Genomic DNA, 50,738 nt, shown 5'->3' on the forward strand with positions numbered 1-50,738 from the left:
CAAACAACCGGTACCGCGGCCGCAGCGGCAACGCGTTGGGCGACCACGTGGGAATCGGCGATGCTGCAAAACGGTTTGCAGAACTTTGTCTCCGACACGACGCGCACGCGTATTCACACCAGCGCGGGCGGCACGGGAGTCAGAATCCGTTTGTCGAACATCTTCGGCACGCAGCCGATGGTGATCGACACGGCCAATGTCGCGCTGCCCGACGCCAGCAAGCCGAACGATCCGACCGCGATCAACGCGAGCACGTTGCATGCGGTCACGTTCAACAACGGTCAGACTTTCGCTGAAGTGGCGCCGGGCGAAGAGCTATTGAGCGATCCGGTGGCGATGAGCGTGCCGAAGCTGTCGGACCTGATGGTGACGATGCACTTCAACGGTCTCGCGCAATACGCGGACGGCCATTCGGACAGCGTCACTCCATTGCCCGGGCTTTACGTGGTGCGCAGCCAGAACGTGGCGACGACGCCGTCGTTCTCGGGGATCTCGTTTGAGACCTTTAACGGCGTATTCAGCCTCAGCGAAGTCGAAGTGCAGGTGCCGGCGCAGACGCGTGTGGTCATCGCGATGAGCGAGTCGATTACCGATGGGCGCGGCGCGGTCGGTATCCAGCATCCGTGGCCGGCGGTGCTTGCGGGTCTCGCGAATGCGGGCACGAGTACCGTTGCGGTGGGGAATGCAGGGATCGGCGGTAACTCGCTGTTCAACACGACGGTTGGCGGACCTGGATGCTGTGGCGTCGATCTGCTCGATCGCTTCGACCGTGACGTGCTGTCGCGCAATCCCACCGACATCGTGATCCTCGCAGGCGACAACGACCTCGGCGGCAGTCACTCGGTCAACGACATCATTGCCCGCTATCAGATTCTGATACAAAAGGCGCATGCGCAAGGCATCAAGGTCTACGGCGGGTTGAATACGCCGATTGGCGATATCGTCGGTACGGATGGCAGTACGGTTTCGACGGGGTTTTATTCGCCAGCTAACGAGGCTGAGCGTCAGCAACTGAACGCGTGGATCGCGACGCCGGGGAATTACGATGGGGTGATCGATTTCTCGTCGGTGGTCGGCAATCCGTCGATTACGCCGTTGGGTATCGCGACCGCCTGCTACGATCCCGAAAGCCCGATCCACATGGACAACCAGGGTTATACGGCGATGGGTACGGTTGCCTATGATGTGATTTTCGGCAAGACCGCGAAACCGGCTGCGCCGTGTAATTCGTTGGCGTTTCCGCCGCTGATCTGAGGTTGAGTGCAGCGCGATGTCGACGTGGCGACATGCCGGCGTCGCGCTGCCGGCGCACTCTCGACGTGAGTCGGCTTATTCAGCCCGCCGCTGCGCCTTCCACGTTTCCACATACCGCAACGCCTGCTCGCATTGATCCAGCGTAAAAGCATGCAGACTATGCGGCAGCGGATCGAAGCCAAGCTCGGTTGCCACCCATCGCACAGCTTTGGCGCGCGCCTCGAACACGCTCACGCTATCGCGTCGCGCCTTGGCATTTGCCATCGGTTCAAGCGCATCGTGCAAATGACTTTTCGCGTCGCGTAGCGCGCTGTCCGCCAGCCGGCCTAAAGGCGTGTGATGTTTGCTGCGCGGCTGCACGCCGATCCACGCCTGGCACGGCGTACAGATCCAGACTGGACCATAGTCGTCGCGATAAGGGTACGGCTCATCCCCAAAACGCGCGAGCTGCGCGCGCTCGCCGCAGTAGTCGCAATGCGGTTGGGGAAGAGCCTTGACCGGACGACCGACTCGCACAAAGTACCTCGATCTCGAGAGTTATCAGAGAGTAGCAGTGTGCAACAGCAGCGGCCGTTCGTCACCAGGGGGCGGCGACCAGGCCGTGCCAAAACTACGCCGCGCCGCGAGTGGCAGCAACCGCCGCTTCGATCTCCGCCCACTGCTCGTCCGTCAGCGAGAGCGCAGTCGACTTCATGTTCTCCTCGAGGTGCGCAAGCGACGACGTCCCCGGAATCGGCAGAATGGCCGGGCTGCGGTGCAGCAACCATGCGAGGCAAATCTGCGAAGCAGTCGCATCGTAACGTTGCGCCGCTTGCGCGAGCACGTCGCCGGGCATCGGTAGCCATTTGCCGCCCAGTGGAAAGTACGGGAGAAACGCCATGCCGTGTTTCTCGCAGTATTCGACCACCGGTTCCTGTTCGCGATAGGCGATGTTGTACAGGTTCTGCACACTGACGATCTCGGTTACGTTGCGTGCGCGCTCGATATGTTCCAGTGTGACGTTGCTCAAGCCGATATCCCTGATTTTCCCTTGCGCCTGTAGCTTTGCTGCGGCGCCGAGTGTTTCTTCGATCGGCACGGCCGGGTCGACCGCATGCAGTTGCCAAAGGTCCAGCCGTTCGATCTTCAGGCTGCGCAGGCTAAGCTCGACTTGCTGATAGATATATTCGGGCCGTCCGATTGCCGGCCACGGCGGCGGCGTGTTGGAGCCGCCGTTCGCATAGCCAGCCTTCGTCGCAATAACGAGATCCGAGCGATAGGGCGCGAGTGCTTCGGCAATCGTTATTTCGTTAGCTTGAGGGCCGTACGTATCGGCCGTATCGATGAAGTTGACGCCGAGTTCCACTGCACGGCGCAACACTTTGCGCGCGTTGTCCCCGTCGGCGGGAAAGCCGAACATTCCAGGCCCACTAAGACGCATCGCGCCATAGCCGAATCGCGTTACCTCTGATTGGCCCACTCGAATGGTTTCGGAAAAACTGGATTTCATGTTGAGATCGCTTGTCGAACAAGGGAAGGAAGCGGAGCGGCGCTGGCAGTTCACGCTATCACAGACACGTGCGGCGTGTGTGTCGCGAGTGTGATCAGAATCCTGAAGTGCGACAGGCGTGCGTGTGCGCATGCACAGCAACGACCGGAAAACGTCGATTGATCTACTTAGCTCAATTCACTATTGAATGTGATTCCAGATCGGCTCTGCTTCAGGTCTTCCAGTGGCCTGACCCCAAAGAATCGCGCATATTCGCGGCTAAACTGCGATGGGCTCTGATAGCCGACTTCGAAACCTACGCTCGCGACATCCCGTGTCCCGGCCATCAACTTCGCTCTGGCTTCATGCAGCCGCACCTGCTTCTGAAACTGCAGCGGGCTTAGCGCGGTGATCGCGCGAAAGTGCCGATGGAACGTAGCAACGCTCATTGCCGCGGTTGCCGCCAGATCTTCGATGCGTAGCGTATCTGCGTAGCACGTGCGAATCTGCAACAGCGCGCGGTTGATTCTCGACAACTGGCTGTCGGCGAGGCCGATAGCCGTTAGTGCGCCGCCCTGTTCGCCGGTCAAGATGCGCCACGCAATTTCGCGCTCGAGCATGGGCCGCAATATGGCGACGTCCTGAGGTTGATCCAGCAATCGCAGCAGGCGGGCGATCGGATCGAGCAAAGCGTCCGGCGCGTGGCTTACCGCAACGCTCGTTGCTTGCCGTGCCACACGCGTGTCGATGCCGCCTTCCAGCATCAGCGAAGTAATCAACGCCGGCTGCAAATCCCAGACGAACGCGAGGTAGGGCTGTTTCGAGCTTGCCTTCACGACTTGTCCAACAACTGGCACGTCAAGCGGCACGACGATGAAATCTCCCGCACCGTATTCGTAGACGTTATCTCCGAGCACTGTACGTTTGACGCCCTGCGCGACTAGCGCAAAAGCAGCCCGTTGCATCGAGCTGGTTGGAACCGTGGGCGCTGTCTGCGCGATCAACCGCATGCCGTCGAATGGCGAGTACACCTCGCCAGGCCGCGTATGACGGGCGATCAGCGAGCGGATTTCGGCCAATGGATGCATCGACGTGATTTTTGAGTTGGACCTTGCTGCAGCGGTTGTGAGCGGATCGTGCGAGACACTGAGAGGATCAGTCTAGCAGTGGGCGTCGCGTGGATGGTTTCATACACATCATCCGTTATCTGCGTGGAGCGTTCAAATGCCGAAGACATGGTTTATCACCGGCGCAAGCCGTGGGCTTGGTTTAGCAATCGCGAAAGCTGCTATCGATGCGGGAGACCGTGTCGTTGCCGCGAGCCGTAATCGCGAGGCCGCAGCGCAGGCGTTGGGACCGCACGGCGACAGTCTTCTGTGCGTCGACCTCGATGTGACTAACGCGGAGGCAGCACAGTCCGCCGCAGAAGCTGCATTTGCACGCTTTGGTGCGATCGATGTGCTGGTCAATGCCGCCGGTTATGGCCATCACGGTTTCTTTGAAGAGTTGACGCTGCAGGACGCACGCGACCAGATGGAGACCAATCTTTTCGGCGCATTGAACGTAACTTGGGCCGTGCTGCCATCGATGCGCACTGCACGCAACGGGCACATCTTCAACGTGTCGTCGATTGGCGGATTCATGGGCGGGCAAATGGCTTCGCTGTATTGCGCGAGCAAATTTGCGCTCGAAGGCTTTTCCGAATCGCTGGCGAAGGAAGTTGCGCCATTCGGCGTGAACGTCACTATCGTTGAGCCAGGCCCTTTCCGCACGGACTTTCTGTCCTCCGCGTCGAGCCGCTTCGAGCACGCACCGATTCCCGATTACGCTCACCGTCGAGCCCAGTTTCACGAAGGCATCGCGCAACGCAACGGAAAGCAGCCCGGCGATCCGGTGAAATTTGCGCAAGCATTGCTGCATCTCGCTGACCAGGCGGTGCCACCGCTGCGCTTCCTTGCAGGATCGATCGCTGTTGGCGCAGCAGAAGAAAAGCTGGCCAGCATGCAAGCCGATCTGAACAACTGGCGCTCGCTTTCACTAAGCACCGACGGCGACTGGGATCAGACCGACCTCGCTGCACTGCGCGCGCAAATAAAGTAAGCCGTAGAGCGCGCGCAGCGCTTTAAGGTTATTTCACCGCAGCGGCAAATGAATCTCCGTCAGCAATTCCGTAGGCAACGTTTGCTTCGGGTCGTTCAGATACGCTTCGAACGCAGGCGCATCGTCCGCTTCCCGACCGGACTTCATCAGCCATTCGCCGTACAGCCACGCGTATGCCGCAGGCAAGTCTGCATACGGCCCCTTGTGCTGCAGCACCGCGTATTGACCGCCGCGCACGGGCGTGACGCTGAACGGCTTGTCCACTGCCACCTTGCGCGGCACCCACGCAGCGGCCTTCGAGCGCAGCTGCTCCTTTGGCACCACATCCGGATCGTCGTAGTAAATCCCGATCATGCGAATCTCGGGGCCCGTCAGATCGTGCGTAACCAGCCAGCGGTCCAGCGTATCGAACGCCTTGCCGATCTGCATGTAATCGCCGGTGTGGTCGATCGATACGACTTCCATTGCCGGCACCTCGCGTATCTCCACGTCTCGATGTTCCATCGCGTCGCCTCCTGAAAGGGCCGGCCGAAACCGGCTGTGATTACCCTCCTTCCGATAGCGCGCGGGCGGCATGCCATACACCGCACCAAACGTCCGCGTGAACGACTGCAAGCTGCTGTAGCCGGACAGCGTCGCGATTCCGGAGATCGGTAAGGTCCCATTCGCCAGCAGCCCGGCGGCGCGATGCAGACGCAGACGCCGCACCGTGGTCGCGATCGTTTCACCGTACATCGCCTGATAGATGCGATGCCAGTGATACGGCGATAGACACGCGATTTCCGCTAGACGGTCGATATCCAGCGGTTCGTCGAGGTGCTCGTAGATGTAGTCGAGCACGCGGTGGAGCCGAGATTCATAACGGGAACGCTCGCTGACGTCATTCACGTGGATCTCCGCCGTGGCAGTGCCGAGTGGGATAACTTCACGTTAGCACACGTCGATTTACCAAATCCTGCGGAGTTTGGCGCTTCCTGTTCCTTAGCTTTCCAGCAGCTCGCGTGCGGCCTGATCGATAAATTTCACGTCGACCGGGTTTGCCACCGGACCGCCGGCGAAATGTCCCCAGACGGATTCGATCGGACGGAACTCGGCGTTACGCATCTTCGATACTTCGTACTCGCTGTCTTCCGGCGGGAAATACAGGTCGGTGCGCCCCGGCATCACGATGGTTTTTGCGGTGATGCTGCCGAGCGCCTGATCGAAATCGCCGTTGTAGAGTGAGTTGGCCGCGATATCGCCGTGCTGCCAGCTCCAGATCATCGCGAGCACGTTATTGGCGTCCTTCGTCAGGAAGTCGCCTTCCCAGAAGTTCATGATGAAGTCTTCGAGCGAGCCGAAGCCCAGCGCTTCGATATCCAGTTTCTGCCGCAGGAACGCCTGAGAAAAACCCCAACCCGCGAACACGCGCGCGGCGGCACGCATACCGCGTACTGGCGGCTTGTCGTAAAAGCCGTCCTGCCAGGCCGGATCGATCAACAGCGGCGCCTTCAATCCTTCGAGAAATACATAGTTGTGCCTCGAGCAGCGCGCCGATCCGCACAGCGGCAGCAACCGCTCGACCATCTGTGGATACATCGAAGCCCAGTGGTACGCCTGCATCGCGCCCATCGACCAACCCGTCACCAGCTTCAGCCGCTCGATGCCGAAATGCTCGGTTACCAGCCGGTGCTGCATCCTCACGTTGTCGTACAGCGTCACATGCGGAAAGCGTGCGCGGTCGTATGGCTGCGGATGATTGCTCGGCGAACTCGATACGCCATTGCCGAACATGTTCGGCACGATGATGAAATAGCGGCGCGGATCGAGCGCCATCTGCTCGCCGATCATCCATTCGTTGTGCACATGCGTGCCGCTATAGAACGTCGGATAGACGATCGCGTTGTCGCGCGCAGCGTTCAGCGTGCCGTAGGTCTTATAGCTGAGCTGCATGTCCTGCAACGTCGCGCCGGACTGCAGTGCGACCTTGCCAAGATTGAATGTTTCGAAGTCCATGCGGGTCCCCTCCGTGAAACTAATGAGCAACGACGTTGAGAAATTTCCGGGTGCGTTCGTGAACCGGGTTATCGATCACCTGCTGCGGCGGGCCTTGTTCGATGACTTCGCCACCGTCCATAAACACCACGCGGTCTGCCACTTCGCGCGCAAAGCGCACCTCGTGCGTGACGACGATCATCGTCATGCCGGAGCGGGCCAGCGCACGCATCAGCGCGAGCACTTCGCCGACCAGTTCAGGGTCGAGCGCGGAAGTGGGTTCGTCGAACAGCATCAGCTTCGGTTTGACGGCCAGCGCGCGGGCAATCGCGACGCGCTGTTGCTGCCCGCCGGATAGCCGGTGCGGCAGATGGTCGGCATGCGCGGCGAGGCCGACGCTTTTCAGCAGTTCGCGGCCGAGCGCTTCGGCTTCGGCGCTCGGCACCGAATAGACCTGGCGCTGCGCTTCCATGATGTTTTCGAGCGCGGTTAGATGGCTGAACAGGTTGAAGTGCTGGAACACCATGCCGACACGTGCCTGCGCCCGGGCACGCGCGAGGTTATGCAGCGGACGCAGATTGCCGCCCGGCATTTCGCGGTAGCCGATGTATTGCGAGTCGACCTTGATGGAGCCCCAGTCGAGCGGCTCCAGATGATTGATCAGTTTGAGCAGCGTGCTCTTGCCCGAACCACTCGGCCCGAGGATGACGACGACCTCGCCATAGTTGATCGACAGATCGACGCCGCGCAGAATTTCGCGCCCGCCGTATGACTTCCACACCTTGCGACAATCGACGAAGGGCGTGGTGTCGGCGGCGGTGGATGCTTTGCGTCGTTCGAGCAAGGTTTCGATCCACGCGTGGCTTTCTGTTTCGATTTGCTGTGCGGTGGCTTCGGGTTTTTCCTGCGTAGAAGAGGGACCTGCCGCGCCATCGGCATTCGCTTGCGACGACGGTGCCGACGATGCCGCGGGCTTCACGCGCAAACCAAGCCACGAAATGCCGATGTGTTTTTCGCGCTCGTGATCGAACACACGTTCTAGCCAAAGCTGCGCGGCGGAAATCGCGCTGGTCAGAATCAGATAGATCACCGCGGCCGCGCCAAACACAGTGAAGAACTTGAAGTTCTGCCCGACGATCTGCTGCGAGCGAAAGGTCAGCTCATTGACGAAGATCACCGATGCGATCGACGTCAGTTTCAGCATGCCGATCGTATCGTTGGCGATGCCGGGGATGATTGCGCGCATCGATTGCGGCAGGATAATCCGGCGCAGCGTCAGCAGCGGGCCCATGCCGAGCGCTGCCGCTGCGGTGGACTGCGAGCGGTTGACCGACAGAATCCCCGCGCGCAGCAATTCCGCGCTGAACGCCGCCTCGTTCAACGCGAAGCCGATCACCGCCGTAGTGATCTCGTCGAAGCGCAAGCCGATCAGCGGCAGCGCATCGAAGATGAACACCAGTTGCAGCAACTGAGGCGTACCGCGCACGAACCAGATATAGCCCCACGCCGCCGAGCGCGCAGCTTTCCAGCGCGACAGCCGCATCAACGCGAGTCCAAGCCCCAGCGCGAGGCCGATGGTCATCGCCAGCAGCGTGATTTTCACGGCGACCCATGCGCCGCCCAGCAGAAACGGGGAGCCGATGTAGCCGCCCAGTTCCTTGAATCCATCGACCACCTGCGCCGTGGTGAGGCCTGCGGCCAGCACCGGCGATGCGGCCGCCATCGTAATCGCGCCGAGCGCGCAGCAGCGTTTGAAATGGGACATCGGGCTCTCGTGAAGCACGTCGCGCGTACCCAAACGGTTTGGGCTTGCGACGCGCGCCGCGGTCATCGGCTAGTGCAGGGCCAATGACCGCGGCGTCGTCAGGGAAGGGCAGAGCCCGCTTACTGCGTCAGCAGCACGGTCGGCCGCTGCAGACCCGCATCGACGCCATACTTTTCGAAGATCTTCTTTTGCGTCTGGTTGGCCTGCATCACCTTCAGGCCATCCGATACCGCAGCGATCACGTCCTGGTTGCCCTTCTTCACGCCGACGCCGATCTTCATGCCGCTCACCACCTTGAAGCCGCGCTCGTACATCGACGGGTTCTGCTTGGCCAGACCGTCGACCAACGCGAGGTCGTACATCATCACGTCCGCGCGATGGCTGGCGACGAGCCGCGCGCCCGATGCGATATCGGGGCAGGTCATGATGGTCACCTCGGCTTTGCCTTCCGCCTTGCATTTGGCGGCCTGTGCGCGTGCCATCGTTTCTTCGGTGGTGCCCACGCCCGCGGTCACGACGGTGCCGCATAGCTTCGAGATGTCGTCGAGATGTTTCGGGTTGCCTGCCTGAACGAGGCCGCCGGTGCCCGCTTCCATGTACGTGACGAAGCTCGTCTGCCTGGCGCGCTCGGGCGTGTAGTACAACAGGTCCCACATCACGTCGATTTGCCCTGCGCTGAGCGCCGGCAGCAAGCCCGACCAGCCGCCGGTGAAGAACTCCGTCTTCACGCCGGCGCAATCGAACACCGCGCGGGCCAGGTCCGCATCCGCGCCGATCAGCTTGTTGAAGTCTTTACCGTCGCGAAACACGTACGGCGGCGATTCCGGATCGACGCCGATCTTGATGGTCTTGCCCGCAAGCGACGGATACTTCTGCGCGACCTTCGATGGCTCGCAGGTCTGCTGTGCTGATGCAGCGTGCGCGAACAGCAAACCGGTAAACGCGCATAGCAGCAGCTTGATTGTCTTCGACATAAACATGGAAGGCTCCACAGGTTCAAGCATTGATGAAAAGAAGGCGGGGGATACTCAGGCCCGCATCGAGCAGACGAAACCGATGCGGCGCGCCACGCCGCGTCTAGCGGCCCAGCGCATCCATATGACTGGCGATCGAGCCCGGCGTGGTGATCCAGATGCGCCCTTCATCGCGGGCGCGGGCGATATGTGTAAGCGCACGGCGCAAATGCGCGAGCCGGTAGGGCTGGCCCATCAGGTACGCATGCAGCGCGATGCCCATCACCAGCGGCTGGCGAGTGGCGTACTTGCGCATCTCCTCGAAGTTGTCGACGATCAGGTCCGCAAATTCGCTGGCGTCCATCTGGCGTGCAAGGATCATCGGGATGTCGTTCACCTCCTCGGGGTAGGGAATCGCCCACAGCGGCTGGCCGCCGCGTGTCGCGATGCGGGTCGGCTGGTCGTCGTGACACCAGTTCAGCGTGTAGCGGTAGCCCGCTTCCGCAATCAGATCGCTGGTGACGAGGCTCTCCGATAGCCACGGCGACAGCCATCCGGCCGGCTGTTGCGCGCTTTCTTCGGCGATGCGTTCGCGGCATGACACGATCAGGCGACGTTCGTCTTCTTCAGAGAGCGTGCCTTGTCGTTCCGAATTGGTATGACCGTGCGCGACCAGTTCGTCGCCGCGCGCGGCAAAGGCCGCCACCAGCTCCGGGCAGTGGTCGTACAGCGCTGTGTTGATGATCGCGGCGGTGGGCAGCGCAAGCTCGTCGAACATATCGAGGCAGCGCCATGCTCCGACCCTCAGCGCGTATTCGCGCCACGCGTGGTTGAGCACGTCCGGCTCGGGCATGACCGGGCCGATCGTCGGGCCCAGTCCTTCGCCGAACGCGAAGTGCTCGACGTTGAAGCCGATATAGACCGCGAGCCCTTCGCCTTCCGGCCAGCGGAACGGCTGGCGCTGCGTGATCGGCGAATAGGTGAAGCGTCCGTGCGTGCGCAGCGCACGATAAGCGGGGGCTGACATGGTCTCACGTGTCCTCGTCGAATGACCTGGGCGGTCTTTGAGCAATCCGTCGATGACATGCTAAGAATCCAAAATAATGGGAAATTTTGCTTCAGCGAACAAAACCTTGTCTGCACGCGCACGTGAGCTGATCAGCGGCGTGGGCTGCGCTCGCCAGGACGAACCGATATGAAGAGGTGCGTCGGCAAATTAAGCGCTCGCCACATGCTTGATGCGCTGGGTGGGCGCAGCCGGTAACATCACGGGTGGTCGCGGTTGGTGTTGTGGATCGCGGCTGTCATGTTGTCGAAATCATTTGCCGCAGCCCTTTTGCCGCAGCGAAGCGCGGCGCGAAATGCGGTCGCTTTGGGAAGGTGACGTGCCCGGCCAATCCTAAGGCGTGCTGCTCACGTGCGTACCGTCGTCGGTTACGCGTGCCCCTTGTTCCGTCTTACGAATCGCATTCACTCCATGAGCCAGGATACCGTTCGCTCCGCCTTCACGCCGCAGGGAAAACTGCGCGCATCGATCAACCTCGGCAACCCGATTCTCGCCAACCGTAACCCGCAAACCGGTGCGGCGGGCGGCGTCTCGGTCGATCTCGCCCATGCGCTCGCGCAGCGTCTTGGCGTGGAAATCGAACTGGTGGTGTTCGATACCGCCGGCAAATCCGTCGAAGCCGTCGCCAACGAAGAAGCCGATATCGGCTTTTTTGCGGTCGATCCGCTGCGCGGCGCGAATATCGCGTTCAGCGCGCCGTACGTGCTGATCGAGGGGTTTTATCTGGTGCGCGACGAATCGCCGATCAAAAGCAACGCACAGGTGGATTCCGCTAACCATCGCGTCGCAGTGGGGCGCGGTAGCGCATACGATCTGTTCCTCACACGAGAACTGAAGCAGGCCGCTATCGTGCGCGCGCCAAGCTCGCCGACGGTCGTGCAGACCTTCCTCGACGAAAAGCTGGAAGTGGCCGCGGGTGTGAAGCAACAGCTGGAAGCCGATGCCGCGCAGACGTCGGGCCTGCGTTTGCTCGACGAGCGCTTTATGGTGATCGCGCAGGCGATGGGCGTGCCGAAAAGCCGCGGTGAAGCGGCCGCTGAGTACCTGCGCAGCTTTGTCGAGGATATGAAGCGCAGCGGCTTTGTCGAGGCGGCATTGGCGCGCCATGGTATTAACGGTGCATCGGTGGCGCCGGCGGCCTGAGCTTGCGTGCGAGCCTCGGTCGGCGCCTGGGGCATAGCCTGGGTCCGGGCCGAGAATTGCCGAATTTCGATAACACCCGGATTTATGGCTTCCTAGCATGCGTTGATGCGTGCCCGTCCGCGGTTTGCGGTTCGAACCGCGGCGGACGCTCAACTCAGGGAGCCCAACATGAAATCCGAAGCGAAATCGCAGCATGTCGGCACCGTCACACATCATGAACTGAAGCAGACGCTGGGCACGTGGCAACTATGGGGTATTGCAGTCGGCCTCGTTATCTCCGGTGAATATTTCGGCTGGAGCTACGGCTGGGCCAGCGCCGGTACGCTCGGCTTCGTGATCACCGCGATTTTTATCGCGGCGATGTACACCACCTTCATTTTCAGTTTCACCGAACTCACCACGTCCATTCCGCATGCGGGTGGGCCGTTTGCGTATGCACGGCATGCGTTTGGACCGGTGGGCGGCTATATCGCCGGCGCGGCGACGTTGGTCGAATTCGTGTTTGCGCCGCCGGCGATCGCGCTGGCAATCGGCGCTTACCTGCATGTGCAGTTTCCCGGGCTCGAGCCGAAGCACGCGGCGATGGGCGCCTATCTCGTGTTTATGGCGCTGAATATCGTCGGTGTGCAGGTCGCGGCCACCTTCGAGCTATGCGTGACATTGCTCGCGATCTTCGAACTGCTGGTGTTCATGGGCGTGGTGGCGCCGGGTTTCGAGTGGGCCAACTTCACGAAGGGCGGCTGGTCGGGCGCGGATCATTTTTCGCTGGGCTCGTTCAACGGCATGTTTGCGGCGATTCCGTTTGCGATCTGGTTCTTCCTCGCGATCGAAGGCGTCGCGATGGCTGCGGAAGAGGCCAAGAACCCCAAGCGGTCGATTCCGATTGCCTATGTGACCGGCATTCTGACGCTGGTCGCGCTGGCGATCGGTGTGATGGTGTTCGCCGGCGCCGCGGGCGACTGGACCAAACTCGCCAACATCAACGACCCGCTGCCGCAAGCGATGAAATACATCGTAGGCGCAAACAGCGGCTGGCTGCACATGCTCGTGTGGCTCGGCTTGTTCGGGCTGATTGCGTCGTTTCACGGCATCATCCTCGGCTATTCGCGGCAAATCTTCGCGCTGGCGCGCGCCGGTTATCTGCCGGAATGGCTGGCCAAGGTGCATCCGCGATTCAAGACGCCGCATCGCGCGATTATCGCGGGCGGTGTGGTCGGCATCGCCGCGATCTACAGCGATGAATTGATCCAGTTCGGCGGCCAGACGCTGACCGCCAATATCGTGACGATGTCCGTGTTCGGCGCGATCGTGATGTATATCGTCAGCATGCTGGCGCTGTTCAAGCTGCGGCGTATCGAGCCGAATATGGAACGACCGTTCCGTGCGCCGTTGTTTCCGTATTTCCCGGCGTTTGCGCTGGTTGCCGCGGTGATCTGCCTCGCGACGATGGTGTACTTCAACTTTCTCGTTGCCGTGGTGTTCGCGGTGTTCCTGCTGCTCGGGTATGGCTATTTCCTGTTGACCCGGCATCAGCGCGAGACTGCACCGGCCGATGCGTTGCTGAAGGAATGATGCGGTCCGTGACGCTGCGAGTATTTGGCGCTATCGTGACGAAACCGCCGGCACAGACACACAACCCGAGCCGCGCTATCGGCCGCGGCCATGGAGTTTAACGATGAGCTATACGGAGACGATCGGTCCGCGCACCTATCGCTTCGCGGACCTGAAGACGCTGTTGGCGAAGGCAAGCCCGCTGCGCTCCGGCGACCAGCTGGCAGGCGTCGCGGCGGCCAGCGAGGAAGAGCGGGTGGCCGCGAAAATGGCGCTGGCGCAGCTGCCGTTGCGCACGTTTCTCAGCGAAGCAGTGATCCCGTATGAGGACGACGAGGTCACGCGTCTCGTCATCGATACGCACTCTGCCGATGCGTTTGCCGAGATTGCGCATCTGAGCGTCGGCGATTTCCGCAACTGGCTGTTGTCGACCAGCACCGATAGCGCGGCACTGGAACGCATCACCGCAGGCCTGACGCCGGAGATGGTCGCCGCGGTATCGAAGCTGATGCGCAACCAGGATCTGATCGCAGTGGCGCGCAAGCGGCCGGTCGTCACCCGCTTTCGCAATACGGTCGGCCTGCCGGGGCGCATGTCGGTGCGCCTGCAGCCGAACCATCCGACCGATGACGTCAAAGGTATCGCGGCTTCGATGCTCGACGGTTTGATGTACGGCTGCGGCGACGCAATGGTCGGCATCAACCCTGCGTCGGATAGTCTCGCCGCGATCACGAAGCTGCTGCAGATGGTCGACGATTTTCGTCAGCGTTATCAGGTGCCGACGCAGTCCTGCGTGTTGACGCACGTGACAAACACGATTGCGGCGATCGAAAAGGGCGCGCCGGTGGACCTCGTGTTTCAATCGATTGCAGGGACGGAGAAGGCCAACGCCGGGTTTGGCATTTCGCTTTCGCTATTGCAGGAGGCGTATGAGGCGGCGTTATCGCTTAAGCGCGGCACGGTGGGCGACAACGTGATGTATTTCGAAACCGGCCAGGGCAGTGCGTTATCCGCGAACGCGCATCACGGTGTCGACCAGCAGACCTGCGAGGTGCGCGCCTATGCGGTCGCGCGGCAATTCAAGCCGTTTTTGACCAACACGGTGGTTGGCTTCATCGGCCCGGAGTATCTGTACGACGGCAAGCAGATCACGCGTGCCGGCCTTGAAGACCACTTCTGCGGCAAGCTGCTTGGCGTGCCGATGGGCTGCGACATCTGCTATACGAACCACGCGGAAGCCGATCAGGACGATATGGACAACCTGCTGACGCTGCTCGGCGTGGCAGGTATCAACTTCATCATGGGTGTTCCCGGTGCGGATGACGTGATGCTGAACTACCAGAGCACGTCGTTCCACGATGCGCTGTATCTGCGCGACGCGCTCGGCTTGCGCCGCGCGCCGGAGTTCGAGGCCTGGCTGGAAGCGATGCACGTCACCGATATACGCGGCCGGTTGCTGAGCGCGGCCAATACGCACCAGCCGCTGCTCGAAGGCGCACGCGAATGGGTGGGCGCGACACCATGAGCGACTCTGTCGAAAAGAACCCGTGGGACGCGTTGAAGACGTTCACGAACGCACGTATTGCGTTGGGACGGGCTGGCAATAGTTTGCCGACTGCTCCGTTGCTTGCGTTCAACTTGTCGCATGCGCAGGCGCGCGACGCAGTGCATCATCCGCTGGAAGCTGAAGCGCTGCATGAACAGTTGCGTGCGCATGGGTTTGCGTCGCTCGACGTACACAGCGCAGCGCCGGATCGCGAGCATTACTTGCGGCGCCCAGATCTGGGTCGGCAGCTATCCGATGAGAGCAAGTTGGCGTTACAGCAGGCGGCGAGCGAGCCCTCGCCGGATGTGCTGTTCGTCGTGGCGGATGGTCTGTCTGCATTCGCGGCGTTGCGGCAATCGATTCCGATGCTGCAGGCCATTCACGCGCGGCTGCCGGATTGGCGTATCGGCCCGGTCGTCGTAGCGCGCCAGTCGCGCGTTGCGCTGGGTGATCAAATCGGCGAAATTTTGCGCGCGCAGTTTGTCGTGATGCTGATCGGCGAGCGTCCGGGGCTCAGCTCGCCCGATAGTCTCGGCATCTACATCACGCATGCGCCGAAGGTGGGCTGCAGCGATGCGCAGCGCAACTGCATTTCCAACGTTCGCCCCGAAGGATTGAATTTCGAAGCGGCCGCGCACAAGCTGCACTATCTGCTCACGCATGGGCGGCGCCTCGGTTTGACGGGCGTCGGCCTGAAAGACGAAAGCGATGCATTGCTGGAAAACACTCCCGCATCCGATACGCTGTCTGCAGCGCTTTCCGTGAACACGGTGAACGCCGCAGACACCGCACACATCGCAAAGAAATAACCTAAGCGTCCGCCCGTTCCACCGGATGCGTAGCCAGCCACTCATTTTCCGGATCGTCGAACAACCGCGAGCGCGTCAAAAACCGCAACCCGGTCGGCCGCTCCAGCGAAAACATCCCGCCGTTACCCGGCACCACATCGATGATCAACTGCGTGTGCTGCCAGTACTCGAACTGCGATCCGCTCATATAGAACGGCACCCCCGCAATCACACCAAGCTTCACATCCGACGAACCCACCATGAATTCATTGGTCGGAAAGCACATCGGCGCGCTGCCGTCGCAGCACCCACCCGACTGGTGAAACAGTATCGACCCATGCTCGGCAGCCAGCTTTTGAATCAGCGTTACCGCCGCATCGGTTGCCACTACGCGTTCGACCGCCATCGCATAACCTCGCAAAAAAGGCGGACTGCATCGGCAGCCCGCCCAACAGGAGCACTACGCGTTAAAAGAAGCCAAGCGGTTTGTCGCTATAGCTGACGAGCAGGTTCTTTGTCTGCTGATAGTGATCGAGCATCATCTTGTGCGTCTCGCGGCCGATCCCCGATTGCTTGTAGCCGCCGAACGCCGCATGCGCCGGATACGCGTGATAGCAGTTCGTCCATACACGTCCGGCCTGAATCTCGCGGCCGAAGCGATACGCGCGCGTGCCGTCGCGCGACCATACGCCGGCGCCCAGACCATACAGCGTGTCATTGGCGATCTGCAGTGCTTCGTCTTCGTTCTTGAAGGTCGTCACCGACACCACCGGCCCGAAGATTTCCTCCTGGAAGATGCGCATCTTGTTGTGGCCGCGAAATACCGTGGGCTTTACGTAATAGCCGTTGTTCAGCTCGCCCGACAGGCTGTTGCGTTCGCCGCCGATCAGGCATTGCGCGCCTTCCTGTTTGCCGAGGTCGATATACGACATGATCTTTTCGAACTGTTCCTGCGAGGCCTGCGCGCCGATCATCGTTTTCATGTCGAGCGGATGGCCCTGCACGATCGCGCCGACGCGTTTCACCGCGCGCTCCATGAACTTGTCGTAGATCTTTTCGTCGATCAGCACGCGTGACGGGCAGGTGCACACTTCACCCTGATTCAGCGCGAACATCGTGAAGCCTTCGAGTGCCTTGTCGAAGAAGCTGTCGTCGTGGTCCATCACGTCGGCGAAGAAGATGTTCGGGCTCTTGCCGCCCAGTTCCAGCGTGACCGGAATGATGTTCTGGCTGGCGTACTGCATGATCAGGCGGCCGGTGGTCGTCTCGCCGGTGAACGCGATCTTCGCGATGCGCTTGTTCGACGCGAGCGGCTTGCCCGCTTCGAGACCGAAGCCGTTGACCACGTTGATCACGCCCTTGGGCAGCAGGTCCTGAATCAGCTCCATCAGTACGAGGATGGATGCCGGCGTCTGCTCGGCCGGCTTCAGCACGACGCAATTGCCGGCGGCAAGCGCGGGCGCGAGCTTCCATACGGCCATCAGGATCGGGAAGTTCCACGGAATGATCTGACCGACCACGCCGAGCGGTTCGTGGAAGTGATAAGCCACCGTGTCTTCGTCGATCTGCGAGATCGAGCCTTCCTGCGCGCGCACGCAGCCGGCGAAATAGCGGAAATGGTCGATCGCGAGCGGAATATCGGCAGCCATCGATTCGCGTAGCGGCTTGCCGTTGTCGATGGTTTCGGCTGCCGCGAGGCGCGGCAGATTCGCTTCCATGCGGTCGGCGATCTTGTACAGGATGTTGGCGCGCTCGGCTACCGGTGTCTTGCCCCACGCGGTTTTGGCGCGATGCGCGGCGTCGAGCGCGAGTTCGATGTCCGCTTCGCGCGAGCGCGGAATCGATGTGAATGCTTCACCGGTGATCGGCGATATGTTGTCGAAGTACTCGCCGCCAGCAGGCGCTACCCATTCGCCGCCGATGAAATTCCCATACTGCTTTTTATACGGGTAATCGGTGGTCAGGAACTGCATGTCTGCATGGTTCATCTGTCTGCTCCTCACATGTGTCGGTTCGACTTGGGTCGGCGTCGTGCTGCATGTGCCGCGGCCCGGTTACGCCAGAAGCATGCCAAGCTGGGGCGCGGTGTTGATTGACGGTGCAGCGGGCACCGTCGCGATGCATGGGCGTTGCGCATCGGCGATGTGTCTTTTCACCGATGCGTGGAATGTGAACAGTGTCCCGGGCGCTGTTCATGAATTGAACAGCGCGAAGTTCGGTTCGCTATGCGTATGCGATAACGAATGTGTCCGGCGCTGAACGCTGCTGTTCAGCGCATTTTTTTGCAGATACAGTCGAGCCGTCTTCCATGCGCAACTTCGGATGGAACCTGCCCGTGACGACAACGCATCCCTCTCCGGCCGGCGCGATATGAATGCCGATCAGGCACAGAGCGGCCACTCCTGCTGCGTGCAGACGCGCATCGCACACGATGCCGACGAACAGGCGCGCAATCTGCACGGCTGGCGGCAAACCTACGACCAGTTGACCGCAGGCTGCTTCCTCGGCGAACTGACAGGCCTGCAGGTCGACGACATGCATGTGTTTCGCGAGTCGACCAGCCAGACGCTGCGGCAAACCTGCGAGGTGCAATCGGATGCTTACTGGTTCGGCATTCCGGTGCGGGGCGGCGCGACAGGCCGTATCGACGGCCACGTGATTCACGCCGACTCGTTCGCAGTGCGCCCCGGCGATATGGAATTCGAACTGTTGACGCCAGCCGGCTATGAAGTGTTCGGCGTGGTGGTGAGCGGCGATGTTTTGTGTCGTCACGCAAGCGGCATAGGGAGTAACGCCCTCGTTGAACAGCTGTCGAAATCCGCAGTGGTACCGATCGACGCCACCAGCAAGGCGCAGCTCTGCACGCTGCTCGCACATATCTTTGCGGAGGGCGGCAGTGCCTCGCTGAATGCACAGGCGCGGCATAACCTGCGGGCGTCGGTGCTCGGCAGTTTGCTGAGCGCATGCGTGCCCGCAGCGGGCGAATCGGCATCGACGGTGCCGTTGCGGCCGCGCCGGCGCTCAATCGTTGCGCAGGCGCGTGACTACGTGCTGGCGAACCGCGATCGTGCGGTCAATGTGCCAGAGTTATGCGAACACCTGCATGTGAGCCGCCGCACGCTTCAATACTGCTTTGAAGACGTGCTCGGCATCGCGCCGGCCAGTTATCTGCGCGTGATTCGCCTGAACGGCGTGCGGCGCGACCTATGCGATATGTCGGGCGGCGGTGTGCAGTCGGTGCAGGACATCGCCGCCGCGTGGGGCTTCTGGCATCTGAGCCAGTTCGCGACCGACTATCGCAAACTATTTGGCGTCCGCCCTTCGGATACACTGAAGGCCGCCCGAGCCGCGCTCGGCGATATTGCGCGTGCTCACTGACGCGGGCGTGCGGTTAACCTGAGCTGTTTCGCACCGGCATCCGCCGCGTTCCCACCGGCGCGCCGCGCGCTTCCGTTAAAATCCCCCCAACGTCAAACCGATCGCCAGCCGCAGCAGCAAGATGCTCGTGCGCGCTGCGGCGTGAGATCGGGCAGGCCGGACCTACACCGAGGCGATACCCGCATCGCCGCCTGGCCTGCATACAGCGGCTCGCTACCCGCCCCCAATCATTCAAGGAATCAACGTGTTTACCTGCCGAAACCAGTCCTGCGGCGCGCAGTGGGCGCAATCCGACGTCGTGATCAAGAACGAAGGACAAGGGCTGCTGTTCCGCTGCCCGATGTGCGGCGCGCGCAATTACATGGAACGCTTCGACGCCGACGACGGCACCATCGTCTACGAGCAGATCGAAGGCCGTCCCTACAACTAAGCCGTACTCGCCGGAAATTCGCAGATGAACAGCCCCACCGCTGCCGCACCCTTCAGCACGCTGCCGCTTTCAGAGGCCGTGCTGGCCAACCTCACCCAGCTCGGCTACGTCGAGATGACGCCGATCCAGGCCGCCAGCCTGCCGATCGCGCTGGCCGGCCACGACCTGATCGCGCAGGCGAAAACCGGCAGCGGCAAGACCGCGGCGTTTTCGCTGGCGCTGCTGGCGAAACTCGACACGCGTCAGTTCGACGTGCAGGCCATGGTGCTGTGCCCGACCCGCGAACTCGCCGACCAGGTTGCGCAGGAAGTGCGCCGCCTCGCCCGCGCGGAGGAAAACGTGAAGGTGCTGACGCTGTGCGGCGGCACGCCGATGCGTCCGCAGGCGGCCAGCCTCGAGCACGGCGCGCATATCGTCGTCGGCACGCCGGGACGCATCATGGATCACCTCGAACGCGGCACGCTGCAACTTGGGGCGCTCAAGACGCTGGTGCTCGACGAAGCGGATCGCATGCTCGACATGGGCTTCTTCGACGACATCGTGACGGTGGCAAGCCAATGTCCGAAAGAACGGCAGACGCTGCTGTTCTCGGCAACCTACCCGGACGGCATCGCGAAGCTGAGCCAGCAGTTCCTGCGCAACCCGCAGCAGGTGAAGCTCGAGGAGCGCCACGACAATACCAAGATCCGTCAGCGTTTTTACGAAGTGACCGAAGACGAACGCCTGCATGCGGTGGGCTTGTTGCTCGACCACTATCGCCCGGTCAGTACGCTGGCGTTCTGCAACACCAAGCAGCAATGCCGCGATCTGCTCGACGTATTGCGCGCGCAGGGCTTTCACGCGCTGGCGCTGCACGGCGAGCTAGAGCAGCGTGAACGCGATCAGGTGCTGATCCAGTTTGCGAACCGCAGCTGTTCGGTGCTGGTGGCCACGGACGTCGCGGCGCGCGGGCTCGATATCGCGCAGCTTGAAGCGGTGATCAACGTAGACGTGACGCCGGACCCGGAAGTGCATGTGCACCGGATCGGCCGCACCGGACGCGCGGATCAGGACGGCTGGGCGCTGAGCCTCGCCAGCATGAACGAAATGGGTCGCGTCGGCAGCCTGGAGAAGGTCCAGGGGCGTGAGGTCGAATGGCATCCGCTGGCCGAGCTCAAATCGAGCAGCAGCGAACACCTGCTGCCGCCGATGGAAACGCTGCAGATCCTCGGTGGCCGCAAGGAGAAGATCCGTCCCGGCGACGTACTCGGCGCGCTGACCAAAGACGCGGGTTACAGCGCAACGCAGATCGGCAAGATCAACGTGACCGAGTTTTCGACATATGTGGCGGTGGAGCGGGGCATTGCGCGCGACGCGCTGCGCAAGCTCTCCGCCGGCAAGGTGAAGGGCAAGAAGGTCAAAGTCCGGTTGATGGACGAATAACGCGCGGGTCATATGCTCAATGCACTGCATCACTTTGGCTCATGGGTTCGGGATAAACCCTGGGTAGGCGTGCACTGCTTGTAGCCTTGTAGACACAAGGAACTACGAAACCTGCGGCATGCGTCGCGTTATTACAAAAGCGCATGCGCCGCATGACAAACTTTCGATTGTAGTGGGCCGCCGGTTGATGCCTAATCGCTAGACCGGCGACGACGGCGCGCGTGCACGCATGCACGGCGCGCACGCTCGCATGCCCGATGCAACTGGAGGAACCTCATGCAGAGCGCGATGCAAACCCGCTCGAAGCTGCCCGACGTCGGCACGACGATCTTCACCGTGATCGGCCAGCTGGCTGCCGAACACAAGGCTTTGAACCTGTCGCAAGGTGCGCCGAACTTCATGCCGGACGCGCAGCTGATCGACGATGTCGCACGCGCAATGCGTGAAGGGCACAACCAGTACGCGCCGATGGCCGGCATCGGCGCGCTGCGCGAAGCGCTCGCGCACAAGATCGAGACGCTGTACGGCGCGCGTTATGACGCGGCATCGGAAGTGACGGTGGTCGCCAGCGCGAGCGAGGGCCTGTATTCGGCGATCAGCGCGCTGGTCCACGCAGGCGACGAGGTGATCTACTTCGAACCGTCGTTCGACAGCTACGCGCCGATCGTGCGTCTGCAAGGCGCGACGCCGGTGCCGATCAAACTGTCGCCGCAAGGCTTTCGCGTGAACTGGGACGAAGTCGCCGCAGCGATTACGCCGAAGACGCGGATGATCATCGTCAACACACCGCATAACCCCACCGCGACCGTATTCGCCGACCACGACATCGAGCGGCTGAAGGCCGTCACGCGCAACACCGACATCGTGATCCTGTCCGACGAGGTGTATGAGCACGTGGTGTTCGACGGCGCGAAGCATCACAGCATGGCTTGCCATCAGGAACTGGCGGAGCGCAGCGTGATCGTGTCGTCGTTCGGCAAGTCGTATCACGTCACCGGATGGCGAGTCGGCTATTGCCTCGCGCCCGCCGCGCTGATGGATGAAATCCGCAAGGTGCATCAGTTCATGATGTTTTCCGCGGATACGCCGATGCAATACGCGTTCGCTGCCGCGCTGGCGCAGCCGCAAAGCTATCTCGGTCTGTCAGCGTTCTATCAGGCCAAGCGCGATCTGCTTGCCGACGCGCTGCGCGAATCGCGCTTCGAGTTGTTGCCGAGCGAAGGCAGCTTTTTCATGCTCGCGCGTTTTCGCGGCTTCTCTGAAGAATCGGACAGCGATTTCGTGCTGCGTCTGATTCGCGATGCGCAGGTGGCGACGATTCCGTTGTCGGCGTTCTATACCGATGCCACCGACCTGGGCGTGATTCGCCTGAGCTTTTCCAAGGACGACGCGACGCTGCTGGAAGGCGCCCGCCGTTTGTGCGCGATCTGACGAGCGCAGGACAAGGACACCACACGATGAATACGCCGATGCCCCAGCCGCTGATCGCCGCCGCCGTGCAAATGAGCAGTACGGCCGACGTCGAGCAGAATCTTGGCGAAGCGCGCCGTTGGGTTGAGGAGGCCGCGCGCACTGGCGCAACGTTGATCAGCCTGCCTGAGTACTTCTGCTGGATCGGCGACGAAGAAACGGAACGTGTCGCGCTGGCCGAAGCCTTCGGCGATGGCCCGATTCAGCAAGCGCTGGCGCAGCTCGCGCGCGATACGGGCACATGGCTGATCGGCGGCACGGTGCCGATCAGGCCGTCGCAGGGGCCGCAGGTGGGCACGCACGCGTACAACACGTCACTGCTGTTTGATCCGAGCGGCCAGTGCACCGCGCGCTACGACAAGGTCCATCTGTTCAGCTTCAATCAGGGCGCCGAACAGCACGCTGAAGGCGACACGATGGTTGGCGGCGATAGCGTCGGCACCGCGCACGGTCCGTTCGGCACGCTGCGTCTGTCGGTCTGCTACGACTTGCGCTTTCCGGAGCTGTATCGTGCGGGGCCTGCGGCGGACGTCATCGCAGTGCCTGCCGCCTTTACGCACACCACCGGCCTCGCCCATTGGGAATTGCTGCTGCGCGCCCGCGCCGTCGAGAACCAGGCGTTTGTGCTCGCGTCCGGACAGTGCGGTACGCATTCGAACGGATGGCGCACTTTTGGTCACAGTATGATCATCGGGCCTTGGGGTGAAGTACTCGCGCGGCACGACGAAGGCCCGGGCCTCGCCGTCGCGACGCTCGACCCGGCGCTGCTTCAGGAAACGCGTGGCCGCCTGCCCGTGCTGACGCATCGGCGTATCGCGACGCCCGCAACGGTAGCGCCGCAGCAAGTTGCATCGACAACAAAGGCAACGCCGGACTAGACGCACCGGCGGCCGCTCTCAAGTCATACACCTATAAACAGGGTTCGGAGATCAACATCATGAAACTGCTGAAGACATTGCTGCTGCTCGTCTGTGCGTGCGCATCGGCGTCCGTGCTTGCCGCGGATGCAACCACGCTGCGTTATGGTCTCGAGGCGCAATATCCGCCGTTCGAATCGAAGGGCGCCAACGGCGAATTGCAGGGCTTCGACATCGACGTCGGCAACGCGGTCTGCAAGACCGCGAAGCTCAAGTGCAGCTGGGTCGAAACGTCGTTCGATGGGCTGATTCCCGCGCTGCAGGGCCGCAAATTCGATGCGATCAACTCGGCGATGAACGCAACCGAGAAACGCCGCGAGGCCATCGATTTCACCAATGTGATCTATCGCGTGCCGACCCAGTTGATCGCGCTTAAAGACAGCGGCCTGCTGCCGACCGCTGAATCGCTGAAGGGCAAGCGCGTCGGCGTATTGCAGGGCTCGATTCAGGAGACGTTTGCAAAAGCGCATTGGGAAAACGCTGGTGTAAACGTCGTGTCGTATCAGGACCAGAATCAGGTGTACGCGGATCTGGTCGCGGGCCGCCTCGACGGGACATTGGTGCTGGCGCCGGCCGGCCTGACCGGCTTTCTGTCACGCCATGAAGGCAAGAAGTTCAGTTTCGTCGGCGAGCCGGTGCGCGACGACAAGATCCTCGGCAGCGGTATCGCGTTCGGCATCCGCAAAGGCGATACTGCGATGCGCGACCAGTTGAACGCGGCGATCGTCAAGATTCAGGGCGATGGCACGGTCAAGGCGCTGGCGAAGCGGTATTTCGGCGATATCGACGTTTCGGCGAAATAAGGCAGTTCACGGCCGCGCCGGGTCTTGCGCCGGGACCGCGTTGTCTGGTTTGATCTGGTCTAGCCGGTTGCCCCAGCGGCAGACGGTATGGCCTCGGGCGCGAGCGGCAGGCGCGCCCGAAACACTCTTTTCCACCCGCCGCGGGCTGGAATAAAGCGGTCGAAGCTGCTGTTTGCGCCATTAAGAGGCTACTTTTACCGACGCAAACCGACCCGATGGCTCGCACCGACCTTCCCACCGACCCGCCGCTTACCGAAGCGGACATTCAGGCATTTGCCGACGGGTCGCTTTCGCCTGAGCGCGCCGCCCGGGTGCAGCGCTATCTCGGCGACATGCCGGGGGAGGCGAACCGGATTGCGTTCTATCGTCGGTTGAATGGGCAGATTCAACGCGCGTTCGAAGATGCGCCCGCGGTGGCGGCCGACGACGCGCGCTTTGCCGCAGCCGAGCCGAAGCATGGCCCGCGCGCGTGGTTGCGGCGCGCAACTGGCGTGCTGCGCAACAGCGTCGCACAGCGCATCGTGCTGCTGGCTCTTGTGGTCGGCGGCTGGGCCTTCGCAACCGTGGTGCCCGACGAAACGCTGAACTCCGCCGCAGTGATGAGCTACGCGGAAGACGCCGATTCTGCGGCGCTGCAACAGGCTGCCGCCGCTGCCGCACCGTCATCGCAGATCGATCCGTTTTCGACGGAATTCGCGCAGCTGGGCTGGAAGCTGACGGCCGTCAAGCCGCGCCGGCTCACGCTGCTGTCGCGCGCGACCGAATTCGACTACCGCAACGCGCAAGGCCAGCCGGTCGTGCTGCTGATGACCCGCGCGCCATTTGCGCCCGAGCGGCCGCACTGGATGGGCCACCGGGTCGGCGAACTGCGCCTGCTGACGTGGACCACCGGCGGCAAGCGCTACGTGCTGGCCGGCCGCGCCGATACGCACGGAATGATGAAGGCTGCCGACGCCGCAACCTTTCACTAAGCTGTGCTTCAGCACATATGCATGGCGCCGCACGTATGCGTCATGCAAAAATATCGCCCGGCTGCTGGAATAGAATCCAAAAAAAGTTGTTCGCTGCTGTAGATACCGTCGTGCGCCGTGTCGGGTGCGCGGCTCGCGTTACCTGACGAGTACAGGAAATGGACATCCGTGACGAACTGATGGAACACGTCCCGCGACTGCGCCGCTATGCGCGAGCGCTGGTCAACAATCGGGACTTGTCCGACGATCTGGTGCAGGACACGCTCGAACGTGCGCTGTCTCGCACCGAGAAATTCAAGGCTGGCAGCGATCTGCGTGCGTGGCTTTTCACGATCATGCACAACGTGTTTATCAATCAGGTGCGCAAGGCGTCGAGCAAGGCGGTGCATGTGTCGGTGGACGACGAAAGCATCGTCGAAACCGAATTCGCGGTGCAGGCCGCGCACACGCAATCGCTCGAAGTGCGCGACCTTGACTATGCGTTGCAGCGCTTGCCTGCCGAACAGCGCGAAGTGGTGCTGCTGGTTGGTCTGGAGGAGATGAGTTACACGGAGGTAGCACTCGCGCTGGAGATTCCGGTGGGGACCGTGATGTCGCGGCTGTCGCGCGGCCGCGAACGGCTCAGGGCATTGATGGCGGGTGCGCAGCCCGGCGCGAAATTACAGGTGGTGCGATGAACGATCAACCGGTTTCGGTCAACGAAGAAGATCTCCACGCGTATGTGGACGGCGCGCTATCCGAAGAACGCCGCGCACAGGTGGAGCAGGCGCTCGAACAGAATCCCGCGCTCGCCGCGAAGGTGAGCGACTACTTTTCGCTCAACAGCATGTTCCACGAGCGTTACGACCGCGTGCTGAACGAGCCGGTGCCGGCGCGTTTGCGGCCGCGCAAGGAACGCAACTGGCGCGACGCGATGAACTGGCCGCAGTTCGCCGGCATGGCGGCGGCGCTGGTGCTGGGCGTCGGCATCGGTGTGGGAACGAATATGGGCCGCGGCGTGCCGGATTCCGGCGTGGGGATGGCGAGCACGACGCAGTCGGATACGCGGCCGGTGAGCGCCGACAGCACGGAAATGTTCGCGCGGCGCGTGGCGATTGCGCACGTCGTGTATATGCCGCAGGTGGGCCGTCCGGCCGAGATGGGGCAAGGGCATGAAGAGGATTTCGTGCGCTTCCTGTCGAACAAGCTCGGCACCGACGTGCATCCGCCGATGCTGACGAAAAGCGGCTTCCAGCTCGACGGCGGGCGCATGTTGCCGGGCAAGGACGGGCCGATGGCGCAGTTCATGTACCGCAATGCCGACGGCGAGCGTCTGACGCTGGTGATTTCGCATCGCAAGGCCAGTTCGAATACGACGGCGTTCAAGCTGTATCAGGACGGCCCGGTGAATGTGTTTTATTGGGTGGATGGCAATTTCGGCTATGCGGTATCGGCCGGGATCGACCGGAACGTGATGCTGCAGATTGCGCACGACGTGTATGCGCAGTTGACGAGTGCGACAGCAGGTTGAGGGGCGGTAAATGGCGTGGCTCGCGCCGGCGTGCGGTTGGTTGGCCGAATGGTTTGCTGAATGTGATGCGCCAAGATGGGTAGCCGGTTGGCTTTGGCCAACCGGCTTTTTATTTTGAATAATTGTCTTTAAAGAAAACTGTCGGCTTTTTATAAAGTTGACTCGCGGTTCAATAATGGAGCGCCGGAAAAATAAATTATTCCGCGCTACACTCCGCTTCCCTAACTTCATTTATCGAACTGCATTGATCAATGCGGTTCTTGTCGAGCGATCATGGAAACCAGCGCACATCAGCAAAGTTCTCTTCAAGGCCGTCGCGTCGTCGTGGCGGGCGGAACGTCCGGCATCGGCTTTGCCGTTGCCGAGGCAGCCGCGCGTGCCGGCGCGGAAGTGACGATCGCGTCGAGCAACGCACAGCGCGTGCATGCGGCGCTCGAACAACTGCCTGCCGGTACGCGCGGCGAGGCGATCGATTTCACCAATGAAGCGAGCGTCAAGGCATTCTTCGACAAGGTCGGTGCGTTCGATCATCTGGCTTATACGGCGGGCGAGTCGCTGTTTCTGCAGACGGTCGCCGAGATGAGCATCGAGGAAGCGCGCAAGACCTTCGACGTACGCTACTGGGGCGCGGTTACGGCGGTCAAGTATGCGGCGCCGCATCTGCGTGCCGGCGGATCGATCACGTTGACGAGCGGTGTGGCGTCGACGCGGCCGCTGCCGACGTGGGTGGTGCCGTCCAGCATTCTTGGTGCGATGGAAGCGCTGACGCGGGCACTGGCTGTGGAGCTCGCGCCGCTGCGCGTGAACGCGGTTGCGCCTGGCGTGCTGCGCACCAACCTGTGGAGCAATATGACCGAGGAAGATCGCAATGGCCTGTACGAGTTCATCGCGGGCAAGATGCCGGTGCAGCGCGTGGGTGAGGCTAGCGATGTGGCGCAGACTTTCCTGTATCTGATGCAGCAGGGGTTCAGCACGGGGCAGGTGATTGTGGTTGATGGGGGGCATGTGCTGGTTTAATTGGCCAGTCACATGCGTGGGTTCGCTCGGGGCTGCGCGAAGCGCGGCCCGGGCGAGTCCTTACATCGAGTATCAGCGTGTCAGCTTGCCCGTGCGACCGCCGGCGTGCGCACCACACCGGCGATGATGACCGCACCCACCACAAGCAACGCAGCGATCAGATACAAGCCATTGTTCAGATTGCCCGTCGCAGTCTTGATCCAGCCCAGCATGAACGGGCTGAAGAAGCCCCCCGTCAGACCGATGCAGTTGATCAGCGCAATGCCGCCCGGCGCGGCTTGCGGTGCGAGCGTCGCCATCGGTACGGCAAGCAGGATCGGCATCGCGGCGAACACTGCGACGGTCGCGATACTGAGCGCGAGTAGCGTCAGCGCCAGATTGTGAGCGGCGAACGACAGCAGCATCAGCGCAGCCGCACCCGCAACACAGCAGGCCACAGCATGCCAGCGACGCTCCATCGAGCGGTCCGAACTGCGCGACAGCACGACCATGCCGATCGCACCCGCGCCGTACGGCACGATGGCCCATAGTCCGATGGTCGATGCCTTCGCGATGCCGGCTTCGCGCAGCATCATCGGCATCCAGAACGAAACCGCGTAAATGCCGCAGACGATCGTGAACCACGCAAGCGAGATTGCGTAGACCTTCGGGTCGCGCAGCGCGTCGCGAAAGCCGTGGTGCTTGCGATCGCGTCCGATCGATACCTGGCTTGCGAGAAAATCCTGGTTCTGCCGCGTCAGCCAGCGTGCGGTGTGCGGGCCGTCAGGAAGGATTGCGAGCGCGAGCACGCCGATCAGGATTGTCGGCAAGCCTTCGAGCAGAAACAGCCACTGCCAGCCGCGCAGGCCCAGAACGCCGTTCATTCCATCGAGAATCAGGCCCGACAATGGGGAGCCGAACAGGCCGGCAATCGTGCTGCCGCTCAGGAACAGCGCGGTCATCTGCGCGAGCCGTTCGCGCGGATACCAGAACGTCAGGTACAACATCACGCCCGGCGCGAAGCCCGCCTCGAAGATACCCAGCAAGATACGCATCGCGTAGAAGCTGCCCGCACTGTGCACGAACATCATGCAGCACGACACGATGCCCCAGCAGATCATGATGCGGGCGATCGTCAGGCGTGCACCGATCTTCTGCATCAGCAGATTGCTCGGCACCTCGCAGACGAAGTAGCTCGCGAAGAATACGCCCGCACCCAGCCCGTAGATTGCGTCGGTGAAGCCAAGATCGGTTTTCATCTGCAGCGCGGCGAAGCCGATGTTGATCCGGTCCAGATACGCGAATACGTAACCGAGAAACAGCAGCGGCAGCAGGCGCCAGCCGACGCGGCGATAGAGGTTCGCGCGGTCGTCGGCGAGCGCGTCGGTGATGGCGGGCTGGTTGGTGCTGGGCATGCGTGTCTCCAAGGTCGGTGAGGCTTGTTTTTGTTTTTTGGTGCGGCGTTTGACGATGCTAGTGGGTGTCTAGTGGTGACGTTTCCCGCTTCGCCCCGCAACGTACTCGTCCCGCAGCGAGACCGGCACTCCGCCGCGCGTGACGATCACCTCATCCGGGAAGTCCTGCACGATCTCGACCTTCGCTGCCTGCAAGCGGTCGAGCAGTTCGTCGAGCCGCGCAAGCGCCGCATCGGCGATATCGTGCAGAACCGCGACCGTCCAGTCCTGTTGCGCGACATCGTCGAGGCAGCGTTCAACCCAATGCGCCTGATCGTCCCAATCGTGCGGCACGCTGTTCCACAGCACACAGGTTTGCTGGTGCGCGAGAAGGTAAGCGACGGCCTGTTCGCTAAACAGATGTTCACCGATCAGGCCGAGATTGCCGTACGGGCGGAACAGCTTTTCCGCGTGGCTATGCGTGCCGATCAGTTGCTGCGGCTTGCCGATCTCGCGTTCGACGTAGCCCGGTTCGTTGCTTTCGCCGAGTGCGACGGAGTGCGTCAGCGTATGCGTGCCGATCCAGTGGCCGGAGGCAGCGATATCGTCGAGTAGCGACAGCGCGCGGGGCTCGGACAGATTGCCGCCGATCACGAAGAACGTCGCTTTCACGCCGCGCCGCCGCAGGATTTCAAGGATCGGTTCGGTGATGCCAGGCGTGGGACCGTTGTCGAATGTCAGAGTGATCTTCTTCATGGCGAGTTGGAATGGAACCGCTGATGATCACGGATTGGCGGCCACGAGACGCAGCACGATGGTTCATCGCAATGCGCTCCGGCCGCCCGCACAGAATCTGAAGGCGCGGCGCTCAGCTTGCCTTCACGCGATGGTGCTGCGCGCCGAGACCGGTGATCGACATATCGATCACGTCGCCGTCTTTCAGATAGCGCGGCGGCTTCATGCCGAGGCCGACACCGGCGGGCGTGCCGGTGATGATCAGATCGCCGGGGCGCAGCGTCATGAACTGGCTGACGTAGCTGACGATGTGATTGACCGGGAAAATCATGTTCTCGGTGTTGCCCAGCTGACGCTGCTCGCCGTTGACCTTGAGGCTCAGTTCGAGTGTGCCCGGGCGGCTGATCTCGTCGGCGGTGACGAACCATGGTCCGACCGGCGCGAATGTGTCGAAGCTTTTGCCCTTGCCCCACTGACCGCCCTTCTGCAGTTGCCAGTCGCGCTCGGAGACGTCGTTCACCATGCAATAGCCGGCGATGCTGGCCCACGCCTGTTGATGATCGACATGCAATGTGACACTACCGATCACGATGCCGAGTTCGACTTCCCAGTCCGTACTTTGCGAGCCGTGCGGCAACACGATGTCGTCGTTGGGGCCGCATACCGATGACGTCGACTTGCTGAATACGACTGGCTCGGTGGGGATCGGCAAGTTGGACTCGATCGCGTGGTCGCGGTAGTTGAGGCCGATTGCGACGATTTCGCGGATTGCGCCGAGCGGCGCGCCGAGGCGAGGCGAACCTTCAACTGCGGGGAGTCTGGTTGCGTCGAGCGCGGTGAGGAAGCGCAGGCCTTCAGGCGATAGCACCGTAGCGTCGATATCTTTGACGATCGGACTGAGCGCGCGCAGCGTGCCGGTTGCATCAAGCAGGCCGGGCAGTTCGGCGCCTTGCGGACCATATCGCAGAAGCTTCATTATCGCGTTCCTTTCATATAGAATTGCTTGGAAAATATATATTTTTGCAAAGTGTATACGCCTATGCGAGTTGTGTTCGCCAGGGTTTTTCCCAAGTTCACCGGTCAATGCCATGTCGCCTGCTGCCGCTAACTCTCTGTATCCAATGAAGACGCAGGCCAGTGCGCTGGTCGAGCAACTGCGCCGCGACATCGTCGCCGGCGTGTTTGAGCCAGGATCGAAATTGAAGATCTCGGAGCTGGCCGTGCGCTATGAGGCGGGCGTCATTCCGATGCGCGAAGCGCTTGCGCGGTTATCGAGCTCAGGGCTCGTGGTGGCGGAAGATCAGCGCGGGTTTCGTGTTGCGCCGATTTCGGTGGAGGAGTTGCAGGATCTTGCATCGCTGCGCAGGACGCTGGAGACGCGCGCGTTAAAGGAGTCGCTCGAGCATGGCGATGTGGAGTGGGAAGCCCGGCTGATTGCCGCGCACCATCGGTTGAGCCGGCTCGCGCCGCGCGGCGAAAGCGGGCAGCTTGGGTTTGCGGAAGATTGGGACGCGGCGCACGTGGAGTTTCATGTTGCGCTGCTTGGGGCTTGCCGTTCGCGTTGGTTGATGCAGTTCGTGCGCACGCTGGGAGAGCAGATGAACCGGTATCGGCATCTGTCTACGAAGGTGGATGTGCAGGGTACGCGCGATGTAACGGCCGAACACGCCGCGTTACTCGATGCGGCGCTGACGCGCGATGTCGAACTCGCTAGCCGGTTGCTGTGCGAGCATTTTTCGCGCACCGAAGAGGATGCGAGGCGCGCGCTGGAGGGTTGATGCGTTATTGGTTGCCGCAGGCAGTATCGCCTTCCTGGCAATGCAGTTGGCTATCCAGCAACTTGGTTTGTGCCTGGGTGAGATCGTCGACGCAGCTTGTCTGAACCATCTCGTGAATCGTGCCGTCACGCGATCCCGATGTATTGAAATCGCATTGCGCGTCGCGCCACGTAATCCACGCGCGTTGCGCTTTTTGCAGCCTGGTCTTGCCGTCCTTGCTGACCTTGGCTAGCAGCGCGCGGTAGGTCTGATTCAGCTTCGCATCGGATGCCTTCAGGCTGTTGGCCGCGCATTGGTTCATCGCTGCCTCGGTGGTCGCGTTCGAGCAGTCGGGTTGAGCGGCCAGCGCCGACGTGCTGGCGATCAGCATGGCCGCGGCATACAGGATTGGAGCGCGCATCGAGTGTCCTCTTTCGGGGTAAGCGGGTTTGTAATGGGACTGTGAAAGTTACCCGCTTTTGCACCGTGGGAGGGATGTCTCAGGTGAATTTGAGGCTGTGCGTTTCGTGGCTTGCCCGTTTGCGATTCAAATGACCTTCCGCACCTCGGGATTGATCAATCGCCCAAACCAGCTGGCCGCTCGCGCCCGCTGAATGGCATCGGCATCGGGGATAGCAAAGCGCCGGCCGCTTGCTCGTTCGAGTCTCAGCAATTCGTACCATCCCACAAAACCGCGCGCTGCAAACCCGAAGATAAATGGCGGCGCAATCAGTGCGCATGCCAGACCAATTGCCAATTGGGCGTTCATTTTGCCGAAGTAGGCATTGGCAAGCGTGACGAGCAAGGCGCCGCCGCCGATCGCCAGCGCTGCCATCCCGGCTCGCATAGGCGTCTTGCTCTTGATGGTCCAATGCACTTCGTTGTTCGCAACCGTGACGCGCAAACTGCTTTTCGTTGTCTGGAATTCTTTCCATGCGATGCGGCGTTCGAGATGGAACGTAATGGCAAGCACCGCCACCGCATACAGCACGTAGACCGCAAGCCACAGCACGTCACTACCCGGCGTCGCCAAACGTCGGCCCAGTCCGGCGGCAATCAACGAAAACATCGAGATGACATCCACGATCAGGATCAGTAGATATCCACCGAGACAGAATAAATGCGAACGGCTAAACCATGCGGTACGAACCGCCCAGAAAAGGACGAACGCGAGCGCAATCAGCACTGGAATACCGGACATCGGAAACGCGATGGTGGCGATGCCGCCGATCATCGCGCTGATCGCCAGCAAGATGAACGGCAACCTGAAATACCCGACGCGCTGTGCAGGCGTGATCATCGACGGTATCCAATCCAGTGATCGACATGGTCGCCGATCCATGTATCTACGCCAAATATCGTAACGACCACGGCGGCACCGGCTCCAAGAATGAGTGCAGCAGGTATCACGATAGGAGCGGAAAGCCCCAGGGCAACGCCGGTGGCCGTCACGCCGAGTCCTGTCAGCCATGCGGCTGCATTACCGGGCTGATGATGCGCCTCGAGACTCACCCATTGGCTGAAGCTGTGCGAGTCGATTCCGTCGAGCGCCATCTGCGGGCCGAAGGCCAGGGCTGCGCCCACTTTCGCGCTGCTCAATATGCCGCCGATGCGAGTCGCGCCGTAGCCGCTCACGCTAATCGCATTGCGCGATTGCAATGCATCTTGTGCCAGTGCCCGATACGCTGGAATGCGGATCACGTCTTCGGCAGTTTGCCCGCGCAGGATGAATGCCTTGGCGGTTTCGCCTTTCGGAATTTCAAAGACAAACTTACCCTCTACTTTCGTAATCTTGATCGCATTGCCGAGTTTCTTTTGGGCGGACTTGATGCCTTGATTTCCTCCCTTGTTTGCCCATTGCAGCAATTGCTTTTGTACATTCGGAGGTAGGTCGAGCAGATCTGAAACGGGCTTCGCTTGCGCAAGCGAATGAAGCGATGCGGCACCGGCGGCTACCGTGCCCGGCAAACTCGACGGAGAGACCGTCGCGCCGAGAAACTCCTTGAAGCCCGGAATCTTCAGCGCCTGCTCGTATACCTGGTCGATCTCCGATTTCTGCGCCGTGCCTGGCGACTGGCGCAACGTCTTGAGCGCGTCGCCAAGCCATAGCATCTGCTGTGCGCGCTGCTGCGGGTCAAGGCTCGAATCGGTGGTGAGTTGCTGGACCAGATAGCGCGATGCCGTCAGGTTGTCCGTCGCGTAAATGCCGCCAAGCGGCACATTGACGATATTCACGTTGCGCCTGAATGACGAAAAGCCCGGACCAGGCAATTGTCCGGGGCCAAGCAGACCTGGCGTTGGGCCAAGTCCGTATGGGTCTTCGGCGGTGCAAGGGTGAAAAGCCCGATCGCTCATGTCGCTGCCTCTCTTTCTGATGGCCGCGCCAATATAATCTGCCGGCAGAATTCAGGCTAGTGAAACAGGACGAGAAGAAATTATTGCGCATGAAACCGGCAATACGGTTTGAGAGCGAACGCTAATGCGGCGATCCAATTGGCAAAACAGTGAGGGTGGCGGTCGGGGACGCTCGGGCGTGGGATTTGGGTCGCGCTCGCACCGAGGCCGCGCGGCTCCTCTCACCGCTCAACTCGGACAGCCTTGTGCTCGACGGCAAGGTGGAGGGAACTGGGGGGGGCGAACGATCCTGCTAACGCCATATCTGGTGACCGTGTTGATGAACCTGAAGCAGCTGAACGAGACACCGCCGGATCGTCGGGAGCTCGCTCGTTTGAAGGAGCGTGGGGGGGCGCCATACGAATGGTTTTTTTCCAGCAAGACGTCGGCGGAGGGCAAGATTGCCGAGCCGCGTATCGCGCATAACAAGGCGCTGGCCGCCGCCTGCCTGCCTCACGTTACACTGCATGGCCTTCGACGCTGTCCGGGTGGGTCGAGGTTCCGGTTGGGGGCGTCGCGCAGATTCAGGGGCATAAGCCATCCGCCATCGCTGAGAAACACTATCGCCGCCGCCCGCTTGACCTGTTGCGCCTCTTGCATGACCGGATCGAGGCCTGGGTGCGGGAACAGGCAGGGATTCCATTTACGTCACCGTCGGCCGCTGCCGGCGCGGAAGGTTTCTGAGGATGGACACGGATACCGCAAACAAGAAGGTCATCATCATTGCCGGTCCCAATGGGGCTGGAAAGACAACGTTCGCCAGGTCGTTCCTGCCTGCCGAGGCACAGCTTCCCCGTTTCGTGAACGCAGACCTGATCGCAGCCGGGCTTGCCCCGTTTGCGCCGGAAACCGCGGCGATCAAGGCGGCACGGCTGATGCTGGAAGAAATAGCGCAGTACGCGGGACTCGGCGAGAGTTTCGCGTTTGAAACCACCCTGTCAGGCTTGGCATATCTCCGGCACGTCCGGCTATGGCGAGCGCAGGGCTACCGTGTTAGCCTGTTTTTCCTGAGCCTCCCTGACGCGGAAACCGCTATTGCGCGCGTTGCCGAGCGGGTACGCCAAGGCGGCCACGATATTCCCGAGCTGGTCATCCGTCGGCGGTTTGCTGCCGGCCTGAAGAATTTCGAGCAGCATTACCGTCACGCGGTGGACGACTGGGCACTGTTCGATAATTCCGGCAATGCGCCCATCATGCTGGAGTGGGGAGAGAACTGATGAAGCAGCATGACCTATCCAAGGCCAGGAACCCGGATTTGCGCGCATCGCTTGCCGCCATGCAACGTGCGGCCGAACTCGCGCGTCGTACTGCCGTGCAGACCGACACGGCTATCGTCGTGGTGCAGAACGGCAAGCTGGTGCGTATCTCGGCCGAGCAATTGCGCAGCGGGCAATCGACGTAAATTGCATTTTTTTCGTGAGAGGTACTGCTGCCTGCCAACGGCACCCTCGCTTATTCTTGCCCTTCCTCATCGCGCATAGCCTTGCGCACGCTGTCCCGGCACACCTCGCGCGATCCTTTCCGATCCAGTCACCATGTTTCGAGCGCTTTCATGATGGAGCGGATTGGTTGCCGCTGTTCATCGGTGACATTGTCGGCAAGCCGGCTTCCACGCAGGTCGACTTCATCCCATTACAGATTGTCGAATATGCCGCGCAGTCGATCGCGATAGATGAAAGAGCTTGAGGCGGAGAACGCGCGACTGCGCATGATGTACGTCGAAGAGAAGATCAAGGCCGAGATTCGCGCGGAGGCGCTGGCAAAAAAAGATTGCGGCCATCTACGTGCCGCGAGATGGCCAGAGACGCGGTAGCACGCCGGGGCATATCGATCCGCCTTGCGTGCGAGGCATTTGGGATCAGCCAGGCGTGCTACCGCTATGAGCGGCTGCGCAATGAAGAGAATGAGCAGATCGCCGACTGGCTGCTGAAGCTGACCGACAATCACCGCAACTGGTAGATGGCCAATCTTGATTTCGCACGTCCAAATGGATTGGCATGGATTTGTGCCGACCGAATTCGGTTACATGGCGGTTACACGAAACCCAGAAAGCAAAAAGCCCAGTCACGAGGACTGGGCTAAGTGCTTGATATCTTTGGTGGGGCGTGAGTGACTCGAACACTCGACCTACGGATTAAGAGTCCGCTGCTCTACCAACTGAGCTAACGCCCCAATAGAAGCGAGATTATGCAGCATTTTCGGGTGTTTGCAAAGCCTTTGTCGCTGTCTCGTCAAAAAATTCTGTTGCAGGCCGCCGCCATGCCCGCCGTAAGCAGGCCGAGCCCCCAGAAAGGCGTTCTCTAAAGCGTCCCGGTATGATGTCCGACGTTGCGCTGCAACCCGTCGCGCGGCCCGGACAAGGACAGAAGATGGACGAAAGCGCCGTTCACGATTTGCTCGACCGCGTGCTCGCGCCGTGGGTGCGGGCGCTGGGCCTGACCTCGGTGAAGGTCGAAGACGAAACCGCCACGCTGCGCCTGCCGTTCTCGGGCGACGTGCGTCACAGCGGCGGTGTGATCTGCGGTCAGGTCTTCATGGCTGCGGCCGATACCGCGATGATCGTCGCGATTTCATCGGCGCTCGGTGGGTTCAAGCCGATGACCACCGTCTCGCTGAACATCAACTTCATGCGCGCGGTCCGTAAAGGCGACGTGCTCGTCACTGCGCGCGTGCTGAGGCTCGGCCGCAATCTGGTATTCGGCGAAGTCGAACTGCACGATGAAGAGGGCAAAATGGCCGTGCACGCGACGACCACTTACGCGCTCACCGAGTAAACCCCGCGACTGACAACCGGCATAACCGACACCTACCGATGTTCGATCAAGTCGTATTCGCCGGAGGCGGCAACCGCTGCTGGTGGCAGGCAGGCTTCTGGGATATCGTCCAGCCGCATCTCGACCTTCGTCCGCGCGTCATCACGGGGATTTCCGCGGGCGCCGCGACCGCATGCATGCTGTACACACGCGATGCCGACTGGGTCATGCGCTATTACGAAAACGCGCTGCGTCACAACACGAAGAACGCGTACTGGGGCAATCTGCTGCGCGCCGAGTCGGTGTTTCCTCACTACCGCATCTATCGGCAGGCGCTGCTCGACATCTATGGCGACAAGTTCGACTCGCTCGCGCACGCGCCGGAGATCCGCATCGGCATCTCGCATCTGCCGCGCTGGCTCGGCGCGCGCAGCGGAGTGGCCGCGGGTCTGATCGCGTACAACATCGAGAAGTACGTCCGCAAAACGCTGCACCCGACACTCGGCCAGACGCTCGGCTTTCATCCCGAATTCGTGCGCGCACAGGATTGCGCGACCGTCGACGAGCTCGCCGACCTGATCCTGCAATCGTCCTGCACGCCGCCGTTCACACCGGTTTTGCGGCGCAATGGCCGGCCCGTGCTTGACGGCGGGATGGTGGACAACGTGCCGGTCGGCGCGCTCGATGCAACGCCCGGCGATGTGCTGGTGATGGTCACGCGCCTCTATCCGCGTCCGCAGATGTTCGTCGTGCCGCATGGCAACCAGCGGCGCGTGTATGTGCAACCGTCGCGCAAGGTGCCGATCTCGAGTTGGGATTACACGAGCCCTTCACAGATGCAGCACGCGTATAACCTCGGCCGCGTGGATGGCGAGCAATTCCTGCAACGGCTGCCCGAGATATTCGCAGCAGCCGCGCACAATTAACTCTTGCGCCGCACCAGTTGCAACGCTTCCGGATTCGCGACACTCGATGTGTCGCCTTGATCGAACGCCAGAATGTTCTTGAAGGCCGCGCTGAAGTACAGCTCATAGCTTTCGCGTTCGACGTACCCGATGTGCGGCAAGCAGATCACGTTCTCCATGCGCAGCAAGCTATAGCCTTGCAGGATCGGCTCGCTCTCGTACACGTCGATCGCCACCATCCCCGGCCGGTTGTGCGCGAGCGCGCCGATCAGCGCGTTATCTTCCAGCAGTTCCGAGCGGCTCGTATTGACGAGCAATGAAGTGGGCTTCATCCGCATCAGATCGTCCTGCTTGACGATGCCGCGCGTGTCTTCGTTCAGGCGTAGATGAAGTGTGAGTACGTCGCTCTGCTCGAAGAAGGCTTCGCGGCTTTCCGCGACGCCGCAACCGTCCGCTTTGGCTGCTTCAAGCGAATGCTCGCGGCCCCACACCAGCACCTTCATGCCGAACGCCTTGCCGTATCCTGCAATCAGCTTGCCGATCTTGCCGTAGCCCCAGATGCCGAGCGTTTGTCCGCGCAGCACCTGGCCCAGGCCGAAATTCGGCGGCAGTGCCGACGTTTTCAGGCCCGACTGCTGCCACGCGCCCTGCTTCAGATTCGCCACATATTGTGGAATGCGCCGCTGCGCCGCCATGATCAGCGCCCACGTCAATTCCGCAGGTGCGATCGGCGAGCCGACGCCTTCCAGTACCGCAATGCCGCGTTCGGTACATGCATCGAGATCGATATGGTTCGACACCTTGCCGGTCTGGCTGATCATGCGCAGATTCGGCAGCTTGTCCAGCAGTTGCGAATTGATGCGCGTGCGTTCGCGAATCAGCACGAGCGCGTCGGTCTCGGCGAGGCGGCTAGCCAGTTGGCCTAAGCCGCGCACCGTGTTGTTGAACACCTTGACATCGTGGTCGGCGAGCAGCTGAAAGCAATCGAGTTTGCGGACGGCGTCCTGGTAATCGTCGAGGATGGCAATCTTCATGGCGTATGTGTTTTGCGACGCACCATCGAGGTGCGGAACGTAAACCGGTGCTTGCTTGTCCCATCGTGTGCTGTAGGGAACACGCCGGGCTTGATAGATGCTTTACCGTACAGACTGCCGCCATTGCCGGACCGCGCACAACACGGCTCGCTACAAGGCGCATACGACGGAAAACACAACTGACCTCGTTTTTAACAGTTTGTTGCATGTCCGCGCAAGCCGCTTTACATACCGTTTCACGGGTAGAGACGCTGCGCGCAACAAGCTGATCGGCCTTCGCGACCAGCATCATCGCTCGCCGCGGGTCTGGCGCGATTGCGTCACCCCGCCGTTGCAACGTCGCCTGGGCTTGTACCGTTTTCAATTACATTTCTAAAACGGAGACAGCTCGATGAATCATCCTGCCCTGGAAGCAGCCCAGATCAACGTCAGTGCGCCTGGCTGGGTCAAACACCGGAAACTGATCGACTGGGTGCAACGCATCGCTGCGGTGACCAAGCCGGAGCGCATCGAATGGTGCGACGGCTCGCAGCAGGAGTACGACAGGCTGTGCGCGCAAATGGTCGAGGCCGGCATGTTGCGCAAGCTCAATCCGGCGAAACGCCCGAACTCTTATCTTGCGTGGTCCGATCCGTCGGATGTCGCGCGTGTCGAAGATCGTACCTTCATCTGTTCGAAGCGTCGCGAAGATGCGGGGCCGACCAATAACTGGATCGAGCCGTCGGAAATGCGCGGCACGCTCGATGGTCTGTTCGATGGTGCAATGCGCGGCCGCACGATGTACGTGGTGCCGTTTTCGATGGGGCCGCTTGGCTCGCCGATCGCGCACATCGGTGTCGAGTTGAGCGATAGCCCGTACGTGGTGACCAATATGCGCATCATGACGCGCATGGGTCGCAAGGTGTACGACGTGCTTGGCGAAGACGGCGCGTTCGTGCCCTGTGTGCATTCGGTCGGCGCACCGCTCGAAGCGGGCGCGAAGGATGTCCCTTGGCCGTGCAACGACACCAAGTACATCGTTCACTTCCCCGAAGTGCGTGAGATCTGGAGCTATGGCTCGGGTTACGGCGGCAATGCGTTGCTCGGCAAGAAATGTTTCGCGTTGCGTATCGCATCGACGATGGGGCGCGACGAGGGCTGGCTCGCCGAACACATGCTGATTCTCGGCGTGACGTCGCCGCATGGGCGCAAGCATCACGTCGCCGCGGCGTTTCCGTCGGCGTGCGGCAAGACTAATTTCGCGATGCTGATTCCGCCCGAGGGTCTCAACGGCTGGAAGATTTCGACGATCGGCGACGACATCGCGTGGATCAAGCCGGGCAGCGATGGACGTCTGCATGCGATCAATCCGGAAGCCGGTTATTTCGGCGTCGCGCCGGGCACGAGCGAGAAGACGAATTCCAACGCGATGGCCACGCTGAAGGAGAACGTGATCTTCACGAACGTCGCGCTGACCGACGACGGCGATGTGTGGTGGGAGGGCATGACCGACAAGCCGCCGGCGCATCTGATCGACTGGCAGGGCAAGGACTGGACGCCGGCCATCGCGAAGGAATCCGGCCGCAAGGCGGCGCATCCTAACGCGCGATTTACGGCGCCCGCTTCGCAGTGTCCGTCGATCGACGCGGATTGGGAGAACCCAGCGGGCGTGCCGATCGATGCGTTTATCTTCGGCGGCCGCCGCTCGACGACGGTGCCGCTTGTCACCGAGGCGCGCGACTGGATCGAAGGGGTCTACATGGCCGCGACGATGGGCTCTGAAACCACTGCCGCAGCGGCCGGCCAGCAGGGCGTAGTACGCCGCGATCCGTTCGCGATGCTGCCGTTCTGCGGCTACAACATGAGCGACTACTTCGGCCACTGGCTGAAAACCGGCGCGAGTCTCGTACGGCTGCACACGCCGATGCCGAAGATCTTCTGCGTGAACTGGTTCCGCAAGGGTGCGGACGGTAAGTTCGTGTGGCCGGGCTTTGGCGAAAACATGCGCGTGCTGCAGTGGATGGTGGGCCGCATCGAGGGCTCGGCGGAGGGTGTCGAGCACGCGTTCGGCACGTCGCCGCGTTATGAGGACCTCGACTGGCGCGGTCTCGAATTTACCCGCGAGCAGTTCGATCAGGTCATTTCCGTCGACGATGCCGCGTGGCGCGACGAGCTGGCGTTGCACGCCGAGCTGTTCGACACGCTGCAACATGGGTTGCCGCCGGCGCTGAAAGAGACTCGAACCACTTTGGAAAGCAAACTCGCCGTCTGACGCACGCTCCTTTCCGGTGCACGCAAGCCGCCTGCGGGCGGCTTTTTCGTGTCTGTCGCGCGTCGATGCGAAGTGCATCTGTTGTCGTTAAGCTTTCGCTTACTGAAGCAACGGCTTTCGCTGTTCGAGTGTCCCAGTATGTGTAGCTGCAATGCAGCAAATTGTTTCTGTTTCAGGAACAATCACTATGCCTGCATTGTGCTTACGAATAAATTGGTGCGAATTTTCATTAAAAATGCTCGAGTTGGGGCAACTTCTGCACGTTTTCCCTAGTCGTAGGAGAATTCCAAATGTGCTTCCGGTACATGTCCCAGGAAGGAAGCGGCAACACAGCAGGAGTCGTCAATGGATCATTTGCAGTCGATGAGAGTATTCGTCAGAGTGGCGGATCTCGGTAGTTTCGCCCGCGCGGCTAGCGCGATGGATATTTCGAATGCAGTCGCCACCCGTCACGTCGCGGATCTCGAAGGCCGTCTAGGCACCCGGCTGCTCAATCGCACCACCCGCAGTCTGTCGCTGACCGAATCCGGTCAGGTCTATCTGGAACGCGCCCGTCAGATCCTCGATGAACTCGAAGACGTCGAGCAAATGGTGGTGGCGCGCAATCATGAGCCGGTTGGAACCTTGCGGATCGTCGCGCCGGTCGTGTTCGGGCTGCACAACCTCGCGCCGGTGCTGCAAACTTATGCGGAGCGGTATCCGAAGGTAATTCCGGACGTCACGCTGGTGGATCGCCAGGTCGACCTGGTTGAAGAAGGTTTCGATGTCGGCGTCGTGATCGCGCGGCATATGCGCAGTGCCAGCATCGTCACGCGTCGTTTGACCACCGGTTGCATGACTGTTTGCGCGACGCCGGCTTATCTGGAAAAGCACGGCACGCCGATCCGTCCGGAACAGCTGCTCGAGCATCCGTGCCTGTCGCTGCCGTCCGAATACTGGGGCGATGAGCGCGTCTTTACGGGCCCGGACGGCGAAGTGCGCGTGCGGCCGACCAACGTGATCATCGCGAACAACACCGAAATGCTGCGTCAGTTCGCGCTGCTCGGTATGGGCATCGCGATCCTGCCGAGCTATCTGATTGGCCGCGATACGACGCGCGGCAAGCTGGTGCGGCTACTCAGCGACTACCGGTTGCCGCAGGTCGAAATCAACATCGCTTATCCAAGCCGTCGGCATTTGCCGGCCAAGGTGCGCACGTTTATCGACCATCTGGTCGATCACTTCAGCCAGACGCCGAACAGCCTGCTCGGCGAGCAGTGGATCAAGGATGGGCTGGAGCCGCTGCCGTTGTCGTCGATGCATGACGCCGGCGCGACGCTGGTGCCGCCCGAAGCGTTTGATGGGGCGGAGCCGCTCGCGAGCTTGCTGCAAGGCGAGCGCGATCTGGGGCCGCAGCAACCGGCGGCCGTGCATCACCGCACGCGCGGTCCGCTGCCGTCGCGGATCGTTCGCTGAGGTTGAGGGTCTCTGTCGCCTAGTGCTTTTTGGTGTTTTATGGTTTTGTGAAAAGCACACTGTGGCGCCCGAGGTGCGGCAGATTGTCGCATAGGGTGCGTGCGTTTTGATGGCGCACCAGTAAGCTGGTTGAAATAAAAAAGCGCAGTCGTGGTTAGCGACTGCGCTTTTTGTTGCCTGGAAGCCGCGCTTTCGCGCGGTTTGCCTGGTTCTTTCGGTTACCTACTCTTCTTACGAGCCAGTTTTACGTGCGGTGGACTTTGCGGCCGTTTTCTTCGCTGGCGCCTTCTTTGCGGCCGCGGCTTTCACCGCTGCGGTTTTCACCGGGGCTTTTGCAGGTGCTTTGGCCGGCACCTTGCGACGCGCTGCTGTCGCGACTTCGGCCGGCGCTTCGTCGTTCGCCGCTTCTGTCGCGGCACCGTTGGCCGCAGCAGACTTTGCAGCAGCAGTCTTCGCCGCAGTCTTGGCCGAGGGTTCCTTCGGCTCCTTCTTCTCGAACTCGAAGCCGATCTTGCCGTCGTTCTGCTTGACGAGAAACGCCTTGAAGTTGCGCCCGGTGCGCGACGACTTGAAGTTCGTCAGCAGATCCGTGCGGCCGCCCTCAAGCAGCTTGGCCATTTGCTCACGCGCGATTTCCTGCTGCAGGATCACCTTGCCCGAACGGAAGTCGCAGGTCTTGGGATTGGCTACCGAGTTTTCGCAAACGTAGCTCATGCCGTGCTCGTACACGCGCGCATGGCATTTCGGACAGGCCCCGACCGCTTCCTGCGCGGAGAAGTCCGGCGCTTCGCCGTCCTCGCCGCCCGAGTCCTGACCGAAATCGAACTCGAGCTTGAAGTTCTTGATTTCGTCGTCGAACGACAGCTTCAGAATCGCCGAGAACGGGCGGCCCATCTTGCTGCGGAAGCCCGACAGCGGCCCGATTTGCTTCTTCTGCAGCAGCTCTTCAACTTCCGGAATTTCGAACTGTCGGCTGCCCGGAATCTTCGAGATCGAAAACTCGCACTTCGTACAGGCGAAGCGGCGATAGTTTTCCTTCACCTGGCCACCGCAATTCGGGCAAGGCGTTTCGAGCGTCGCGTAATCGCCGGGGATCGTGTCGGAGTCGTACTCCTTCGCACGCTTGACGATGGTTTGCGTCATGCGCGCAATTTCCTGCATGAACGCATCGCGTGGCAGGTTGCCGCGCTCCATCTGCGACAGCTTGTATTCCCATTCGCCGGTCAGCTCGGGCGCGGTCAGTTCCTTGACGTCCAGGCCGCGCAATAGCGTCATCAACTGGAACGCTTTCGCGGTGGGGATCAGTTCGCGGCCTTCGCGAATGAGATATTTCTCGCCCAGCAGACCTTCGATAATCGCCGCACGCGTGGCCGGCGTACCGAGACCCTTGGCAGCCATCGCTTCGCGCAATTCGTCGTCTTCGACGAGTTTGCCCGCGCCTTCCATCGCCGACAGCAGCGTTGCTTCGTTGTAGCGTGCAGGCGGCTTCGTGACGAGTTGGTGCGCAGCGATCTTGTCGGTCTTCACCTTCTCGTCTTTCTGCACCGGCACGAGGTTCGCATCTTCGCCGGCGGTTTCCCGGCCGTAGATCTGCAGCCAGCCCGGCTCGACCAGCACCTTGCCCTCGGTCTTGAAATGATGACCGACGACCTCGGTGATACGCGTCGTCACCTTGAACTCGGCGGCCGGGAAGAACACCGACAGGAAACGTTTGACGACGAGGTCGTACAGTTTCTGCTCGGGCTCGGACAGCGACTTCGGCGCCAGCAGCGTCGGGATGATTGCAAAGTGGTCGCTGATCTTCGAGTTGTCGAAAATCCGCTTGTTCGGCTTTACCCAACCCTTGTCGAGCACCTGCTTGGCGAACGGCAAGTAGTTGTTGCTCTCCTTCAGCATGTCCATCGTCTGCTTGACGGTGTCCATGTAGTCTTCGGGCAGTGCGCGTGAATCGGTACGCGGGTAGGTCAGCACCTTGTGCCGTTCGTATAGCGCCTGCGCGAGACCCAGCGTGTTCTTCGCCGAGAAGCCGAAGCGGCCGTTGGCTTCGCGCTGCAGGCTCGTCAGGTCGAACAGTGCCGGCGAAAGTTGCGTGGTCGGCTTCGATTCTTCGCTGACGATGCCGATCTGCCCGCGGCATGCCGCGACGATCGTTTCCGCCGCAGGCACACTCCACAGCCGCGAATCGCGTTTTTCGGGATCGAACTCGTCGCGCTTGAATTTCGGGTCGTACCAGCGGCCTTCATAGAAGCCGGCTGCGCAGACGAACTCCGCCTTCACTTCCCAGTAATCGCGCGGCACGAAACGACGGATCTTTTCCTCGCGTTCGACGACGATCGACAGCGTCGGCGTTTGCACGCGGCCCACTGTGGTGAGAAAGAAGCCGCCGCCCTTGCTGTTGAACGCGGTCATCGCGCGCGTGCCGTTGATACCGACCAGCCAGTCGGCTTCGGAGCGGCAACGCGCGGCGTCGGCGAGCGGTTGCATGTCTTCGTCGGTGCGCAGATGCGTGAAACCGTCGCGGATCGCAGCCGGTGTCATCGATTGCAGCCACAGACGCTGCACCGGCTGCTTCGACTTCGCGAACTGCTGGATCAGGCGGAAAATCAGCTCGCCTTCGCGGCCCGCGTCGCACGCGTTAATCAGACGGTCAACGTCTTTGCGCTTCAGCAGCCGGGTCAGCACCTTGAGCCGCGATTCGCTTTTTGCGATCGGGTTCAGGTCGAAATGCGGTGGAATGACGGGCAAATGAGCGAAGCTCCATTTGCCACGCTTCACTTCATATTCTTCAGGGGCGGCGATCTCCACCAGATGGCCGACAGCGGACGAAAGCACGAAGTCGTCGCTTTCGAAGTACTCGTCATGCTTGGTAAAGCCGCCCAAAGCTCGCGCGATGTCGTTCGCGACGGAAGGCTTTTCGGCGATGATCAGTGCTTTGGACATGACTATTGTGAGTGGGTGAATTCGGGTTTCGGCGAGGCTCCAAAGCCTTCAGTTTGACGCCCGTTTGCTGCCTCGGTTGCGTACCTGGTTGCGTACCTATTAACGACCGCTTTATAGCACACGCCGCTTCGACCGGACCGCCGCGCCCAGAAAAAGCGAGCCATCTTAATTGCGTGCCAATACATTGAGCAAGCTTTGCGGCCGCGGTTCCCCGCGCGTTTTGCAATTCGCGTGCCGCTTGCACGCGATGGCTAAAAGCTCCATCACGCGACGGTGAGCGCCGGCCTCAGTTTCGGCGCGCCGACCGCGCCCGGCAAGGCTGTCAGATCGACCAGCATGCGTTCGACGATGCCTGGCTGCGGCAAAACTGTACCGAAAAAGCGCGTGGTCACGGAGTCTTCGATCAGGATGGTGGGGAAGTTCTCCACGTCGAGATCGTCGAATCTGTCCGCGTGCGTTTCGATGTCGATCCATGCGAAACAGATTTCCGGATGCCGGTCGGCGATGGCGTCGAAAGCCGCGCGATAGTCCCGGCATGTACCGCACCATTCCGCGCACAGACAGGCAACGAACAGCGTCTCGCGTTCGTTGACACGTTCCGCGATCCGGTCCGAATCGGTGTCGAGGTTCAGCGCGGGCATGACGGTTCCTTGCAGCTTGTTTAACCAGTTGTTTGGCGCGAATGTAGCACGGCGTGTTACGGGCTGGGGTTTGCCCGGACGTAGCGGCCACCCGGTAGCACGACTAGATGGCCCGCCAACTCGAGCTGGAGCAGCATCGCCTGAAGGTCACTGTGCGACATTTCGGTGCGCGCGGCGAGGATTTCAAGCGGGGCTGGCGCGTGACCGAGCGCCTGCAGCAGGCGGCGCGCCTCGGGCGATAGCGCGGCCAGGGCCGCACCGGCGGGCGCCGTCTGATTTGACGGTGCTTTTAACGCTGCAGCGTTCGCTTCCGCGTTAATCCCCAGTTCTTCCAGTACCTCTTCCGGTGTCTCGACCAGCTTGGCGCCCTGTTTGATGATCCGGTGGCAGCCGCGCGATAAGGGTGCGTGAATCGAACCGGGCAGCGCATAGACATCGCGCCCCATTTCGTTTGCGAGCCGCGCCGTGATCAGCGACCCGGAGCGCATGGCGGCTTCGACGATCAGCACGCCGCCAACGAGGCCCGCGATCAGCCGGTTACGTTGCGGGAAGTGCGCAGCCCGGGCGGGCGTACCGAGCGGCCACTCGGACAGCAGCGCACCGGCCCCGGCAATCTGCTGTGCGAGCACGCGGTGGACGGTTGGATACACGACGTCCACGCCGGTGCCGACCACGGCGACCGTGCCCCCCGGCCCGGACAACGCTCCGCGATGCGCTGCTGCGTCGATGCCGAGCGCAAGCCCCGAGACCACGCAGACGCCGGCGTTGGACAGCATGCGGGCGAAGCGCGCGGCGTCTTCGATGCCTTGCGGCGTCGCGCTGCGGCTGCCGACTATCGCGACGCTGCGGCGATGCAATGCCTCCAGCTGGCCTTTTACATACAGTAGCGGTGGCGGATCCGGCATTGTCAGCAACATGGGTGGGTAGGCAGGATCATCCAGTGCGAGCAGCGCGTTGCCCGGCGCCGAGCGCCACGCGAGCAGTGCTTCCAGATGTGCTTCGAAGTGCGCACCCGGTGCGCTCAGCACGGCGTGCGCCGTGATGGCGTCGGTTGAGCGCGCGAGTGCATCGAACGGCTGCCCGAGCACCGCGTCGGGCAAGCCGAAGTCGGTGAGCAGCCTGCGCAGCGCGGCGGGCCGCAGGCCCGGCGTAACGGCCAGCCGCAGCCATGCGGCCAGTTCCTGATCGGTTTTCGCTATTGCTTGCATTTGAAACGCCAAACCCCCGCCTGGCCACCGCGGGCGGTCGCCATGCTAAAATTTTCATCATCCGAAATAAATCGACCTAAACCAACGGTGACGCCGCGCTTTTGGCGCGAAAGCTTGTCGATCCGGCCCGTCGAAGCGTTGAATCGACGTTGTTCGATCACTATCTATCGTCTACTTATGCCGCCAGGCCGACAAGCTGGCCGAATGGCCAATCCGCGGTTCCCGGCGCCTGTGGCGGCGCTTCAAATTCATTCAAGATCATGGCTTTACTGAATATCCTCAACTACCCGGACAAGCGCTTGCACAAGGTGGCTAGCCCGGTTGCAAGCGTCGACGCCCGGATCCGCAAACTGGTCGCCGACATGGCCGAAACGATGTACGCCGCGCCTGGCGTAGGCCTCGCGGCGACGCAGGTCGACGTGCACGAGCGCGTCATCGTGATCGACGTATCGGATGCGCACGACGAACTGCGCGTGTTCATCAACCCCGAGATCGTCTGGTCGAGCAACGAGAAGAAGTTGTCCGAAGAGGGCTGCCTGTCGGTGCCGGGCATCTACGACAACGTCGAGCGCGCGGAACAGGTGCGCGTGCGGGCGCTAAACGAGAAGGGCGAAACCTTCGAAGTCGACTGCGAAGGTTTGCTGGCCGTCTGTATCCAGCATGAGATGGATCACCTGATGGGCCGGGTGTTCGTCGAGTACCTGTCGTCGCTGAAGCAAACCCGCATCAGGAACAAGATGAAGAAGCTCGCGCACGCGATGTGATGTGCTTCGTTATGCCCTGGTTTTCCACCGTACTTCACCGCTGCTCATGAGCCATTCGTTGCGCGTTGTTTTTGCCGGCACTCCGGAATTTGCAGCAGCGGCGCTGACCGCGATCCATGCGGCCGGTTTTGCTGTGCCGCTCGTGCTGACACAACCCGACCGCCCGGCAGGTCGAGGCATGAAATTGCAGGCGAGCCCGGTCAAGCGCTATGCCGAGCTGCATGGCGTTGCGGTCGCGCAGCCGCCGTCGCTGCGCCGTAACGGGAAGTTTCCCGCCGAGGCCGCCGCCGCGATCGACCTGCTGCGCGCGACGCCGCACGATGTGATGGTGGTCGCTGCCTACGGGCTGCTGCTGCCGCAAGAAGTGCTCGACATCGCGCCGCACGGCTGTATCAATATTCACGCTTCGCTGTTGCCTCGCTGGCGCGGCGCGGCGCCAATTCATCGCGCGATCGAAGCGGGCGATGCCGAAACAGGCATCACGCTGATGCAGATGGATGCCGGTCTCGATACCGGCGCGATGATCTCCGAAGCACGTACCGCGATCGGCGACGACGACACCACGGCCACGTTGCACGACCGGCTTGCGCAATCCGGCGCGCAACTAATCGTCGAGGCGCTGACGGCGCTGGAGCGTGACGGCACATTGCCCGCCACCCCGCAACCCGACGACGGCACGACCTACGCCGAGAAGATCGGCAAGCAGGAAGCCGCGCTCGACTGGGGGCGCTCCGCAGCCGAGCTGGCGCGCCAGGTACGCGCGTTCGATCCGTTCCCCGGCGGCGCGGCGACGCTTGACGGCACGCTGCTGAAGATCTGGTCGGCCGTGCCCGCCGATCTTGCAACTGTCTCCGCGCAACCCGGCACCATCGTCGACGTTTCGCCGGACGGCGTAGTGGTGGCGTGCGGCGACGGCGCACTGCGCATCACGCAGCTGCAGAAACCCGGCGGCAAACGCCTGCCGGTGCGTGAATTTCTAACGGGTTTCGGTCTCGCTGCCGGCCAGCATTTTCAGCCAGCCAGCGCACAATAGCAGCGGTGCACGGCCACCGCCATCGTCCGTTCGGCCGACTGCCCAGCCTGCAAGCGGCGCGTTAGAATCCGTTTCGCAATGCGCCCATTTCAGAGGCTTTCATGTTCGGCATCACCCATTTTGAGTTCTTCGTCGTCGCGGTATTCCTGCTGAACGTGACGCCGGGACCTGACACCGCTTATATCGTCGGCCGTAGCGTCGCGCAGGGGCGCGCCGCGGGCCTGATGTCCTCGCTGGGCATTTCGGCGGGATGCTGCGTCCACTCGCTCGCATGCGCATTCGGCCTCACCGCGTTGCTGGCCGCGTCGGCCACAGCCTTCACGGTCATCAAGTTTGTCGGCGCGATGTACCTGATTTACCTAGGCGTACGGTTGGTATTCGCGAAGCCGGAAGCCGCACCGCAAGCTGTTGCTGGTGCGGCGCCCGCTGCCACAGTGGCGCCGAAGTCCATGCGTCAGCTGTTCTTGCAGGGCTTCTGGACCAACGTGCTTAATCCGAAAGTCGTACTGTTCTTCGTGTCGTTCTTTCCGCAGTTCGTCAGCACGAGCAGTGAGCACAAGGCGTTCGCGTTTCTCGTTCTCGGCGTCGTCTTCGTATTGATGAGCACTGTCTGGAACAGCTTCGTCGCGTGGATTGCCGGCAGCGTTACGCGCCGCTTTTCCGGCAAGCCGGGCATCAAGAAGTGGCTTGACCGTGTGGTCGGTTCCGCATTTGTCGGACTTGGTCTTAAACTCGCCACCGCCACCCGCTGATTGAATTTTTCCTGCGCACCCATATCTAACAATTCGCTTACAATCACTCGCCGTCATCGACGGTACGAGATCTGTACCCGCAGTTCGGGCAAGGAGTAGTGGATATGTTCAACTGGGTTAAAACCGGCATGTTGATGGCTGCCATCACGGCCCTGTTCATCGTGATCGGCGGCATGATCGGCGGGCAGCGCGGCATGTTCCTGGCGCTGTTGATCGCGCTTGGCATGAACTTCTTTTCTTACTGGTTCTCGGACAAGATGGTCCTGCGCATGTACAACGCGCAGGAAGTGGACGAGTCGAGCGCGCCGCAGTTTTACCGGATGGTGCGTGAACTCGCTACGCGCGCAAACCTGCCGATGCCGCGCGTGTACCTGATCAACGAGGATGCGCCGAACGCGTTCGCTACCGGGCGCAATCCCGAGCATGCCGCGGTCGCTGCCACCACGGGCATCTTGCGCGTGCTGTCCGAGCGTGAAATGCGCGGCGTGATGGCGCACGAACTCGCGCATGTCAAGCATCGCGACATTCTGATCTCGACCATCTCGGCCACCATGGCCGGTGCTATCTCCGCATTGGCGAATTTCGCGATGTTCTTTGGCGGCCGCGATGACAATGGCCGTCCGGCGAATCCGATCGCAAGCATTGCTGTTGCGCTGCTGGCGCCGATCGCCGGCGCGTTGATCCAGATGGCCATTTCCCGCGCACGCGAGTTCGAAGCCGATCGTGGCGGCGCGCAGATATCCGGCGACCCGCAGGCGCTCGCAGCGGCGCTGGACAAGATTCATCGCTACGCCAGTGGGATTCCGTTTCCGACTGCGGAGGCCCATCCTGCTACGGCACAGATGATGATCATGAATCCGCTGGCGGGCGGTGGCATTGCGAAACTGTTCTCCACGCACCCGGCCACCGAGGAGCGCGTTGCGCGGCTGATGGAGATGGCGCGTACGGGCCGCTTCGACTGAGTCTCGCATCGGGCGCTCGGCGAGCGAAAAGCTCGCCCTTTTTTCTGGCGCTTCGCGCAACAGCGTAGCCGACGCCTGCAGTCCACGTTCGCAGCCCGCGCGGCAACCCATGCGGCAACCTACTGCCCAGCCTACACCGCACGCAGCCACGCCACCCACACCACCCACACCACCCACACCACCCACACCACCCACACCACCCACACCACCCACACCACCCACACCACCCACACCACCCACACCACCCACACCACC

Annotated in this window: 47 protein-coding genes, 1 tRNA gene and 2 pseudogenes (1 of these 50 only partly in view); 29 read left to right on the forward strand and 21 right to left on the reverse strand. The window is 61.6% G+C overall.

The annotated features are described in order from the left end of the window. Positions 1–1,254, forward strand: the 3' portion of a protein-coding gene (locus ACYVNQ_RS02315) for a GDSL-type esterase/lipase family protein (protein WP_460900551.1). Its footprint begins 165 nt before the window's first position; only the last 1,254 of its 1,419 coding nucleotides appear in the window; the start codon falls outside the window, past its left edge; the stop codon is at positions 1,252–1,254. 75 nt (positions 1,255–1,329) lie between these two features. Here the strand turns inward: ACYVNQ_RS02315 and ACYVNQ_RS02320 are convergent, their stop codons facing one another. The 3 genes from ACYVNQ_RS02320 to ACYVNQ_RS02330 all read right to left on the reverse strand — a co-directional run bounded on the left by ACYVNQ_RS02320 (position 1,330) and on the right by ACYVNQ_RS02330 (position 3,810). Continuing rightward, complete coding sequence (locus ACYVNQ_RS02320; RefSeq protein WP_460900553.1) at positions 1,330–1,770, reverse strand: zinc-finger-containing protein; 441 nt, start codon at positions 1,768–1,770, stop codon at positions 1,330–1,332. 94 nt (positions 1,771–1,864) lie between these two features. Continuing rightward, the gene (locus tag ACYVNQ_RS02325) at positions 1,865–2,743 is read right to left on the reverse strand and encodes an aldo/keto reductase (protein WP_460900555.1); all 879 of its coding nucleotides are present in this window, start codon (positions 2,741–2,743) and stop codon (positions 1,865–1,867) included. 167 nt (positions 2,744–2,910) lie between these two features. Further along, positions 2,911–3,810, reverse strand: a complete 900-nt coding sequence (locus ACYVNQ_RS02330) for an AraC family transcriptional regulator (protein WP_460900556.1) — start codon at positions 3,808–3,810, stop codon at positions 2,911–2,913. A 136-nt stretch (positions 3,811–3,946) separates the two neighbouring features. On the opposite strand from ACYVNQ_RS02330, the gene ACYVNQ_RS02335 reads away from it, so the two are divergent. Beyond that, positions 3,947–4,822, forward strand: coding sequence for an oxidoreductase (locus ACYVNQ_RS02335; RefSeq protein WP_460900557.1), 876 nt, complete (start codon positions 3,947–3,949; stop codon positions 4,820–4,822). A 33-nt stretch (positions 4,823–4,855) separates the two neighbouring features. On the opposite strand, the gene ACYVNQ_RS02340 is transcribed toward ACYVNQ_RS02335, so the two are convergent. The 5 genes from ACYVNQ_RS02340 to ACYVNQ_RS02360 form a co-directional block, all read right to left on the reverse strand. After that, positions 4,856–5,710 carry an AraC family transcriptional regulator gene (locus ACYVNQ_RS02340; RefSeq protein WP_460900559.1) on the reverse strand — a complete coding sequence of 285 codons (855 nt, stop codon included), beginning with the start codon at positions 5,708–5,710 and terminating at the stop codon, positions 4,856–4,858. Between the two features lie 93 nt (positions 5,711–5,803). Beyond that, positions 5,804–6,817 (reverse strand): alpha/beta fold hydrolase, encoded by a 1,014-nt coding sequence (locus ACYVNQ_RS02345; RefSeq protein WP_460900561.1) that lies wholly within the window; start codon positions 6,815–6,817, stop codon positions 5,804–5,806. A gap of 19 nt (positions 6,818–6,836) precedes the next feature. Further along, positions 6,837–8,561, reverse strand: a complete 1,725-nt coding sequence (locus ACYVNQ_RS02350; RefSeq protein ID WP_460900563.1) for an amino acid ABC transporter permease/ATP-binding protein — start codon at positions 8,559–8,561, stop codon at positions 6,837–6,839. A 119-nt stretch (positions 8,562–8,680) separates the two neighbouring features. Beyond that, positions 8,681–9,535, reverse strand: a complete 855-nt coding sequence (locus ACYVNQ_RS02355) for an ABC transporter substrate-binding protein (protein ID WP_460900565.1) — start codon at positions 9,533–9,535, stop codon at positions 8,681–8,683. A 103-nt stretch (positions 9,536–9,638) separates the two neighbouring features. Then, complete coding sequence (locus ACYVNQ_RS02360) at positions 9,639–10,541, reverse strand: polysaccharide deacetylase family protein (RefSeq protein ID WP_460900567.1); 903 nt, start codon at positions 10,539–10,541, stop codon at positions 9,639–9,641. Between the two features lie 450 nt (positions 10,542–10,991). On the opposite strand from ACYVNQ_RS02360, the gene ACYVNQ_RS02365 reads away from it, so the two are divergent. From ACYVNQ_RS02365 to eutC, 4 genes are all read left to right on the forward strand, one after another. Beyond that, entirely contained in the window at positions 10,992–11,723 is a 732-nt protein-coding gene (locus tag ACYVNQ_RS02365) for an ABC transporter substrate-binding protein (RefSeq protein ID WP_460900569.1), read from the forward strand. A 168-nt stretch (positions 11,724–11,891) separates the two neighbouring features. After that, positions 11,892–13,295 (forward strand): ethanolamine permease, encoded by a 1,404-nt coding sequence (eat, locus tag ACYVNQ_RS02370; RefSeq protein WP_460900571.1) that lies wholly within the window; start codon positions 11,892–11,894, stop codon positions 13,293–13,295. 103 nt (positions 13,296–13,398) lie between these two features. Then, on the forward strand, positions 13,399–14,799 hold the full coding sequence (locus ACYVNQ_RS02375; RefSeq protein ID WP_460900573.1) for an ethanolamine ammonia-lyase subunit EutB: 1,401 nt from the start codon (positions 13,399–13,401) through the stop codon (positions 14,797–14,799). Continuing rightward, positions 14,796–15,629 carry an ethanolamine ammonia-lyase subunit EutC gene (eutC, locus tag ACYVNQ_RS02380; protein ID WP_460900575.1) on the forward strand — a complete coding sequence of 278 codons (834 nt, stop codon included), beginning with the start codon at positions 14,796–14,798 and terminating at the stop codon, positions 15,627–15,629. The genes ACYVNQ_RS02375 and eutC overlap by 4 nt, the downstream gene beginning before the upstream one ends. A 1-nt stretch (position 15,630) precedes the next feature. Here eutC and ACYVNQ_RS02385 read toward each other — a convergent pair whose 3' ends face one another. Then, positions 15,631–16,014: a DUF779 domain-containing protein gene (locus tag ACYVNQ_RS02385; RefSeq protein WP_460900576.1), complete on the reverse strand. Its 384-nt coding sequence runs from the start codon at positions 16,012–16,014 to the stop codon at positions 15,631–15,633. Between the two features lie 61 nt (positions 16,015–16,075). Then, entirely contained in the window at positions 16,076–17,596 is a 1,521-nt protein-coding gene (adh, locus tag ACYVNQ_RS02390) for an aldehyde dehydrogenase (protein ID WP_460900578.1), read from the reverse strand. Between the two features lie 382 nt (positions 17,597–17,978). Here adh and ACYVNQ_RS02395 point away from each other — a divergent pair, with 382 nt between their 5' ends. The 10 genes from ACYVNQ_RS02395 to ACYVNQ_RS02440 all read left to right on the forward strand — a co-directional run bounded on the left by ACYVNQ_RS02395 (position 17,979) and on the right by ACYVNQ_RS02440 (position 27,526). Beyond that, positions 17,979–18,986, forward strand: a complete 1,008-nt coding sequence (locus ACYVNQ_RS02395) for a helix-turn-helix domain-containing protein (RefSeq protein ID WP_460900638.1) — start codon at positions 17,979–17,981, stop codon at positions 18,984–18,986. Between the two features lie 244 nt (positions 18,987–19,230). Next, the gene (locus ACYVNQ_RS02400) at positions 19,231–19,416 is read left to right on the forward strand and encodes a hypothetical protein (protein WP_460900580.1); all 186 of its coding nucleotides are present in this window, start codon (positions 19,231–19,233) and stop codon (positions 19,414–19,416) included. A gap of 24 nt (positions 19,417–19,440) precedes the next feature. Continuing rightward, positions 19,441–20,838, forward strand: coding sequence for an ATP-dependent RNA helicase DbpA (gene dbpA / locus ACYVNQ_RS02405; protein WP_460900582.1), 1,398 nt, complete (start codon positions 19,441–19,443; stop codon positions 20,836–20,838). Between the two features lie 276 nt (positions 20,839–21,114). Beyond that, positions 21,115–22,269 (forward strand): methionine aminotransferase, encoded by a 1,155-nt coding sequence (locus ACYVNQ_RS02410; RefSeq protein WP_460900584.1) that lies wholly within the window; start codon positions 21,115–21,117, stop codon positions 22,267–22,269. 26 nt (positions 22,270–22,295) lie between these two features. Beyond that, entirely contained in the window at positions 22,296–23,186 is an 891-nt protein-coding gene (locus ACYVNQ_RS02415; protein WP_460900586.1) for a carbon-nitrogen hydrolase family protein, read from the forward strand. Positions 23,187–23,245: 59 nt separating this feature from the next. Further along, positions 23,246–24,028, forward strand: coding sequence for an ABC transporter substrate-binding protein (locus ACYVNQ_RS02420; RefSeq protein WP_460900588.1), 783 nt, complete (start codon positions 23,246–23,248; stop codon positions 24,026–24,028). 215 nt (positions 24,029–24,243) lie between these two features. Further along, positions 24,244–24,999 carry an anti-sigma factor family protein gene (locus ACYVNQ_RS02425; protein WP_460900590.1) on the forward strand — a complete coding sequence of 252 codons (756 nt, stop codon included), beginning with the start codon at positions 24,244–24,246 and terminating at the stop codon, positions 24,997–24,999. A 158-nt stretch (positions 25,000–25,157) separates the two neighbouring features. After that, entirely contained in the window at positions 25,158–25,676 is a 519-nt protein-coding gene (locus tag ACYVNQ_RS02430) for an RNA polymerase sigma factor (RefSeq protein ID WP_460900592.1), read from the forward strand. Further along, positions 25,673–26,509 (forward strand): anti-sigma factor family protein, encoded by an 837-nt coding sequence (locus ACYVNQ_RS02435; RefSeq protein WP_460900594.1) that lies wholly within the window; start codon positions 25,673–25,675, stop codon positions 26,507–26,509. Before ACYVNQ_RS02430 ends, ACYVNQ_RS02435 begins: the two co-directional genes overlap by 4 nt. A 273-nt stretch (positions 26,510–26,782) precedes the next feature. Further along, positions 26,783–27,526 carry an SDR family oxidoreductase gene (locus ACYVNQ_RS02440; protein WP_460900596.1) on the forward strand — a complete coding sequence of 248 codons (744 nt, stop codon included), beginning with the start codon at positions 26,783–26,785 and terminating at the stop codon, positions 27,524–27,526. Positions 27,527–27,606: 80 nt separating this feature from the next. Here ACYVNQ_RS02440 and ACYVNQ_RS02445 read toward each other — a convergent pair whose 3' ends face one another. The 3 genes from ACYVNQ_RS02445 to ACYVNQ_RS02455 form a co-directional block, all read right to left on the reverse strand. Next, positions 27,607–28,920 (reverse strand): MFS transporter, encoded by a 1,314-nt coding sequence (locus tag ACYVNQ_RS02445; RefSeq protein WP_460900598.1) that lies wholly within the window; start codon positions 28,918–28,920, stop codon positions 27,607–27,609. Between the two features lie 69 nt (positions 28,921–28,989). Further along, entirely contained in the window at positions 28,990–29,655 is a 666-nt protein-coding gene (locus ACYVNQ_RS02450) for a polysaccharide deacetylase family protein (protein WP_460900600.1), read from the reverse strand. Positions 29,656–29,767: 112 nt separating this feature from the next. Beyond that, entirely contained in the window at positions 29,768–30,610 is an 843-nt protein-coding gene (locus tag ACYVNQ_RS02455; RefSeq protein ID WP_460900602.1) for a fumarylacetoacetate hydrolase family protein, read from the reverse strand. A 112-nt stretch (positions 30,611–30,722) separates the two neighbouring features. On the opposite strand from ACYVNQ_RS02455, the gene ACYVNQ_RS02460 reads away from it, so the two are divergent. Then, a complete protein-coding gene (locus ACYVNQ_RS02460) occupies positions 30,723–31,412 on the forward strand; it encodes a GntR family transcriptional regulator (protein WP_460900604.1) in 690 nt (229 codons plus the stop codon). Between the two features lie 4 nt (positions 31,413–31,416). Here the strand turns inward: ACYVNQ_RS02460 and ACYVNQ_RS02465 are convergent, their stop codons facing one another. The 3 genes from ACYVNQ_RS02465 to ACYVNQ_RS02475 form a co-directional block, all read right to left on the reverse strand. After that, positions 31,417–31,812, reverse strand: a complete 396-nt coding sequence (locus tag ACYVNQ_RS02465) for a lysozyme inhibitor LprI family protein (RefSeq protein ID WP_460900606.1) — start codon at positions 31,810–31,812, stop codon at positions 31,417–31,419. Positions 31,813–31,938: 126 nt separating this feature from the next. Beyond that, positions 31,939–32,691: a hypothetical protein gene (locus ACYVNQ_RS02470; RefSeq protein ID WP_460900608.1), complete on the reverse strand. Its 753-nt coding sequence runs from the start codon at positions 32,689–32,691 to the stop codon at positions 31,939–31,941. Next, positions 32,688–33,626 carry a hypothetical protein gene (locus ACYVNQ_RS02475; protein WP_460900610.1) on the reverse strand — a complete coding sequence of 313 codons (939 nt, stop codon included), beginning with the start codon at positions 33,624–33,626 and terminating at the stop codon, positions 32,688–32,690. The genes ACYVNQ_RS02470 and ACYVNQ_RS02475 overlap by 4 nt, the downstream gene beginning before the upstream one ends. Positions 33,627–33,985: 359 nt before the next feature. Between ACYVNQ_RS02475 and ACYVNQ_RS02480 the strand changes: the two are divergent. The 4 genes and pseudogenes from ACYVNQ_RS02480 to ACYVNQ_RS02495 all read left to right on the forward strand — a co-directional run. Further along, a pseudogene (locus ACYVNQ_RS02480) lies at positions 33,986–34,469 on the forward strand (preprotein translocase); the annotation flags it as partial. A 2-nt stretch (positions 34,470–34,471) separates the two neighbouring features. Further along, positions 34,472–35,002: a zeta toxin family protein gene (locus ACYVNQ_RS02485; RefSeq protein ID WP_460900612.1), complete on the forward strand. Its 531-nt coding sequence runs from the start codon at positions 34,472–34,474 to the stop codon at positions 35,000–35,002. After that, positions 35,002–35,187, forward strand: coding sequence for a hypothetical protein (locus tag ACYVNQ_RS02490; protein WP_460900614.1), 186 nt, complete (start codon positions 35,002–35,004; stop codon positions 35,185–35,187). Before ACYVNQ_RS02485 ends, ACYVNQ_RS02490 begins: the two co-directional genes overlap by 1 nt. Before the next feature lie 270 nt (positions 35,188–35,457). Further along, positions 35,458–35,741: pseudogene (locus ACYVNQ_RS02495) on the forward strand (IS3 family transposase); the annotation flags it as partial. Between the two features lie 140 nt (positions 35,742–35,881). Here ACYVNQ_RS02495 and ACYVNQ_RS02500 read toward each other — a convergent pair. Further along, positions 35,882–35,957 (reverse strand) — tRNA-Lys (locus ACYVNQ_RS02500). Between the two features lie 197 nt (positions 35,958–36,154). Between ACYVNQ_RS02500 and ACYVNQ_RS02505 the strand changes: the two genes are divergently transcribed. After that, positions 36,155–36,559, forward strand: coding sequence for a PaaI family thioesterase (locus ACYVNQ_RS02505; RefSeq protein ID WP_460900640.1), 405 nt, complete (start codon positions 36,155–36,157; stop codon positions 36,557–36,559). Positions 36,560–36,597: 38 nt separating this feature from the next. Then, positions 36,598–37,464, forward strand: coding sequence for a patatin-like phospholipase family protein (locus ACYVNQ_RS02510; protein WP_460900615.1), 867 nt, complete (start codon positions 36,598–36,600; stop codon positions 37,462–37,464). On the opposite strand, the gene ACYVNQ_RS02515 is transcribed toward ACYVNQ_RS02510, so the two are convergent. Then, a complete protein-coding gene (locus ACYVNQ_RS02515; protein WP_460900617.1) occupies positions 37,461–38,477 on the reverse strand; it encodes a D-2-hydroxyacid dehydrogenase family protein in 1,017 nt (338 codons plus the stop codon). The genes ACYVNQ_RS02510 and ACYVNQ_RS02515 overlap by 4 nt on opposite strands. Before the next feature lie 391 nt (positions 38,478–38,868). Between ACYVNQ_RS02515 and ACYVNQ_RS02520 the strand changes: the two genes are divergently transcribed. Further along, positions 38,869–40,728 carry a phosphoenolpyruvate carboxykinase (GTP) gene (locus ACYVNQ_RS02520; RefSeq protein ID WP_460900619.1) on the forward strand — a complete coding sequence of 620 codons (1,860 nt, stop codon included), beginning with the start codon at positions 38,869–38,871 and terminating at the stop codon, positions 40,726–40,728. Positions 40,729–41,073: 345 nt separating this feature from the next. Continuing rightward, positions 41,074–42,183 (forward strand): LysR family transcriptional regulator, encoded by a 1,110-nt coding sequence (locus ACYVNQ_RS02525; RefSeq protein ID WP_460900621.1) that lies wholly within the window; start codon positions 41,074–41,076, stop codon positions 42,181–42,183. A gap of 231 nt (positions 42,184–42,414) precedes the next feature. Here ACYVNQ_RS02525 and ACYVNQ_RS02530 read toward each other — a convergent pair whose 3' ends face one another. The 3 genes from ACYVNQ_RS02530 to dprA form a co-directional block, all read right to left on the reverse strand. Continuing rightward, positions 42,415–45,123, reverse strand: coding sequence for a DNA topoisomerase III (locus ACYVNQ_RS02530; RefSeq protein WP_460900622.1), 2,709 nt, complete (start codon positions 45,121–45,123; stop codon positions 42,415–42,417). Between the two features lie 263 nt (positions 45,124–45,386). Beyond that, complete coding sequence (locus ACYVNQ_RS02535) at positions 45,387–45,764, reverse strand: thioredoxin family protein (RefSeq protein WP_460900624.1); 378 nt, start codon at positions 45,762–45,764, stop codon at positions 45,387–45,389. Positions 45,765–45,820: 56 nt separating this feature from the next. Next, on the reverse strand, positions 45,821–46,972 hold the full coding sequence (dprA, locus tag ACYVNQ_RS02540; protein WP_460900626.1) for a DNA-processing protein DprA: 1,152 nt from the start codon (positions 46,970–46,972) through the stop codon (positions 45,821–45,823). Between the two features lie 260 nt (positions 46,973–47,232). Here dprA and def point away from each other — a divergent pair, with 260 nt between their 5' ends. The 4 genes from def (at position 47,233) to htpX (ending at position 50,483) form a co-directional block, all read left to right on the forward strand. After that, positions 47,233–47,736 carry a peptide deformylase gene (gene def / locus ACYVNQ_RS02545; RefSeq protein WP_460900628.1) on the forward strand — a complete coding sequence of 168 codons (504 nt, stop codon included), beginning with the start codon at positions 47,233–47,235 and terminating at the stop codon, positions 47,734–47,736. A gap of 46 nt (positions 47,737–47,782) precedes the next feature. Next, on the forward strand, positions 47,783–48,769 hold the full coding sequence (fmt, locus tag ACYVNQ_RS02550) for a methionyl-tRNA formyltransferase (RefSeq protein WP_460900630.1): 987 nt from the start codon (positions 47,783–47,785) through the stop codon (positions 48,767–48,769). 101 nt (positions 48,770–48,870) lie between these two features. Continuing rightward, positions 48,871–49,521, forward strand: coding sequence for a LysE family translocator (locus ACYVNQ_RS02555; protein ID WP_460900632.1), 651 nt, complete (start codon positions 48,871–48,873; stop codon positions 49,519–49,521). 104 nt (positions 49,522–49,625) lie between these two features. Then, positions 49,626–50,483 carry a zinc metalloprotease HtpX gene (htpX, locus tag ACYVNQ_RS02560; protein ID WP_460900634.1) on the forward strand — a complete coding sequence of 286 codons (858 nt, stop codon included), beginning with the start codon at positions 49,626–49,628 and terminating at the stop codon, positions 50,481–50,483. Positions 50,484–50,738: the final 255 nt, after the last annotated feature.

The organism is Paraburkholderia jirisanensis (assembly GCF_054782355.1).

Excerpts from the sequence above, each read along its gene's own strand:
- ACYVNQ_RS02355 (WP_460900565.1), bottom strand. The coding sequence starts at position 9,535 with ATGTCGAAGACAATCAAGCTGCTGCTATGCGCGTTTACCGGTTTGCTG.
- ACYVNQ_RS02510 (WP_460900615.1), top strand. The coding sequence starts at position 36,598 with ATGTTCGATCAAGTCGTATTCGCCGGAGGCGGCAACCGCTGCTGGTGG.
- ACYVNQ_RS02335 (WP_460900557.1), top strand. The coding sequence starts at position 3,947 with ATGCCGAAGACATGGTTTATCACCGGCGCAAGCCGTGGGCTTGGTTTA.
- ACYVNQ_RS02485 (WP_460900612.1), top strand. The coding sequence starts at position 34,472 with ATGGACACGGATACCGCAAACAAGAAGGTCATCATCATTGCCGGTCCC.
- ACYVNQ_RS02360 (WP_460900567.1), bottom strand. The coding sequence starts at position 10,541 with ATGTCAGCCCCCGCTTATCGTGCGCTGCGCACGCACGGACGCTTCACC.
- ACYVNQ_RS02435 (WP_460900594.1), top strand. The coding sequence starts at position 25,673 with ATGAACGATCAACCGGTTTCGGTCAACGAAGAAGATCTCCACGCGTAT.
- dprA (WP_460900626.1), bottom strand. The coding sequence starts at position 46,972 with ATGCAAGCAATAGCGAAAACCGATCAGGAACTGGCCGCATGGCTGCGG.
- ACYVNQ_RS02375 (WP_460900573.1), top strand. The coding sequence starts at position 13,399 with ATGAGCTATACGGAGACGATCGGTCCGCGCACCTATCGCTTCGCGGAC.
- ACYVNQ_RS02470 (WP_460900608.1), bottom strand. The coding sequence starts at position 32,691 with ATGATCACGCCTGCACAGCGCGTCGGGTATTTCAGGTTGCCGTTCATC.
- fmt (WP_460900630.1), top strand. The coding sequence starts at position 47,783 with ATGAGCCATTCGTTGCGCGTTGTTTTTGCCGGCACTCCGGAATTTGCA.
- ACYVNQ_RS02440 (WP_460900596.1), top strand. The coding sequence starts at position 26,783 with ATGGAAACCAGCGCACATCAGCAAAGTTCTCTTCAAGGCCGTCGCGTC.
- ACYVNQ_RS02410 (WP_460900584.1), top strand. The coding sequence starts at position 21,115 with ATGCAGAGCGCGATGCAAACCCGCTCGAAGCTGCCCGACGTCGGCACG.
- ACYVNQ_RS02465 (WP_460900606.1), bottom strand. The coding sequence starts at position 31,812 with ATGCGCGCTCCAATCCTGTATGCCGCGGCCATGCTGATCGCCAGCACG.
- ACYVNQ_RS02460 (WP_460900604.1), top strand. The coding sequence starts at position 30,723 with ATGTCGCCTGCTGCCGCTAACTCTCTGTATCCAATGAAGACGCAGGCC.
- ACYVNQ_RS02425 (WP_460900590.1), top strand. The coding sequence starts at position 24,244 with ATGGCTCGCACCGACCTTCCCACCGACCCGCCGCTTACCGAAGCGGAC.
- ACYVNQ_RS02325 (WP_460900555.1), bottom strand. The coding sequence starts at position 2,743 with ATGAAATCCAGTTTTTCCGAAACCATTCGAGTGGGCCAATCAGAGGTA.
- adh (WP_460900578.1), bottom strand. The coding sequence starts at position 17,596 with ATGAACCATGCAGACATGCAGTTCCTGACCACCGATTACCCGTATAAA.
- def (WP_460900628.1), top strand. The coding sequence starts at position 47,233 with ATGGCTTTACTGAATATCCTCAACTACCCGGACAAGCGCTTGCACAAG.
- ACYVNQ_RS02490 (WP_460900614.1), top strand. The coding sequence starts at position 35,002 with ATGAAGCAGCATGACCTATCCAAGGCCAGGAACCCGGATTTGCGCGCA.
- ACYVNQ_RS02445 (WP_460900598.1), bottom strand. The coding sequence starts at position 28,920 with ATGCCCAGCACCAACCAGCCCGCCATCACCGACGCGCTCGCCGACGAC.
- ACYVNQ_RS02555 (WP_460900632.1), top strand. The coding sequence starts at position 48,871 with ATGTTCGGCATCACCCATTTTGAGTTCTTCGTCGTCGCGGTATTCCTG.
- eat (WP_460900571.1), top strand. The coding sequence starts at position 11,892 with ATGAAATCCGAAGCGAAATCGCAGCATGTCGGCACCGTCACACATCAT.
- htpX (WP_460900634.1), top strand. The coding sequence starts at position 49,626 with ATGTTCAACTGGGTTAAAACCGGCATGTTGATGGCTGCCATCACGGCC.
- ACYVNQ_RS02505 (WP_460900640.1), top strand. The coding sequence starts at position 36,155 with ATGGACGAAAGCGCCGTTCACGATTTGCTCGACCGCGTGCTCGCGCCG.
- eutC (WP_460900575.1), top strand. The coding sequence starts at position 14,796 with ATGAGCGACTCTGTCGAAAAGAACCCGTGGGACGCGTTGAAGACGTTC.
- ACYVNQ_RS02350 (WP_460900563.1), bottom strand. The coding sequence starts at position 8,561 with ATGTCCCATTTCAAACGCTGCTGCGCGCTCGGCGCGATTACGATGGCG.
- ACYVNQ_RS02395 (WP_460900638.1), top strand. The coding sequence starts at position 17,979 with ATGAATGCCGATCAGGCACAGAGCGGCCACTCCTGCTGCGTGCAGACG.
- ACYVNQ_RS02455 (WP_460900602.1), bottom strand. The coding sequence starts at position 30,610 with ATGAAGCTTCTGCGATATGGTCCGCAAGGCGCCGAACTGCCCGGCCTG.
- ACYVNQ_RS02365 (WP_460900569.1), top strand. The coding sequence starts at position 10,992 with ATGAGCCAGGATACCGTTCGCTCCGCCTTCACGCCGCAGGGAAAACTG.
- ACYVNQ_RS02330 (WP_460900556.1), bottom strand. The coding sequence starts at position 3,810 with ATGCATCCATTGGCCGAAATCCGCTCGCTGATCGCCCGTCATACGCGG.
- ACYVNQ_RS02450 (WP_460900600.1), bottom strand. The coding sequence starts at position 29,655 with ATGAAGAAGATCACTCTGACATTCGACAACGGTCCCACGCCTGGCATC.
- ACYVNQ_RS02345 (WP_460900561.1), bottom strand. The coding sequence starts at position 6,817 with ATGGACTTCGAAACATTCAATCTTGGCAAGGTCGCACTGCAGTCCGGC.
- ACYVNQ_RS02415 (WP_460900586.1), top strand. The coding sequence starts at position 22,296 with ATGAATACGCCGATGCCCCAGCCGCTGATCGCCGCCGCCGTGCAAATG.
- ACYVNQ_RS02430 (WP_460900592.1), top strand. The coding sequence starts at position 25,158 with ATGGACATCCGTGACGAACTGATGGAACACGTCCCGCGACTGCGCCGC.
- ACYVNQ_RS02515 (WP_460900617.1), bottom strand. The coding sequence starts at position 38,477 with ATGAAGATTGCCATCCTCGACGATTACCAGGACGCCGTCCGCAAACTC.
- ACYVNQ_RS02525 (WP_460900621.1), top strand. The coding sequence starts at position 41,074 with ATGGATCATTTGCAGTCGATGAGAGTATTCGTCAGAGTGGCGGATCTC.
- ACYVNQ_RS02530 (WP_460900622.1), bottom strand. The coding sequence starts at position 45,123 with ATGTCCAAAGCACTGATCATCGCCGAAAAGCCTTCCGTCGCGAACGAC.
- ACYVNQ_RS02420 (WP_460900588.1), top strand. The coding sequence starts at position 23,246 with ATGAAACTGCTGAAGACATTGCTGCTGCTCGTCTGTGCGTGCGCATCG.
- ACYVNQ_RS02520 (WP_460900619.1), top strand. The coding sequence starts at position 38,869 with ATGAATCATCCTGCCCTGGAAGCAGCCCAGATCAACGTCAGTGCGCCT.
- ACYVNQ_RS02535 (WP_460900624.1), bottom strand. The coding sequence starts at position 45,764 with ATGCCCGCGCTGAACCTCGACACCGATTCGGACCGGATCGCGGAACGT.
- dbpA (WP_460900582.1), top strand. The coding sequence starts at position 19,441 with ATGAACAGCCCCACCGCTGCCGCACCCTTCAGCACGCTGCCGCTTTCA.
- ACYVNQ_RS02385 (WP_460900576.1), bottom strand. The coding sequence starts at position 16,014 with ATGGCGGTCGAACGCGTAGTGGCAACCGATGCGGCGGTAACGCTGATT.